Genomic DNA, 50,798 nt, shown 5'->3' on the forward strand with positions numbered 1-50,798 from the left:
CCCCAACCCCTCCCCTAAAGGAGAGGGGCGAGGTTCACATTTACACCGCTTCCTTCTGCGCCTTCACCATGTCGAGGGCGACGTCGACGATCATGTCTTCCTGACCGCCGACCATCTTGCGGCGGCCAAGCTCGACGAGGATCGCGCGGGTGTCGAGGCCATGTTCGGCGGCGGCCTTTTCGGCGTGGCGCAGGAAAGACGAATAGACCCCGGCATAGCCGAGCGTCAGCGTTTCGCGGTCGACGCGGACCGGGCGGTCCTGCAGCGGGCGGACGAGATCCTCGGCGGCGTCCATCAGCGCATAGAGATCGCAGCCATGGTTCCAGCCATAATTGTCGGCGGCGGCGATGAACACTTCGAGCGGGGCGTTGCCCGCGCCCGCGCCCATGCCGGCGAGGCTCGCGTCGACGCGGACGACGCCGTTCTGGACCGCGACGATCGAGTTGGCGACGCCGAGCGACAGATTGTGGTGGGCGTGGACGCCGCGCTGGGTCTCGGGCTTCAGCACGCGGTCATAGGCCTGACAGCGGGCGGCGTAACCGTCCATGCTCAGCGCGCCACCGCTATCGGTGACATAGACGCAATTCGCACCATAGCTTTCCATCAGCTTGGCCTGCTGTGCGAGCGGCTCTGGCTCCGACATATGGCTCATCATCAGGAAGCCCGACACGTCCATGCCGAGATTGCGGGCCGCCTCGATATGCTGCTTCGAGACATCCGCCTCGGTGCAATGGGTGGCGATGCGGACCGAGCGGACGCCCAGGTCATAGGCGTGCTTTAGATCGTGGACGGTGCCGATGCCGGGGAGCAGCAGCGTGGTGAGGACGCTATGCTCCAGCACCTCGGCGACCGCTTCGATCCATTCCCAGTCGGTGTGCGCGCCGAAGCCGTAATTGAAGCTCGATCCCTGCAGGCCATCGCCATGCGCGACCTCGATCGCGTCGACCTTGGCGCGGTCGAGCGCGCGCGCGATCGCCTGGACATGGTCGAGGCCATATTGATGGCGGATGGCGTGCATGCCGTCGCGCAGCGTCACGTCCTGGATGTAGAGCTTGGTCTGGGTAGGGTCGAAGGCCATGGGGTCTGCTCCTGGCATGAAGGGGAGGGCGATGGAGAGGCGCGGCTCAGGCCGCCGCCTTCTCCCGCTCGCGCAGTGCGATCTTCTCGGCGGTCTTGAACGCGGCCGAGGTCATGATGTCGAGATTGCCGGCATAAGCGGGCAGATAATGCGCCGCCCCTTCGACCTCGAGGAAGACGGTGACTTTCAGCCCGGTGAACTCGCCGCCCATTTCGGGGATGCGCAGCGGGCGGTTCGATCCGATATGCTCGAACTGCACCGCCTGCTTGAGGCGATAGCCGGGCACATAGGTCTGCACTTCGCGGACCATGTCCTCGACCGATTGCCGGATCGCCTCCTGGTCGCCATCGTCGGTGAGGCAGTAGACGGTGTCGCGCATGATCAGCGGCGGTTCGGCGGGGTTGAGGACGATGATCGCCTTGCCGCGGTCGGCCCCGCCGACATCGACGATCGCCTGGCTGGTCGTCTCGGTGAACTCGTCGATATTGGCGCGGGTGCCGGGGCCCGCCGATTTCGACGAGATCGAGGCGACGATCTCGCCATAGCGGACGTTGGCGACGCGGTTGACCGCCGCGACGATCGGGATCGTCGCCTGGCCGCCGCATGTCACCATGTTGACGTTGGGGGCGTCGAGATTCGCGTCGCCGTTGACCGGCGGAATGGTGAAGGGGCCGATCGCGGCCGGGGTGAGATCGATAACCCGCTTGCCGTGCGACAGGAGCACCTCGCTATGCCGCTTGTGCGCGCCAGCGGAGGTGGCGTCGAAGACGATGCCGATATCCTTGAAGCCGGGCATGGCGAGCAGGCCGTCCAGCCCCTCGGCAGTGGTCGGGACGCCGAGCCGCTCGGCGCGCTTCAGGCCATCCGACTCGGGATCGATGCCAACGAACGCGGCCATTTCCAGCACGTCCGACAGCCGCATGATCTTGATCATCAGATCGGTGCCAATGTTGCCCGATCCGATGATCGCCACTTTCACCTTGTCCACGCCGCTCTCCGTCACCTTGGATTTTGATGGGCGTGGCTTATCCCAGATCGGTGGACTTCCCGAATCACACAACCCCCTCTATTCTCACTGAATGAGAACAGAGCGATAGATGCCACCTGCGGCCGACCCTCCGACGCCGACCGGCCTGATCGACCGGACGCTCGACATCCTGGATGCGGTGCGCGCGGCGGGGATATGTTCTCTGCCGATGATCGCGGCGGGCAGCGGGCTTCCGGTCGCGACGGCGCATCGCATCGTCCAGTCGCTGACGGGCCGGGGCTATCTGATCGCCTATCGGCGCGGGGCTTACGGGCTGGGGCCCGCCGCGCTCGCGCTCGGAGCGGGCCTCGCGCTGCACGACATGCTCCACCGGGCGAGCCTCGACGAGCTTCAGGCGCTCGGCCGCCGCTGCAAGGCGCATGCCCATCTCGGCATCTTCGAAAGCGACATGGTCACCTATCTGACCAAGGTCCGCTATGGCCGCGGGCGGCTGCCGACGTCGGAAGGCACCCAGCTCGAGGCCTATTGCTCGGGGATCGGCAAGGTCCTGCTCGCGCAGCTCGAACCTGCCGCGCTCGACCGCTATATGGCGCAGGGCGCATTCGTCGCGCTCACCGCCAACACGATCACCGATCCGGCGCAGTTGCTGGACCGGCTGGAGCAGGCGCGGACGCGCGGCTGGGCGACCGATATCGGTGAGGTCATGCCCGATCTGAGCTGCATCGCCGCCCCGCTGTTCGACCGGCAGGGGCGTGCCATCGCCGCGCTCTCGGTCAGCTTCCGGGGACCGTTGATCGCCGAGGAGGTGCTGGCCGAGAGGCTGCCCGACCTGCGCGGCACCGCGGCGCGGATATCGGCGAGGCTGTTCGGATCGAACTGACGGCGATCGCCGACCGTCCGGTCAGACCAGCGCCGCGGTATCGACCGAACGGACCGCCGCGATGATATCGGCGCTTTCGGTGCGGCGGAGCCAGTCCGGACTGATGTCGGCGAACTGGACGATATGATCGGTGCCGACGATCACGACCGCAGGTTGTGGCAATTCCCAGCTTCCGGTGCCGGTCAGCGCGCCGATCCATGTATCGTCATTCTCCGGCACGACGGCGTCGGCGGGTTCGAAAGTCAGGCCGAACCGGCGGGCGAGGACATTGCCGCGGTCGCTCGCGACCTCGAAGCTCAGGCCGTGCCGGGTGCGGATATCGTCGAGTCCCCTCTCGCGCAGATGCGGGCTGACGGCGACAAGGCGGATGCCGGCGCGGGCGAGCGCCGGAGCCAGCGTCCGGTCATAATGCGGCAGGGCGATATTGCACGCCGGGCAGCCCGCGAACCGGAAGAAGACCAGAGCTACGGGGCCGACACTGGTCAGCCCCGCGAGATCGACCGTGCCGCCGGTCGAAAGATCGAGGGTGAAGGGTTCGACGCGGTCCCCCGCCGCGACGACCTCCGCCGGGTCGAACGCGGCGACCAGGGCGCGCCGCTGTTCGATATTGGTGCGCAGCCGGGCCGGGTCCCAGCTTTTTTCACGTTCGGCATGCAACGCCTCGAACTGCGCGGTCAGGCTGTCGGTCATCGATATGCTCCAGAAAAGATGGCCGCGGCGCGGGGCCGCGGCCGATAGCGGTCAGGCGGCGCGCACCCGGTGTGGGACATCGTCGCTGGAGATCAGGACGCGGTGCATCACGCGCGGGAAATCGCCATAGTCGCGCACCGCATAATGAAGGCCGGCGCGGTTGTCCCAGAAGGCGACCGAGTTCTTGCGCCAGCGGAAGCGGACGCTGTGTTCGGGCTTCTTGACCTCGTCATAGAGCCGCGCGAGCAGCGCATCGCTCTCGGCGCGGTCGAGATCGACGAAACGCGGCTTGAGACCGAAATTAATCCAGAAGATATCCTCGCCCGTCTCGGGATGGGTGCGGATCGCGGGGTGCGAAACGAGCGGATAGATCTCGCCAGCCTTGTTGAGCGCCGCCTGGAAATCATGGACGACATAGAGATTGTCGACCGCGGCGCGCAGATCGTCGGGCAAGCCGCGCAGGATCGACGCGCCATTGGCCCAGATCGTGTCGCCGCCGACATCGGGAATATGTTCGGCGCGCAGCACCGCGCCTAGCACCGGACTGAGCCGCCAGCTGGTGTCGGTATGCCAGTGGTTGCCGACATTCTCATATGTCTTGAAATCCTCGGCGGCGATCGGCTGGATCACGCGATGCGACTGGAGGCCGCCGGTCGGATGGGCATAGAGTTCACCGAAATGGCCCGCGAAGCTGAGCTGCTGATCGCGGCTGATGTCCTGATCGCGGAAGAACAGCACCTTGTGCTTCAGCAGCAGCGCGTAAAGTTCGTCCCGGACCGCGCGGTCGAGCGGCGCGCCCAGGTCCACGCCGGATATCTCGGCGCCGATGACGGGGGTGAGCTGTTCGACGGTGAGCGTGCCGGTAATCGGCGCGTCGATCGGGGAAATCGTCGGGGCATGGGTCATGATGACTGTTCCTTGGCAGATGACCGGGGACGCAAAAGCTAGGCGCGTCACGCCGCCCGCGACCAACGACAATGTCACAATAGCGGTTGAGGATTTCCGATAGATCACGATGGCCACGCTTCAGCCGATGCCGGGCCATGGAATATCGGCGGTGCCGCTGCGCACGCATGTCGCCGGCAAGCACCGATCGGCGTCGGCGCCATGTGCGACAATAGCGTCAATAAGGGAGGGTGATTCGTTCCGGAATCGCCACGATCGCCGTAAGCGCGTGCGACTTTAGTCGAAGCCGCCTGTGGATAAGCCGCAGCCCACCCCGCGGTGCAAACCGTTCACCGCTGCGAGGCGTTTCGTTAACCTTTTGGCCTTCCCTAGCCGCGATGTGGCTGTCTATCAGACGATCACGGGACCGGGTGGGACTACCAGATGACGAAAACGATGCGCGCGATTATTGGTTCCATGCTGCTTGCCGGCATGGCAGTGGCGCCCACCGCCGCCAATGCGCAGATGCTGCAATGCGCGCCCTTCGCCCGCATGTTTTCCGGTATCCAGCTGTTCGGCGCCGCCGCCGCCTGGTGGAATCAGGCCGCCGGCAAATATCTGCGCGGCCAGACTCCCGAAATCGGTTCGGTGATGGTGTTCAAGGCGATCGGTTCGATGCGCTCGGGCCATGTCGCTACCGTCACCCAGGTCGTCAGCGACCGCGTCATCAAGATCACCCATGCCAACTGGTCGATCATCAATGGCCGTCGCGGCCAGGTCGAGCGCGACGTCACCGTCGTCGACGCCTCGCCCAATGGCGACTGGAGCAAGGTCAAGGTCTGGTTCGCGCCGATCGGCAAGGTCGGCAGCACCGCCTATCCGGTCAACGGCTTCATCTACAAGGATGGCAAGCCCGCCAGCGCCGATCAGCAGGGCTGATTCCTGCCTGCACCACGGTGCGCGCGATTTTTTCATCGATCGTCCTGCCGAACCTGTGCCGCATCCACCCCGTCGCCGGGAAGGCTTCAGGTGATCGATCACATCCGGGCAAGAACCGGTAACATTCCCTCGCCGTCCAGTGGATGCTGAAACAGGTTCAGCATGACGGATGAGGGGCCGCCGGCCCTCCGATCAATTCCAGTCGACGATCGTCCAGCCGCGCTTCTGCGCCTCGGTCCGCAGGTCGTGATGCGGGTTGGCGGCGACAGCCTCGTCGGCCCATTCGAGCACCGGCACGTCGGACACATGATCCGAATAGAACCAGATCCGGCACTGGCTGCGGTCGAGCTTCTCCAGCCCCATCCACGCCTCGATCATCCTGAGCTTGGCGGGGCCGTAACAATTTTCGCCATCGACCTTGTGGCTGACATAATCGTCGATGCCCTTGATCGCGGTCGTGGCTATGATGTCGTCCATGCCGAGCTTCGCGGCGATCGGCTCCACCCATAGCCGCGACGATGCGGTCGCCAGCACCAGCCGCCGCCCCGCCGCGCGATTCTCGGCGAGGCTGGCAAGCGCTTCCTGGCGGACGTTGCGCCGCATCGTCTTCTCGGCGAAGCTCTCGGCAACCGGCGCGAGCTTCGCGACGGCGACATTGCGGCCGATCAGCATCGCCTGGTTGAGTTCCTTGAGCCGCTTGCGCTCGATCAGTTTCACCACATAAGCGAGCATCACCATCGCCGCGAACGGAACGAAGATCAGCCGCCACGGCGCCAGCCGCCATGCCGCGTGGATCATGAACGGGGTGAAGGTCCCGGTCCGCGTGATCGTCCGGTCCATGTCGTAAATTGCGAGTTCGGTCATCGATACGCCCTTACGCAATTTCAGCCTGGGTGGAACAGGCCCTTTGATTCGATCGCCGACGCGGATGGCGGTGGCGGCCCGCTCCCGCCCATCCTCCCGATCCAGCATATGATATCGGGTGGTTGGGCGGGAGCGGGCTGCCACCGCAGTTTCAGCAAAGCTCAAACATAAAGCGGAACATTCGCGTCCGGCGCACATTCATTTCGGATGCTTGCCGATCTCCCGTTTTTAGACCACTCCTGACGCCGATGAACGCATCCGCCGACTTCGAGTTCGATTCCGGGACCTTAAGGTTCACCGGGGAACTGACCCTCGCGCGGATCGGCGACCTGTCGAATCGGCTGGCGGCGCTCGGCGAGGCACCCGAACGGGTCGATCTGGCCGATGTCGACCGCATCGATACGGTCGGCGCCTGGCTGGTTCACCGCATCGCCCGCGATCATGAGGCCGAGGTGATCGGAGCGGACGAGGATGTCGCGCATCTGCTGGCCCAGCTCGCCGCTGCCGACAAGCCGCTCAAGATTCGTCCCGACAGCAGCCCGCCCTTCGTCCGGGTGCTGCGCGAAATCGGCGACGCCACCGCCGCCGCCGGTCACTCGCTGGTCGGGCTGCTCGGCTTCTTCGGCGCGACCCTGATCGGGCTGTGGGGACTGATCACCCATCCGCGCCGCTTCCGCTTCAACGCGATGGCGCGGCAGTTCGAGGTCGTCGGCGTCAAGGCGCTCGGCATCATCGGGCTGATGAGCTTCCTGATCGGAATCGTCATCGCCCAGCAGGGCGCGGTCCAGCTGCGACAGTTCGGCGCGGAGGTGTTCGCGATCAACCTGATCGGCCGGATCACGATCCGCGAACTGGGCGTGCTGATGACCGCGATCATGGTCGCCGGCCGCTCGGGCAGCGCCTTCGCTGCGCAGCTCGGATCGATGAAGCTCGCCGAGGAGGTCGACGCGATGCGGACCATCGGCGTCTCGCCGATGGAGGCGCTGATCCTGCCGCGGGTGATCTCGACGATCATCCTGATGCCGCTGCTCGGCTTCTACTCGGCGGTGGTCGCGATCGTCGGCGGCGGCATATTCTGCTGGATCGACCTCGGCATCCCGCCGATCACCTTCGTCCAGCGCCTGCAGGAAGTGGTGCCGCTCACCGATCTGTGGGTCGGCCTGATCAAGGCGCCGGTGTTCGGCCTGATCATCGCGATGTCGGGCTGCTATCAAGGCATGCAGGTCGAGGGCAACGCCGAGGAGGTCGGCTTGAGGACCACCGCCTCGGTCGTCCAGGCAATCTTCCTCGTCATCGTCATCGATGCGGTGTTCGCGGTATTCTTCTCGTCGATCGGCTGGATCTGATGGCTCGGCTCAACATCGCCGATGGCGAAACGATCATCCATGTCGAGGGGCTGAAGAACAGCTTCGGCGAGCAGATCGTCCATGACGGGCTCGACCTCGATGTCAGGCGCGGCGAGATCATCGGTGTGGTTGGCGGATCGGGCACCGGCAAGTCGGTGCTGATGCGCTCGATCATCGGATTGCAGACGCCCGATCAGGGCAATGTCGAAGTGTTTGGCGAACCGATGATCGGCCGCGAGGAATATGAGGCCCAGCAGGTGCGCAAGCGCTGGGGCGTGTTGTTCCAGGGCGGCGCGCTCTTTTCCACGCTGACGGTCGCCGAGAATGTCCAGGTGCCTATTCGCGAATTCTATCCGCAGATCGATGGCCAGCTGCTCGACGAGATCGCCGCCTATAAGGTCGCGATGACGGGGCTCCCCCCCGAGGCCGGCCCCAAATATCCCTCGGAGCTGTCGGGCGGCATGCGCAAGCGCGCCGGCCTCGCCCGTGCGCTCGCGCTCGATCCGCAGCTGCTGTTCCTCGACGAGCCCACCGCCGGGCTCGATCCGATCGGCGCCGCGGCGTTCGATGCGCTGATCAGCGCGCTGCAAAAAACGCTGGGCCTGACCGTCTTCCTGATCACCCACGACCTCGATACGCTCTATGCGATCTGCGACCGCGTCGCGGTGCTTGCCGACAAGCGCGTGATCGCGGTTGGAACGATCCCGGAATTATTGGCGTTGGACCATCCGTGGATTCAAGAATATTTCAATGGACCGCGCGGACGCGTCGCATCCGAGGCGGCGCAACGCGAAGCGGCAAAGGACAACCGGGGATGACAAGCTGATGGAAACCCGGTCGAACCATGTTCTCGTCGGCGGCGTCGTGCTGGCGCTGATCGTCGCCCTCCTCGCCTTCATCGTCTGGCTGGCGGGGTTCAACACCGCGTCGGAACAGCGCTACGACATCTTCTTCAAGACCTCGGTCGATGGCCTGGCCAAGGGATCGCCGGTTCAGTTCGCCGGTGTGCCGGTCGGCAAGATCGAGGAAATCAAGCTGCTGCCAGACAGTCCCGAATTCGTCCGCGTCCGCATCGCGATCGACAACGAGACGCCGATCCTGCAGGGCACCACCGCGACGATCGCCGGAGTAGGCTTCACCGGCGTCAGCCAGATCAACCTCGACGGCGCGGTTAAGGGCGCGCCGCCGATCACCGAGGCAGGCCCCTATGGCGAGCCGGTGATCCCGACCAAACCGGGTGCGCTGGGCGAACTGCTCAATTCGGCCCCCGAACTGCTCAACCGGATTTCGGCGCTGACCGAGCGGCTGACCCTGCTGCTCGACGACAAGAACCAGAAGTCGATCAGCGGCATCCTCGCCCATGTCGACCGGCTGAGCGGCGACCTCGCCGATCGCGGGCCCGAGATCGCGGCGGCGATCGTCCAGCTCAAGGCGACGATGGAGCAGGCCGGCAACGCCGCGCAGCGCGTCGGCGACCTGGCCGAGACGACCAACGGCGTTATGGCGAGCGAAGTCCGCCCGGCGATGGCCAACCTCAACAAGGCGACCACCGCCGCCCAGCATACGATGGAATCGCTCGACGCGGCGATCACCGACGCGCGCCCGGGCATCAAGGCCTTCTCGACCCAGACGGTGCCGCAGATCAACCAGCTCGCCCGCAACCTCGCCGAGATGTCCGAGTCGCTCAATGCGATCTCGTCCAAGCTCGATCGGGGCGGCGCGGGAGCGGTACTCGGCGGGTCGAAGCTGCCCGACTATAAGGGACAATGAGAATGACGATCCGCCGCTCGCTCCTCGCGCCAATCACCGCCCTGGCCGCTGCCGGCCTGCTTTCTGGCTGCATCAGCCTCGGCGAAGACCCGCCCAAGCAGCTGCTCGGCCTGACCTCGGACGCGCGCGTCGCGGCCGATCAGGGCAAGGTGGCAAGCGACAAGAATGCGATCAGCGTCGCGGTGCCCGCTTTGCCCCCGGCGCTGCGCAACCAGCGGGTCGCGGTACAGTCGGGCGCGGCCTTCGCCTATCTGCCCAAATCGGCCTGGGTCGACACCCCGGCGAGCATGTTCCGCGCGGTACTGGCCGAGACGATCGAGGCAAAGACCGGCCGCTTCGTCCCCGACCAGCGCAACGGCGCGATCACTCCCGACACGCGGCTCGGCGGCACGCTGTCGGCCTTCCAGCTGCTCGGCGGCCAGGGCAAGGTCGTCGTGATGTTCGACGCGACCCTGTCGAAAAGCGGTTCGGACCAGATCCGCACCCGCCGCTTCGAGGCGACAGCCCCGGCCGGCGGCGAAGACCCGACCAGCGTCAGCGCCGCGCTGAACCGCGCGGCAAATGCCCTCGCGGGCGATGTCGCGGACTGGGTTGGGACGAATTAATCGTCGCCCCGGCGGAGGCCGGGGCCGCCGCCGGCTCTTGCCCCGACCTGATCTCAACAGCCTCTAACGGCCGGCCTCCGCCTGGGCGGCGGAGAGGGCTAGACCAGGCTCTTCGATACCTGTTCGAAGACGTCTTTCGACAGGCCGGGTGTATCGATCATCCGCTGCAATTCCGCTTTCATCAACGCCGAGCGACCCACGTCGAAGCGCCGCCAGCGGCCGAGCGGGGGGACGAGTTTGGCGGCGGTCTGCGGGTTGAGCGCGTCGACCTTGAGCAGCATGTCCGCCAGGAAGCGGTAGCCGCGTCCGCTGGCGTCGTGGAAGATCAGCTGATTGCCCGACATCGCCCCGACCACCGAGCGCAGCCGGTTGGGATTGGTCAGCGTGAAATCGGGATGCTTCACCAGCTCCTCGACACGGTCGAGCGTGTCGGGACGGATCGAAAAGGCCTGGGTCGAGAACCATTTGTCCATCACCAGCCCATTGTTGCGGAAACGATCGTAGAAGGCGGCGATGGCGGTGTCGCGTTCGGGGGTCATGCTGTTCGCCAATGTCCCGAACGCGCCCTGCCGGTCGGTCATGTTGTCGGCGTCCATGAACTGGCGCAGCGCCAGCTGCGGCGCATCCTCGGCGCCGCTCGCCATGATGAAGCCGAGCGCGATGGAGCGGAGCCGCCGGGCGCCCTTGGCCTGGGGGCTCAGTTCGAAACGGTTGGCCTTGGTCCGTTCATAGGCGTCGCGCCATTCGTCCTCCAGTTCGGAACCGAGGGCGCGGCGCAGCGCCTCGCGCGCCTTGTGGATCGCAACCGGATCGACCACCAGCATCTGGTCGCCGACAAAGCCTTCGGACGGCAGCAGCATCGTCTCGCCGATAAACGCCGAATCGAGCCGGGGGTCGGTCAGCGTGTTGCGGACCGCCTCAATGACTGCGCCATGATCGGCCTCGCCGGTCGCGACCGCGCCGATCATCGTGTCGAGCATCAGCTGCTGCATCGCTTCGTAGCGGGCAAAGGGATCGTCGTCATGCGCCGACAGGAAGGCGAGATCGGCGGCGGAACGGTCCGCATCGATCACCACCGGAGCCGAGAAGCCGCGATTGATCGACAGCACCGGGCGCTCCGCGATCCCTTCGAACAAAATCTCGGCGCGCTCGTCCTCGAACAGCACCAGCCGCTCCGCCTCGAACGGCTTGCCCGAAAGTTCGCCGAACAAAGCGATCTTGAGCGGGATCGGCATCGGCTTCTTCTCGGGCTGGCCCGGCGTCGGCGGCACCGTCTGTTCGAGGGTCAGTAGCGCACGGCCACCCGCCGGCTCGTGGGTCAGGGTCGCACGGACACGCGGCGTGCCCGCCTGACTGTACCAGAGCCGGAAATTGGTGAGATCGATCGCGCCGCCATCCTCCATCGCGACGACGAAATCCTCGCAGGTCGCCGCGGTCCCGTCATGGCGCGTGAAATAGAGGTCGCACGCCGCCCGGAATTTCTGTGGCCCCAGCAGCGTGTGGAGCATGCGGATCACCTCGGCGCCCTTGTTGTAGACGGTCGCGGTGTAGAAGTTCGAGACTTCCATATAGCTTTCGGGGCGGATCGGATGCGCGAGCGGCCCGGCATCCTCCGGGAACTGCGCGGCACGCAGCAGACGGACATCCTCGATCCGCTTGACCGCGGCGGAGCCCTGATCGGCGGTGAAGCTCTGGTCGCGGAAGACGGTGAAGCCTTCCTTCAGCGACAGCTGAAACCAGTCGCGGCAGGTGACGCGGTTGCCCGACCAGTTATGGAAATATTCATGCGCGACGACCCCCGCCACGCCATCATAATCGATGTCGGTCGCGGTGTCAGGATCCGCGAGGATGTAGCGCGAGTTGAATATGTTGAGGCTCTTATTCTCCATCGCGCCGAAGTTGAAATCGGCCACCGCGACGATGTGAAACTCGCCCAGGTCATATTCGAGGCCATAGACCTTCTCGTCCCATGCCATCGATGCCTTGAGCGCCGCCATCGCATGACTGGTCTTGGGCAGATCGCTTTCGACCACCCAGATGGCCAGCTTTACCTCGCGGCCGCTCTTGGTGGTGAAATGGTCGATATTGGCCGAGAGGTTGGAGGCCACCAGCGCGAACAGATAGCTCGGCTTGGGGAAGGGGTCGTTCCAGACCGCGAAGTGCCGGCCATGGCCCAGGTCGCCGCTGTCGGTCATATTGCCGTTCGACAGCAGCACCGGGAAGCGCGCCTTGTCGGCCTCCAGCCGCACGGTGTAGCGGCTGAGCACATCGGGCCGGTCGAGGAAGAACACCATCCGCCGGAAGCCTTCCGGCTCGCACTGGGTGCACAGATTGCCACCCGAGGCGTAGAGTCCCATCAGCTGCAAATTGGCTTCGGGGCTGATCTCCACCAGCGTTTCGACCCTGTGGGCATCGCCCGGCAGGTCGATCACCAGTTCGGACCCGTCCATCCGCCAGGCATCGGCCTGCGATTCGCCGTCGATCAGGACATGGACGGGGGTGATGCCGTCGCCGTGCAGGCGCAGGGGGCGGTTGTGCGCGCCGTTGCGGGTGACGTCGAGTCGCCCCGTGACAAGCGTCTTTGCGGGATCGAGGACGAAGCCGAGGAAGACATCGGGCATCAGCCAGTCGGGCTTGTGATACTCCTCGCGGCGGATCACGGGCGGATTGGCGGCGGCGTTCTGAATATCGAGCATGGCCATGATCTAGGCCCCTCCTGACGTACAAACAATGCTGCGACCGATGTCAAAGCCGTCTATGCCGGGCCATGGCGCATTTACTGGTATTCGGTCCCGGCTATACAGCATCGCATATCATGGCGGCGGCGCAAGCGCGCGGTTTTACCGCCGAAACGATCACACGCGCCGGGTTCACGAACGACGACGCGGTACTGGCCGCGATCGGCCGGGCGACGCACATCCTGTCATCGGTTCCGCCCGATGGCGACCAGGATCCGGTGCTGGCGCGCTACGGCCTCGCGGTCGCCGCCTGCCGCGCCGAGTGGATCGGCTATCTCTCCTCGACCGGAGTCTATGGCGACACGGCCGGCGCTTGGGTCGACGAAAGCGCGCCGACCGGCGCGGGCCGCCGCACCGCGCGCAGCGCCGCCGACAGCGGCTGGGCCGCGCTCCACCCGGAAATCCGCGTCTTCCGCCTGCCCGGCATTTACGGTCCGGGCCGATCGCCGCTCGACCGGGTGGCGGCGGGGACCGCGCACCGCATCGATCTGCCCGGCCAGGTCTTCAGCCGCATCCATGTCGACGACATCGCCGGCGGGGTGATGGCGAGCATCGATCGCGGCCCGCCCGGCATCTACAACGTCGCCGACGATCGCCCGGCCAGCCAGAACAGCGTGATCGAGACGGCCTGCGCTCTGCTCAGCCTGCCGCTGCCCCCGCTGCGTACCCCCGACGAGGCCGGGCTCTCCCTCGCCGCCCGCGCCTTCTATTCGGAGAACCGGCGAGTCGCGAACGGCAAGATGAAGCGCCTGCTACATTGGCAGCCGATCTATCCCGATCATGAGGCCGGACTGCGCGCCTTGAGCGCCACGACCAGCCCCGCCAGGGCGAGCAGCGATCCGGCGATGGCCGAGCCGGACCAGCGATAACCCTCGAGCACCGTCGAGAAGATCATCGCGACCACCGGGGTCATCACCCCGGCATAGGCCGCCCGGCCGGGGCCGATCTGCCGCATCGCCGACAGATAGATGGGGAAGGTGATCGTCGAGCCGAACAGCGCGAGATAGAGGAGCGAGAGGATATAGGCCGGCCGTGGATCGAAAGCCGGTGGACCAGCCAGCACCAGCGCCAGCAGGGCGTTGATTATCGCTCCGGCGGTCATCGACCAGAACAGCAGGGTCGACCAGTGGAGCCGCGCGGCGCGGCGGCCCGATTGAAGCAGATTGCCGGCCGAGGCCGCCAGCATCCCGCACAGCGCGAGCGCGATGCCGAGCGCGGCGCGGCCGCCGCCCGATGACGCCGCCACGATCTCCTGCCGGAACAGCAGCAGCATGCCGGCCAGCGAGATCAGCGATCCGAGCGCGAAGTTGCGGCTGAAACGCTGGCCCAGGAACAGCCAGCCGAGCAGCGCATTCGGAATGATCAGCAAGGTGACGATCATCGCGACCAGCCCCGACGTGACATGGGCCTCGGCGTGGTAGATGAACAGGTAGTTGAGCGAGAACTGCGCCAGGCCGATCGCGGCGAGCAGGGGCAGGTCGCTCCGCCTGATGCGCAGGCTGGCCCCCTGCCAGCGTGCGAGCAGCACCATCGCCAGAGCGGCGATCGCAAAACGATAGGCCGTCGACCAGGCGGGATCGACGACTCCGAGCTGATAGCGGATCACCGTCCACGTCGATCCCCAGATCAGCATCGTCAGCGCCAGCGGCCCCAACGCCCGCAGCGGCAGCGTGCCTGACGCGGCGGTCGTCGTCATAGCGCGGCGATAGCCCGCGCCAGCGCGTCGACCTCGTCGGCCTGCTGGTCCCAGCTGCACACCAGCCGCGCGACCCCGGGCACCCAGTCGTAGAACTCGAAGCCCTGCGCCCGCAGCCCGGCCGCCTCGTCGCTGGTCAGGCGCAGAAATATCTCGTTCGCCTCGACCTCATGCAGCAACCGGTCGCGCGCGGCGTTGGCGATATGCGCGGCGGCGGCATTGGCGGCGCGGGCGTTGCGCAGCCAGACATCGCCGTTGAGCATCGCCAGCAACTGGGCCGCGGCGAAGCGGCCTTTCGACAGGAGGTGCCCGGCACGCTTGCGGCGATAGCGGGTCGCGGCGGCGAGTTCGGGCCGGAAGAAAATGATCGCCTCGGCGGTCATCCCGCCATTTTTGATGAAGCCGAAGCTCAGCACGTCGACCCCGGCGCGCCATGTGAGATCGGCGGGCGAGCAGCCGAGCGTCGCCACCGCATTGGCGAAGCGCGCCCCGTCCATGTGGAGGCCAAGCCCGCGGCGCGTCGCCACATCGCCGATCGCGGCGACCTGATCCGGCGTATAGACCAGCCCATATTCGGTGGCGTTGGTGATCGAGATCGCCGCGGGCTGGGTCTGATGGACGTCGGTGCGAATCGACGCCGCCAGCGCCTCGATCCCCGCCGCGTCGAGCTTCGCCCCAGCACCCCTGGCCAGCATCAGCTTCGCGCCACCAGTGTAGAATTCGGGCGCACCGCATTCGTCACCCTGAATGTGCGCTTCCTCATGGCAGATCACCGCCTGATGCGGCTGGACCATCGCGGCGAGCGACAGCGCGTTGGCGGCGGTGCCGCTGGCAATCCACAACGCCGCGACATCAGTCCCGAACAGCGCGGAAAAGGCCGCGTCGAGCCCCTTGCTGAGCGCGTCGCCGTCATAAGCGGTGTCGGGCCGGTTCGCGTGGACAAGCGCCGCCATCACCTCGGGGCAGACGCTGGCTGCATTGTCGGAAAAGAAGCGCATGCGACGATTGAGAGGCAAGCCCCCGGCAAGTCAATCCCAGTCGGCGGGCAGTCTCCCCATCGCACCGGCACGATAGCGCCCGACCGCCGCCTCGATCGCGGCCGGCGAGGACAGCACGAATGGTCCGTTGGTGACGCTGGGCACGTCCAGCGGAACCCCCGCCATCACCAGCAGCCGCGCCGCGCCGTCGATTACCTTCAGCCCGAGCCCGCCTTCGCCCCGCGCGAACACCGCCACCGCCGGCGCGGTGACATCGTCCGCGAGACCGTCGATCGCGATTGCCCCTTCGAACAGATAGAGCGCCAGCGAGCTGTGCCCGGCCGGCGGGGTCCAGTCGAAACGCTCGCCCTCCGCCAGCGTCACATCGAGCATCGTCAGCGGACTTGGCGTCGCAAAGGGGGCGTCGCCACCCGCGACGACACGCGCAGCGCCCCCGGCGGGCAGCGCGATCACCGGCACTGCGGCGGCGTCGACATGGGAAATATCGGCCGGCAGGCTCTCCTGTTCGACCGGCTGGCGGATGAATATCTGGAACCCTTCGGTTATCGTCCCCTCGATCGCCGGAATCTCCTCATGGACGATCCCGCTCCCGGCGGCGGTCCAATGAACCGCGCCGGGGCCGATCACGCTGCGGTCGCCCCGGCTGTCGCGATTGGCCATCGCGCCTGGCGATTCTGGCAGGACATAGGTGACAGCCGAAAAGCCCGCATGCGGATGCGGCGGAAAGGTCGGCCCGGCCATGCGGAAATGATCGAGGTTGAGCCAGGGATCGGCTTCACGGCCGAAAATCTCCCCGCCGATCCGCAGCGCCTCGAAATAGCTGCCATGGCGGGCGGGTGCGGGGCGGGCGACGCGGACAACGGAGCGGGGATTTGCCATAGTGGATGCACTTATGCGCCGAGTGGCAGGCAAATGATAGGCCCGCCTTTACCTGTCGTCACCGGCCGGAGCGATGCGCCGGAACAGATGCCGATCACCATGGGTTGGGAAGAGGAGCCAATGAAGACAGGACCATGAGCGATGATGATTACCGCGCTGCAATATTATGGCGCGGCGGCGGGCGCGATCGCCGCGCTGATCGTCTCGCTCGATCTCGGCCGCCGCTGGACCGGCTTCGGCTTCGTGATCTTCGTCACCTCCTCGATCGCCCTGATCGGCTGGGGCTTCCTGAAACCCGAGGCCGAAGGGATCGGCTGGCAGAATATCGTGCTGCTCGGGATCAACGTGATCGGTGTATATCGCTATCTGCTGCGCAAAAACCCGCCCGCCTGAGCGAGGCGCGGGGCCAGCCTGAGCCATCTCCATAGTCCCGGACGCGGAACGCCCGCCCGGATCACTCCGGACGGGCGCTCTTCAACCCGAAACCAGGTCGGATCACATCACATGGCAGCGTGCGCCAGTGCCGCGAGCAGCAGCAGGGCGACGATGTTGGTGATCTTGATCATCGGGTTCACGGCGGGGCCGGCGGTGTCCTTATAGGGATCGCCGACGGTGTCACCGGTCACGGCCGCCTTATGCGCGTCCGATCCCTTGCCGCCATGATTGCCGTCTTCGATATACTTCTTGGCATTGTCCCATGCGCCGCCGCCCGAGGTCATCGAGATGGCGACGAACAGGCCCGACACGATCACGCCGAGCAGCAGCGCGCCGAGCGCCGCGAAGCCCTGCGCCTGGCCCGCGACCGCCGTGATCACGAAATAGACCGCGATCGGCGCGAGCACCGGCAGCAGCGACGGGATGATCATTTCCTTGATCGCCGCCTTCGTGACCAGATCCACGGTCCGGGCATAGTTGGGACGGCTGGTCCCTTCCATGATCCCCGGATTGTCGCGGAACTGCGCCCGGACGTCCTCGACCACCTGGCCAGCGGCCCGGCCCACCGCCGTCATGCCGAACGCACCGAAGATGTACGGCAGCAATGCGCCGAGCAGCAGCCCGACGATGACATAGGGGTTGGACAGACCGAAATCGACCGTGATGTCGGGGAAGTACAGGCTGAGATCGGCGGTATAGGCGCCGAACAGCACCAGCGCCGCAAGCGCCGCCGAGCCGATCGCATAGCCCTTGGTCACGGCCTTGGTGGTGTTGCCGACCGCGTCGAGCGCGTCGGTTCTGACGCGAACGCTGTCGTCCATTCCGGCCATTTCGGCGATACCGCCGGCATTGTCGGTGACGGGGCCATAGGCATCGAGCGCCACGACCATGCCGCCCAGCGCCAGCATCGCGGTCGCGCCGAAAGCGAGGCCGAGGATGCCCGCGAGCTGATAGGCCGCGACCACCGCGACGACGATCGCGATCGTCGGCAGGGCGGTCGATTCGAGGCTGATCGCGAGGCCCTGGATCACATTGGTGCCGTGACCGGTTTCAGACGCCTTGGCGATCGATTTGACCGGGCGGAAGTTGGTGCCGGTATAATATTCGGTGATCCACACCAGCGCGCCGGTGAGGGCGAGACCGATACACATGCACCAGAAGATATCCATGCCGGTGAAGTCCGCGCCCGCGATGGCGGTATTCATGTCGCCCAGCGTATATTGGGTGACGGCGTAGATCGCCGGCACCGCAAGGATCGCCGAGGTCCAGAAGCCCTTGTACAGCGCCCCCATGATCGACTGGCTCGCGCCGAGGCGGACCATATAGGTGCCGATGATCGAGGTGATGATGCACACGCCGCCGACGATCAGCGGCAGCGACATGAGGCGCAACACCTCGTCCGCCGAACCCGTCGCGAAATGCGCGATCGAGATCATCGTGACGCCCAGCGTCACCACATAGGTTTCGAACAGATCGGCCGCCATGCCTGCGCAATCGCCGACATTGTCGCCGACATTGTCCGCGATGGTGGCGGGGTTGCGAGGGTCGTCCTCGGGAATCCCCGCCTCGACCTTGCCGACCAGATCGGCGCCGACGTCGGCGGCCTTGGTGAAGATGCCGCCGCCGAGACGCGCGAAGATCGAGATCAGCGATGCGCCAAAGGCGAGCGCGACGAGCGCTTCGATGACCACGCCGTCATTCGCGGCATGGCCGGCGATGCCGACCAGATAATAGAAGAACAGCGAAATCGCGAGCAGGCCGAGCCCGACCACGAGCATGCCGGTGATTGCGCCGGCGCGGAACGCCAGCGTCAGGCCGCTCTGGAGGCTGGTGCGCGCCGCTTCGGCGGTCCGCACATTGGCCTTCACCGACACGTTCATGCCGACGAAGCCGGTTGCGCCCGACAGGACCGCGCCAATGACGAAGCCGATCGCCGAGGTGGTGCCGAGGAAATAGGCGATCAGCACCGCCATGACGACGCCGACGATCGCGATCGTGCGATATTGCCGGCCCAGATAGGCGCGCGCGCCTTCCTGGATGGCGGCGGCGATGTCCTGCATCTTTTCGTTGCCCGGCGATGCGGCCAGGACCTGACGGCTGGTGATCAGCCCGTATAATATAGCGAGCAGCCCGCAGCCGATCGCGATTTCTGTGATGAGCATCCTAACTCCCTTCGCTCCCCAAAGCGCCGGTCCGGTAAGGATCGGCGCTCCAGCCAATAGGCCGTGATTTCCGTCCGCGGCGTCCCCCGCCCGCTCCCGAAAACCACCCCAAATTGCGCCGGGATCGAGCTTTTCCGCCCTTTTTCCCCCGACACCGGGCGTAATGTATGTCCTGCTTGTCCCCGGGCCGCAAGGGGCCCGTATTTTGGGGGTTAGGAGCGGTTGTGCTCGAAGCCCAGGCTGGCGGGAAGCGGTACCGCGCCGTCATGGTCGTGCAGGCATATGCCCGAACCGGCGTCGAAACGGCCGATCTCCACCGCTATCCCGGCCGCCGCGCCACGCGCCTCGGGCGGGATCGCGCACAGCAGCTGATAATCGTCCCCCGCTATGGCGGCGGCCAGCCGCGCGGCGCGATCTTCGCCCAGCGTCAGCGCCTCGGCCGACATCGGCACCGCGTCGAGAGCGATCGACAGCGCAAGGCCCGAAGCGGCGGCGATCCGTCCCGCATCGATCAGCAGCCCGTCGGAGACATCGGCCATCGCATGGGCGATAGCGGCGAGCCTGCGTCCTTCCGCGAGGCGCGGCATCGGCAGGCGATAGGCCTTGAGCAGCCGGCGGGGCCCCTCGATCTCGCCCCGTGCGATGCGCAGGCCAAGGCCGGCGTCGCCGATCGGCCCGGTGACGAACAGCAGGTCGCCGGCCCGCGCGCCGCGCCGGTCGGGCGCGCCGCCGGGCGCGACCTGTCCGATCGCGGTCAGCCCCAATATGCGCGCGTCCCCCGCCGGTTGGGCGACGGTGTCGCCGCCGAGCAGCGGCACCGCGAAATGATCGAGCGCACGGCCGAGCCCGGCGACGAATTCCTCGTCCCATCCGGGCTGTCCGGTGAGGCCATAGCCCATCAGCACGCCGATCGGCTCGGCGCCCTTGGCGGCGAGATCGGACAGGTTGACCGCGAGCAGCTTCCACGCGACGTCGCCGGGCGGATCGCCGGGGAGGTAATGGACCCCCTCGACGATCATGTCATGGGTCAGGACGAGATCGCGCCCGAGCGGAGACGGCAGCACCGCCGCATCGTCGCGCAATCCCCGCGCGGCGGGGTGCCGGGCGAGCGTGCGCAATGCATCGATCAGGCGGGTTTCATCGGACATGCCTGGCCGCCTTATCACCTTGCCCGCCATCCTCCCAGAGTCGCCCGCCGGGCAGAGGCTGGGCGACGGCATCCGGCTTAGGCCAGCCGATGCACCCCGTCCCACAACAGCTTGGCGCCCAGCAGCACGGTCAGCCAGTAGATGAAGGTATAGAAACGGTCGGCATCCACCCGGCGGACCAGGCGGACCCCGGCGAAGGTCGCCACGATCGCGACCGGCAACAGTGCGGCGGAGGCGATCAGGTTGACCGGCGTGAACTGCCCCAGCGCGACATAGGCGGGCACCTTGATCCAGTTGACCGCCGCGAAGAAGATCGCGGTGGTGCCGACCAGCACGTCACGCGCCAGCCGCTGCGGCATCACCCACAGCTGATAGGGCGGCGCGCCGGCATGAGCGATCTGGCTGGTCAGGCCCGAAACCACCCCGCAGCAGACCCCCACCCAGTCGGGCAGGACATGGCTGGGCGCGGCGCGGCCGCCGCGCTCGATCCACAGCCTTTGCCCGGCGAACAGGATCGAGATGACGCCGAGCGCGATCAATATCCACGCCTCGGACAGGCTGGCCGCGAACATATAGCCCAGGCCGATACCGATCACCGCGCTGGGCAGGAGCACCAGCATGATGTGGCGGTCCCAGCTGTGCCGGAATGCCCAGACCCCGACCACGTCCTGCGCGATCAGCAAGGGCAGCAGCAACGCCGCCGCCTGCAACGGCGGCACCACCTGCGCCATCAGCGGGATGGCGAGCGAGCCGACGCCAATGAAGCCGCCCTTGCCCAGTCCCATCAATATGACCGCCGGGATGCCCAGCAGCCAGAACCAGCTATCGTGGAGAATCGCCGCGTCGGGGATCAAGCTCGCACAGCTTTCGCGATCCCGTCGAGCAGCCCGTTGACGAAGCCCTTCTCGCGCTTGTCGTAAAAGGCGTCGGCGACGTCGACATATTCGCTGATCACGGTCGCGGTCGGCACGTCGGGCCGGGCGATCAGCTCATAGGCGCCGACACGCAATATCTGCCGCATCGGCTTGTCAAGCCGCTCGAGCGTCCAGCCATTGGCCAGCTTCGCCGTGATGGCGGCGTCGATCTCGGCCCGGCGCGCATCGACGCCCTTGACCAGATCGTCGAAGAAGCTGACCTCGGCGGCGGTATATTCGACATCCTCGATCGTCGCGCCCAGCCGGTGCTGGTGGAACTCGTTGAGCAGCTGGGCGAGCGGCGTGCCCTCCATCTCCTGCTGGTAGAGCGCCTGCGCGGCGGCGAGGCGGGCCGCACTCCGCGACCTTGAGCGTTCGTTGATCTTGGCCATATCTATCGTTCCAATCTTGCCGCGACCGACGCCGCATGTGCGGGCAGCCCTTCGGCGTTCGCCAGCGCCACCGCCGCCGGACCGATGGCGGTGATCGCCGCCGCGTCCAGGGCGATGAAGCTGGTGCGTTTCATGAAGTCGAGCACCGACAGGCCGGAGGCGAAGCGCGCCCGCCGTCCGGTCGGCAGCACATGGTTGGGGCCCGCGACATAATCGCCGACCGCCTCGGGCGCATGGCGGCCGAGAAAGACCGACCCGGCGTGGCGGATCCGGTCGAACAGCGCCTGCGGATCGGCGACCGCGAGTTCGAGATGCTCGGGCGCAAGCCGGTCACTGAGCGCGGGCACCTCATCGAGGCTCGCGACGAGGATGATCGCGCCATTGTCGGTCCAGCTCGTCCGCGCGGTCGCCTCGGTTTTCAATGTGCCGAGCTGCGCCTCGACCGCCGCTTCGACCCTGTCGGCGAAGGCGGCGTCGTCGGTGAACAGAATCGACTGGCTGGTCGGATCATGCTCGGCCTGGCTCAGCAGGTCGGCGGCGATCCAGGCGGCGTCGTTGTCCGCGTCGGCGACGACGACGATCTCCGACGGGCCCGCGACCATGTCGATGCCGACGACGCCGTATAGCTGGCGCTTCGCCTCGGCGACCCAGGCGTTGCCGGGCCCGACGATCACGTCGACGGCCCTGATCCGGCCGGTGCCGTAAGCGAGCGCCGCGATCGCCTGTGCGCCACCGATCCGCCAGACCTCATCGACCCCGGCGAGCGATGCGGCCGCGAGGACCAGCGGGTTGACCACGCCATCGGGGGTCGGCGTCACCATCACCAGCCGATCGACGCCCGCGACCTTGGCGGGGATCGCGTTCATCAGCACCGACGAGGGATAGGCCGCGCGGCCCCCCGGCACATAGAGCCCCGCCGCCTCGACCGCGCCCCAGCGCGCGCCCATCCGCACGCCGACGCTGTCGGTGCGCGCGCTGTCGGCCGGGCGCTGTTCGGCATGATAGGCGCGGATGCGCTCCGCCGCGAGTTCGAGCGCGGCGCGCAGTTCCGGATCGAGCCCGGCGAGGGCGATGTCGCAGCTGCTACGTTCGATCCGCCAGCCGGAGGAATCGAGGTCGTGACGATCGAAACGCCTGGTATAATCGGCGAGCGCCGCGTCACCCTGCTTCCGCACCGCCGCGATGATCGCGCTCACGTCGCGCGAGACATCCTCGTCGGCCTCGCGCCGCCCTTCGACGAGCGCGGTGAAGGCGTCGGCGAAATCCCGATCGCGGCTATCGAGCCGAAGCGGCATCTGTATTTCCTACCGCGCGCCGGAAACCCTCGACCAGCGGCGCGATCTCGCCCGCGCGGGTCTTGAAGGCGGCGCGGTTGACGATCAGCCGCGACGAGATGTCGGCGATCTTCTCGATCTCGGCGAGGCCATTGTCCTTGAGGGTGCGGCCGCTCGACACCAGGTCGACGATCCGGCTCGACAGGCCCAGGACCGGCGCGATCTCCATCGCGCCGTTGAGCTTTACGCATTCGGCCTGCACGCCGCGCGCCTCGAAATGGCGGCGGGTGATGTTGGGATATTTGGTCGCGACGCGGACATGGCTCCACTCGCGCGGATCGTCGCCCGCCGCCATCGCGACGGGTTCGGCGACCGAAATACGGCAATGGCCGATGTTCAGGTCGACCGGCGCGTAAAGTTCCGAATAGTCGAACTCCATCAGCACGTCCGACCCGACGATACCGAGCTGCGCCGCGCCATGCGCGACGAAGGTCGCGACGTCGAAGGCGCGCACCCGGATCAGGCCGATATCGGGCCGGTTGGTGGCGAAGCGCAGCAGGCGGCTGTCCTCGTCGCCGAACGCCGCTTCGGGCACGATGCCCTGCGCGGCGAACAGCGGCAGCACTTCCTTCAGGATGCGCCCCTTCGGCACGGCGATGATGATCTGCTCGGTCATTGCGCGCGCGCCATAGAACAGCAGCGGACAACTGACAACGGACGGCGGGTAATCCGTCGCCCCGGCGGAGGCCGGGGCCGGCACCGACGCACGTCTACAACAGCTCCCTGATCGCCAGCGCGGCGAGGATCAGGAAGATGATCGCCGCCGCGATCCGCATCACCCGCATTGGAATCAGGCGCATGATTCGGTTACCCAGGAACACCGCAGGGACATTGGCGATCATCATGCCGATCGTGGTGCCGATCGCGACAAGGGCGACCGCATGATAGCGCGCGCCGAGCGCGACCGTGGCGATCTGGGTCTTGTCGCCCATCTCCGCCATGAAGAAGGCGATCGTCGTGGTCAGGAACACACCATAGCGCGCCGGCGTAGCCGCTTCATCCTCGTCGATGCTGTCCGGGATCAAAATCCACACCGCCATCGCGAGGAAGCCGATCGCCACCGCGAGCCGGAACCACCAGCCGTCGAGCAGCCCCGATATCGCGGCGCCCGCCCAGGCGGCCAGCGCGTGATTGACGATCGTGGCGGCGAAGATGCCGGCAATGATCGGCCACGGCGCGCGGAACCGCGCGGCGAGGATGATCGCGAGCAGCATCGTCTTGTCGCCGATTTCGGCAAGCGCGACGAGCAGGGTGGAGGCGAGGACGATATCCATGAACGGTTCCGGGCCGGGCTGGCAGTTGACGGACGACACCACGACCCCCCGCCCGGCAGGCAGGGGTGCGGTGTCATCGGTCTCGCCAAGGCCGCACGGGCCCTGATCGCGCCATGGGGTCTCCCCCAAGTATGTTGACGCGATTCCCGTCCCGTGGGGACGGCCGGCTACTCCCCGGATGACGGGTGGGGAGGTAGGAGAGCCGACCTTGCCGGTCAACCCTCAACCCCTCGTCTTTCCAGCGAAAGCCCGAATCTCAGGCGGTCGAAGCGCAACGCTCCTCTTTCGAGATCCCGGCCTCGCTGGGAGGCCGGATTTTTGGCGGACTCACCCGTTCCGGGCGGTCTCGAACAGGAACCAGGCGCGTTCCTCGGCCTGGTCGGTCCATTCGTCGAGGATGCCGCTGGTGGCGTTGTCCTTCGCCTCGTCGACGATATCCTTTGCCTCGCGCAACTTCGCGACCAGCGTGAGATTATCGTCGCGCAGTTCCTTGAGCATGTCGTCAGCGCTGACGAAGTCGGCGTCATTATCCTTGATCGACTGACGCCGGGCGATGTCGCCGACCGATCGCAGGGTGACGTTGCCGGTCTTGCGGACGCGTTCGGCGATCACGTCGGTAGTCGCGAGAATCTGTGCCGCCTGATCGTCGAGCATCAGGTGATAGTCGCGGAAGTGCGGGCCCGAGACATGCCAGTGGAAATTCTTCGTCTTGAAATAGAGCGCGAAGCTGTCGGCCAGGATGCCGTTCAACGAATCGGCGACGTTCATCGCGCTGTTGCTCTTCAGGTCGGTCGGCGTCGCCAGGGGCGCCTTGGGTTTCTTGGCCATATTCGGAACTCCCGCTGTTCGATTCGCTTCTCTAACGAGCAGCTTGGCAAATGGTGGCGCTCGCGTCGCCTGAAAATCCTCGGTTGCTCAAATCGATCCGGTCGATCAGAGAAGATGTATCGAAATCGGGGCCCGCGCTTGACTCTTTGCGCCCTCCACAGCTAAGGGCCCCTCCGATCAGCAGCGGCGGCGACGCCGCTTTACTTTTTTATATCGATAAGGGTTTCGGGTCATGGCCAAGCCGACCACCGTCAAGATCAAGCTCGTCAGCTCGGCTGACACCGGTTTCTTCTACGTCACCAAGAAGAACCCGCGCACCCAGACCGAGAAGCTCAGCTTCCGCAAGTACGACCCGGTCGTGCGCAAGCATGTCGACTTCAAGGAAGCCAAGATCAAGTAATCTGGCTGGGCCGTCCGCGGCCCGCCGATTGCCTGAAGGCCTAGCGCCCGCCCTGACCCGGCGGGCGTTTGCGTTTGCGCTTTATTTGTTTGAGCCCTCAAACGCCGGGCGCCGGGCAGCCGCCCGGCTTGGCTTCGCGCCAATAAGGCGCGGCGGCCGTTCGGCCTTGCGGAACACTGACGTGTTCCGACGCTGAGCTCTTCGTCGGAGCCTGCCAAGGCTCCGCAAGCGCGAACGCGCGCCCGAGCTTATGCGAGGATAGCCAAGTGGGCGGATGCCCACGCCGGCGCTTGAGGCTAAACAAAAACCGAGCGAGGCGGCGTCAGCCGGCGCGCTTGAACCCGTCGCCGAGCGAACCTGCCAGCCCCTCGACCGCCGAGACGAAGCGGCTGACCGAAATCGGCTTGGAGACATAGGCGTCGGCCCCGGCCTGACGAACGCGGCCCTCGTCGCCCTTGCCGGCATAGGCGGTCACCGCCATCACCGGAATCGCATCGAGCGCGGGATCGGTTTTCATCAGGCGGATCAGCTCGACTCCGCTGATATGCGGCAGCTGGATATCCATGATCACGAGATCGGGCAGGAAAGCGCGCATCGCCGCCAATGCCTCGCGGGCGTCGCGCACCGTGCGAACGTCGGCGCCATGCGCCTCGAGGAGGTCACGGAAGAGCCGAAGGTTCAGCTCATTATCCTCGACAATCAGGACTTTTTTCGCCACGGCTACACCACCTACCCGACCTTCGAGCCTAAGTCATGCCCCCGGCCGAATCCAACCCCGCGAATCTACGTGGATCGAGCGACAGCCCTATGACGATCACCGCGCTGACCGCGCTCGCCTGGACCCTGGAAGACCCGGCCCGCGCGCGGCGGCTGCTCGACCTGACCGGCCTGACCCCCGAAACGTTGCGCGCCGGCGCGGGCGATCCCCATATCCTCGGCGCGGTGCTCGACTTCCTCGCCGGGCATGAGCCCGACCTGATTGCCTGTGCCGCCGCGATCGGCGTCGGCCCGGCCGACCTTATCCGTGCAAGGGACGAACTACAGGCATGAACCGCCCATTGTTGATCACCGACTGTGACGAGGTGCTGCTGCACATGGTCACGCCGTTCGAGGCGTGGCTCGACGAGGCGCACGACATCGCCTTCGCGATGGAACAGCCCGACTTCACCACCGCGCTGACCCGCCGCGCCGACAACAGCATTGTCGAGACCGAGCATATCGGCCCGCTGCTCGACCGCTTCTTCACCACCGAGATGCACCGCCAGACGCTGGTTCCGCACGCCGCCCAGGCGCTGGCAACGATCGCCGAGCTGGCCGACATCGTCGTGCTGACCAACCTGACCGACGAGTTCCACGGCAGCCGCGTCGCCCAGCTCGACGCGGTCGGCATCCGCCACCGCGTCCAGTGCAACCAGGGCGGCAAAGGCCAGCCGGTCGCCGCGATCGTCGCCGAATATCAGCCGACCGCGACCGTATTCGTCGACGATCTCGCCCAGCATCACAGTTCGGTGGCGCGCCATGCGCCCGGGGTGTTCCGGCTGCATATGGTCGCCGAACCGCGCATCGCCCGCCACCGCGACGCCGCGCGCCATGCCCATGCCCGGATCGACGACTGGGCGGAGGCGCTGCCCTGGATCATCGCGCGCTTCGCAGACGCAAGCCCCGACCACGCTTGACGCTCCAGACGTTAGCAGGAATGAAGGCAGCATGAGCATCGAAGCACGTATCGCCGACCTCGGCATCACCCTGCCGGCACCGGCCGCGCCGGTCGCCGCCTATGTGCCGGCGGTCGAGGTCAACGGCCTGCTGCACATCTCCGGCCAGCTTCCCTTTCGCGAGGATGGCACGATCGTCACCGGACGGCTCGGCCAGGATGTCGATCTGGCGCAGGGCGCCGAGGCGGCCAGGCGTTGCGGCATCATGCTGATCGCGCAGATCAGGGCGGCGCTGGGCGGCGACCTGTCGCGGGTCGAACGGATCGTCAAGCTTGGCGCGTTCATCGCTTCGACCGATGATTTCACCGATCAGCCCAAGGTCGCCAATGGCGCGTCCGAGCTGATGCAGGCCGTGTTCGGCGAGGCCGGACGCCATGCCCGCAGCGCCGTGGGCGTGCCTGTCCTGCCGCTGGGCGCCGCCGTGGAGATCGACGCCATTGTCGCTATTCGGCCTCTTTGACCGGTTCCGCTTCCCTGTCCCCGACGCGCGGCGCGTCGGCTATCTCACGCGCACGCCCTTCGCCAATCGCGGGCTGCACGGCAGCCGCAACGTCGAAAATAGCCGGGCGGCGATAGAGGCGGCGGTCGGCCACGGCTATGGCGTCAAGATCGACGTCCAGTTCAGCCTCGACGGTCTCGCCTATGTCATCGCCGATTCGACGCTCGACCGGCTGACCGAGGAGAGCGGGCAGATCCGCCACCTGTCCAGCAAGCAACTCTCGCAGATCCGGCTGCGCGGCACCGAGGAGACGCTGCCGAAGCTCGACGAGATCCTGGGCATCGTCGCCGGCCGCACGCCGGTGATCGTCGAGCTGAAGGCGATCGAGGGCCATGTCTCGCAGCTGTGCGTCGCGGTGCGCCATGCGATCGAGGGCTATCGCGGCGAGGCGGCGGTGGTGTCGCTTCATGGCGAGGTGCCGCGCTGGTTCGCCTCGCATGGCGAACGGATCACCCGCGGGCTGATGCTGTCCGACGGCAGCGACTACGCCAAGGACGAGGGCAGCGAGAAGATCAAGGCGCTGTGGCGCGCGCGCCCCGAATTCCTGGTGCTCGACATCAACGACCTCCCCAACCGCTTCGCGGCGCGGCAGCGCAGGCGCGGCATTCCGATCTTGACCTGGCCGGTGACATCCGCCGACGAGCAGGAGATCGCCGCCGACTGCGCCGACCAGATCATCTTCGAGGCGCCGGGATGGTAGGCGCTTTGGTTTATGGTCGACCAGCGTCGGACCCGCACCGTCCCGCGCCCCCGCCCCACCTCCCAACCGGATATGCCATGGGAGGCCGGGCGGGGGAGCGGGCCGGTAAGGCACGAACCCGATGACCGACGTCTCGGCCAGAATGGCGGAGGGGGTTGCCAGTTTCACACGTGACGAATGGGATGCCTGTGCGGGCGGGGACAATCCCTTCGTCGGCCATGATTTTCTTACAGCGCTGGAGGCGTCGGGCAGCGCCGTCGCCGGGACCGGCTGGCAGCCCGTCCCGATCGCCATCGATGGCCCCGACGGCAAGGCCGCCGCGATCCTGCCCGCTTATGCCAAGAGCCACAGCCAGGGCGAATATGTCTTCGATCATGGCTGGGCCGACGCCTGGCAGCGCGCGGGCGGGCAATATTATCCCAAATTGCAGATCGCGGTGCCGTTCAGCCCGGTGCCCGGCCCCCGCCTGCTGCTGCGCGATCCCGATCTCGCCGCGCCGCTGATCGCCGCCGCCGAGATGGTGGTGCGCAACAACGAGCTGTCCTCGGCGCACGCCACCTTCGTCGATGCCGAACAGATCGGATTGTTCGAGGCGGCGGGCTGGCTGATCCGCGCCGACCGGCAATTCCACTGGACCAATCGCGGCTATGCCAGCTTCGACGACTTTCTCGGCGCGCTCGCGTCGCGCAAGCGCAAGGCGATCCGCAAGGAGCGGGCCGCGGCGGTCGCGGGGCTCGACATCGTCCATCTCAGCGGCGACGCGATCGAGGAGGCGCATTGGGACGCTTTCTGGCATTTCTATCAGGACACCAGCTCGCGCAAATGGGGGCGGCCCTATCTGACCCGCGCCTTCTTTACCGAACTGGGCGCGCGCATGGCGGATCGGGTGCTGCTGATCATGGCGCTGCGCGACGGCACGCCGATCGCGGGGGCGCTCAACCTGATTGGGACTGACGCGCTCTATGGGCGCAACTGGGGCGCGATCGAAGAGGTGCCGTTCCTCCATTTCGAGCTCTGCTATTATCAGGCGATCGAGGCGGCGATCTCGCGCGGCCTGCAGCGGGTCGAGGCGGGTGCGCAGGGCGAGCACAAGCTGGCCCGCGGCTATGAGCCCGTCGCGACCTGGTCGGCGCATTTCATTCCCAATGCGGGTTTTCGCAGGGCGGTGGCCGACTATCTCGACCGCGAACGCGCGGCCATCGCGGAGAATATCGAAGATCTGGCCGAGTTCACGCCGTTCCGGCGCGGCTGATGGGGCCGGGGCGCGTCAGCGGCCCGCAAGGCCGAACGGCCGCCCGAGCTTATGCGAGGAAGCCAAGGCCAGCGCAGGCTGGCCGCCCGGCGTCTGAGGGCGGCCGCGCAAGCGCGGGCCAACCAAATTACGCCGCCAGCCTGTTCCCGAAGCCGAGCATCGCGCGCGCCTGACGCTGCGCCTCGATGATCTCGCGCGCGCTCATGTCCTCGGCGATCTCGGCGCGGCATTCCATCGCGCGGGTGTTGCCGCCAAGCGCCGCGATGTTGAACCATTTATGCGCCGCGATCAGATCGAGCGGGCATCCATCGGCGCCCGCCGAAAAGGAAACGCCCAGTTCGAAACAGGCGTCGATATCCCCGCTCATCGCCTCGCGGAGACGCGATTCGGTGAGGAACTGCTGCGACTTGAGACTGTGACCCATATCTCGCTCCATCCAAGGGGGGAGCGATGGCGGCTGTTTGCTGGTCGGCCGCCCCGGTCCCAACAAGGTTAACGGCGCGGTTGGGATGTTCTTAAATCGGTTGCCCCAAAGCCGAAATCGTCATGCCAGCGCAGGCTGACAGCTTGTATGACGTGCCTTTTTAAACGGGCTCGACCCCCAGATTGTCGATCAGCCGGGTCTTGCCCAGCCTGGCCGCCGCGAGCAGCCGGGCGGGCGCGTTCAGCGCCTCGACCGGCTCCAGCGTCGCGGCGTCGACCAGCGCGACATAGTCGATCGGGCCAAAGCCCGCCTCGCCGAGCCGCACGACCGCCGCGGCGAGCGCCGGCGCGACGTCATCGCCACGCTCGATCGCCGCCCTGGCCTCGCCGAGCGCGCGCGGCAGGGCGCGCGCCGCCAGCCGCTCGTCGGGGCTGAGATAGGCGTTGCGCGATGACAGGGCGACGCCATCATCGTCGCGCTGGGTCGGCACGCCGACGATCTCGATATCGATGTCGAGATCGGCGACGAAGCGCCGGATCACCGCGAGCTGCTGATAATCCTTCTCGCCGAAAAGGGCGATGTCGGGTTTCACCTGCTGGAGCAGCTTGGTGACGACTGTCGCCACCCCCGCGAAATGACCGGGCCGGGCCGCGCCGTCCCAGCGCTCGCTGACCCCGTCGACCGAGATTCTCGTCGCGAAGCCCGCCGGATACATCGCCGCGACGTCGGGCGCCCACAGCAGCGCCGCGCCCGCCGCTTCGAGCAGCGCGACATCGGCCGCCTCGCGGCGTGGATAGGCGTCGAGATCCTCGTTCGGGCCAAACTGGGTGGGATTGACGAAGATCGACGCGACCACCTGGCAACCGCGCGCGCGCGCCGCGTCGACCAGAGCGATATGCCCGGCATGAAGCGCGCCCATCGTCGGGACCAGAGCCACCTGCGCGCCACTTATCCTCAGATTTGCGACCGCCTGACGGAGATCCGCTATGTTCCGGACGATTTGCACTGACTATACACCCCGATTAGTGGAATGCTCCTTGGACAAGGCCGGCCATCCGATCAAGCATGGTGCGGCGAAGGGGAATATAAGTTTGTCGAACGCGCATCTGATCGTCTTCGCCAATGAAAAGGGCGGATCGGGGAAATCGACCACCGCGGTGCATGTCGCGGTGGCGTTGGCCAGCGCCGGCAGGCGGGTCGCCGCGATCGATCTCGATACCCGTCAGCGCACCCTCGCCCGCTATCTGGAAAATCGCGTCGCCACCCAGAGCCGCAGCGGCGTGGCGCTGCCCACGCCGACCTACGAGACATTCGATCCCGCGCGCGGCCATGTCCTGTCCGATATCATCGCCGGTTTCGCCGCCGACCATGACGTCGTCGTGATCGACACACCGGGCCGCGACGACGAGCATGCCCGCGCCGCGATCCAGCGCGCGGATACGCTGGTGACGCCGATCAACGACAGCTTCGTCGACCTCGACCTGATCGGCCAGGTCGATCCCGAGACCTTCAAGATCCGCCGGCCGAGCTTCTATGCCGAGCTGGTATGGGAGGCGCGCAAGGCGCGCGGCCGGATCGATGGCGGCACGGTCGACTGGGTGCTGCTGCGCAACCGCCTCCAGCATCTCGAGGCGCGCAACATGCGCCGCGTCGCCGAGGCGATGCACGAACTCGCCAAGCGGGTCGGCTTCCGGGTGATCCCGGGCCTGTCCGAACGCGTCATCTATCGCGAACTCTTTCCCAAGGGGCTGACCCTGCTCGACCTCAAGGCGATCGGCGGCGAGGCCGGCATCGCGCATATCGCCGCGCGGCAGGAGCTGCGCGAGATGGTGTCGGGCCTCGCGCTGTCGCAATGGCCGCAGCATCAGCCGCATCAGGCAGCCGCCGGGTGATCCTGCTGCTGCTGGCGGCCGCCGCGGCCGCCTGGTGGATGTGGGGACGCGGCCTCACCCGCAATCAGCTCGTCGCCGCCGGCTCAGCGGTGGCCGGCGCTTTCCTGCTGTTGAAGGGCGCCTGGCAGGTCGGCTTGCCGATGTTCCTGCCCGGAATCTGGATGCTGGTGCAGGGCCAGACGCAGCGCCCCGACCCCGCCGGCCGCATGGACAAGGACGAAGCCCGCCGCGTCCTCGGCGTTGGGCCGGACGCATCGCCCGAAGAAATCCAGGCCGCGCACCGCCGGCTCGTCGCCAGGGTTCATCCCGATCAGGGCGGCTCCGCCGAACTCGCCAGCCGGGTGAACGCGGCGCGTGACATCTTGCTGGCGGAACTGCCCCGGCGCTAAGATGTTGGGCGAACATAAATCCTCCCCAGCACGGGGGGGGCCGCGACAGCGGTGGAGGGGGACCTGCCAACATCAGCCCGCCTGATGCAGTCCCCCTCCACCATCCTTCGGATGGTCCCCCCTCTCCGTGCCGGGGAGGAACTTTCTTTCACGGAGGCCCCATTTGACCCATCGTTTCGACCCGACTTCGCTGCGCGAATATGACATCCGCGGGATCGTGGGGAAAACGCTCGGTGTAGCCGACGCCTATGCGATCGGCCGGGGTTTCGCGAGCCATGTCCGCCGCGCCGGCGGCACCCGCGTCGCGGTCGGCTGGGACGGACGGCTCTCGTCCGAGGCGCTGCGCGACGAACTGATCCGCGGGCTTACCGAAAGCGGCGTTGATGTCGTCCGCACCGGGCTGGGCCCGACCCCGATGCTCTATTTCGCCGAAGCGACGCTGGAGGTCGACGGCGGCATCCAGATCACCGGAAGCCACAATCCGGGCGACTATAACGGCTTCAAGATGGTGCTCCATCACAAGCCGTTCTTCGCCGATTCGATCCAGTCGATCGGCCGCATGGCCGCCGAGGCCGACTGGGACGAAGGCACGGGCACGGTCAGTGACGCCGACATCGAGGATCTCTATGTCGACCGGCTGCTCGAAGGCTTTTCGGGCGGCGCGTTCCGGATCGGCTGGGACAATGGCAATGGCGCGGGCGGGCGCATCCTCGAAAAGCTGGTCGCCCGGCTACCCGGCGAACATCATGTCCTCTATGCCGAGATCGACGGCCGCTTCCCGCACCATCATCCCGATCCGACCGAGGAAAAGAACCTCGCCGACCTAAAGGCGCTGGTCGCCGAAAAGCAGCTCGACTTCGGCATCGCCTTCGACGGCGACGCCGACCGGATCGGCGCGATCGACGGGCAGGGCCGGGTCGTCTGGGGCGACCAGATCCTCTCGATCCTCGCCGAGCCGGTGCTGCGCGAGGTGCCCGGCGGAACGATCATCGCCGATGTGAAGGCCAGCCAGGCGCTGTTCGACCGGGTCGCCGAACTGGGCGGTACGCCATGCATGTGGAAGACCGGCCACAGCCTGATCAAGGTCAAGATGGCCGAGACCGACAGCCCGCTCGCCGGCGAGATGTCGGGCCACATCTTCTTCAAGCACCGCTGGTACGGCTTCGACGACGCGCTCTATTCGGCGGTGCGGCTGATCGAGGCGATCGGTGAGCTCGGCGGGTCGCTGACCGCGCTCAAGGACAGGATGCCCAAGCTCGTCAACACGCCGGAGCTGCGCTTCCAGGTCGACGAGAGCCGCAAGTTCAAGGTGATCGAGGAGGTGCTCGACCGGCTCGCCGCGAGCGGAGCGGACGTCGATCGCACCGATGGCGCGCGGGTCAACACCCCCGACGGCTGGTGGCTGCTGCGCGCATCGAATACTCAGGACGTGCTGGTCGCCCGCGCCGAAGCGAAGGACCAGCCCGCGCTCGACCGCCTGCTGGCGATGATCGACGGGCAGTTGGCGGCATCGGGGCTGGAGCGCGGCCCGCAGGCGGGGCATTGAGCGGCCTTCCTTTCCCGTCGCCCCGGCGGAGGCCGGGGCCGCCAACGTCTTGAGCGCACGTCGCCCCCGGCCTGTGGCGGCCCCGACCTCCGCCGGGACGACGTAAATGGCTGACCTTCCCCCACCCCTCACCGACTGGTTCGCCGCGAAGGGCTGGGGGCCGCGGCGGCATCAGCTCGACATGCTCGCCGCCGCCCGCGAGGGGCGCAACGCGCTGCTTGTCGCGCCGACCGGATCGGGCAAGACCCTCGCCGGCTTCCTCGCCACGCTCGTCCAGCTGATCGAGACGCCGCAGGACGGGCTCCACACCCTCTACGTCTCCCCGCTCAAGGCGCTCGCGGTCGATGTTCAGCGCAACCTGCTGAACCCGATCGAGGAAATGGGCCTCGATATCCGGGTGGAGACGCGGACCGGCGACACGCCCTCCGACCGCAAGGCGCGACAGCGGGTGAAGCCGCCGCAGATATTGCTGACCACCCCCGAATCGCTGAGCCTGCTGCTCTCCTATCCCGACAGCGCGGGGTTGTTCGCCAATCTGAAGACCATCGTCATCGACGAGGTGCATGCCTTCGCCACCACCAAGCGCGGCGACCTTCTATCGCTGTCGATCGCTCGGCTCGAAAGCCTCGCGCCGGCCATGCGCCGGGTCGCGCTGTCGGCGACGATCGCCGATCCCGACGCCTATCGCGGCTGGCTATCGGGCGACGGCGATTATGAGGCGGTCGCGCTGGTGGAGGGCGATGCGGGGGCAGCGCCGCAGATCGATATCCTGATCCCGTCGGGCCGGATTCCCTGGGCGGGCCATTCGGGGCGCTATGCCGCCGAACAGGTGATGGCCGAGATCGAGACCCACAAGACCACGATCATCTTCTGCAACACCCGCAGCCTCGCCGAGCTGATCTTCCAGGATCTGTGGAAGGCCAATGCGATGGGCCTGCCGATCGGCATCCACCACGGCTCACTGTCGAAAGAGGCGCGCAGAAAGGTCGAGGGCGCGATGGCCGAGGGGCGGCTGCGCGCGCTGGTCGCGACCGCGAGCCTCGACCTCGGGGTCGACTGGGGCGATGTCGATCTCGTCATCCAGATGGGTGCGCCGAAAGGGGCCTCGCGGCTGCTACAACGCATCGGCCGCGCCAATCACCGGCTCGACGAGCCGAGCGAGGCGGTGCTCGTCCCCGGCAACCGCTTCGAATATCTCGAAGGCCGCGCCGCGCTCGACGCGATCGAGGCGGGCGAACTCGACAACGACCCTTTCCGCGCCGGCAGCCTCGACGTGCTCGCCCAGCATGTCATGGCGGTGGCCTGCGCCGGGCCGTTCCGGGCGGAGGACATGCTCGCCGAGGTCAATCGCGCCGCACCCTATGCGACGCTGTCCGCCGAACAGTTCGACCGCGTGCTCAACTATATCGCCAATGGCGGCTATGCGCTGAAGGCTTATGAGAAATATCGCCGCCTGACCCGCGATCCCGACGGGCGGTGGCGGATCAGCCACCCCAATTTCGCGGTCCAGCACCGGCTCAACGCCGGGATAATCGTCGAGGCGCCGATGCTCGACGTACGCTTCAAGAACGGCCGCAGCCTCGGCAAGGTCGAGGAGGGCTTCGGCGTCACCCTCGCGCCCGGCGATTGCTTCTTCTTCATGGGGCTCGCGCTCGAGGTGCAGAAGATCGACCTGACTGACCTGATCGTCCGCGCCACATCGAAGCCCGCGCGGATCCCCACCTATGGCGGCGCGCGGATGCCGATCTCGACCCATCTCGCCGCCCGCGTTCGCGAATATCTCCATGATCCGTCGCAATGGCCCCGCTTCCCCGACGATGTCCGCGAATGGCTCGAGGTCCAGCAGCGCCGCTCGCGCCTGCCCGCGCCCGACGAGCTGCTCGTCGAGACCTTCGCGCGCGACAAGCGCCATTATATGGTGATCTACAGCTTCGAGGGCTGGAACGCACACCAGTCGCTCGGCATGTTGCTCACCCGGCGGATGGAAAGCCTTGGCCTGTCCCCGCTCGGCTTCGTCGCGAGCGACTATGCGATCGCGACCTATTCGGTCGAACCGGTCGAGGATCCGGCCGCCTTATTCTCCGCGACGATCCTTGAGGACGAGTTCGTCGACTGGGTCGAGCGTTCGGCGCTGCTCAAGCGCGCCTTTCGCGAAGTCGCGGTGATCGGCGGTCTCGTCGAGCGCCAGCATCCCGGCAAGAAGAAGTCGGGGCGGCAGGTCACCTTCTCGACCGACCTGATCTACGACGTGCTGCGCCGCTACGAGCCCGACCATCTCCTGCTCGACGCCGCCTGGGCCGACGCGCGCGCCAAGATGACCGATGTCGGCCGGCTCAGCCACCTGATCGAGCGCGCCGCCGAGAATATCGTCCACGTAAAGCTCGACCGCGTCTCTCCGCTCGCGGTGCCGGTGCTGATCGGCCGCGAGACGGTGGCGCAGGGAACCGCCGACGATGTCCTGCTGATCGAGGCGGACGCCCTCGCGGCGGAGGCGATGCGGGAATAGCCCCATCACTAAATATTTTTGTAGCTACAAATATTGACATCCTTTTGGAATAATTGTATCTACAAAAATACGGTCGATCAGATCGTGTAACTATGCGTGGCAGGCCAAACGCGCCTGTCAGTAACAGCATGAAGGAGACAGTCATGGATCAAGGGAATAGCCTACGGGCATCGATAACGGGATTGATAGCAAATGCGGATTTCCTACGATGAGGAAAAGCGTCGCAAAGTTCTGAACGAAAGACAGATTGACTTTGATGACGCGGCTGAATTTTTTGACGCGTTCCATCTCACCAAGCGAGATGACAGAGATTATAAGGAAGAACGGTATATTTCGATCGGGGAGATGAAGGGCCAAGTCATATTGGTCGTGTGGACGCCGAGAGAAGATAGCCGCCGCATCATTACGATGTGGAAAGCTGACCATGGAGAACGTGAAAGATACCAACGCCGCCGCAGCGAAAGCGGATGAGAGCAAACCGGTCCTCGGTGAGGATTGGTTTGAGGAAGCCGATGCGTACATCGGCGCCAAATTAGTGCAGCGCGGCCGTCCAAAGGCCGAAGCGACCAAGAAGCTGGTTTCGTTGCGACTTGATCAGGAGGTGATCGACTGGTTCAAGGATTCGGGGCCCAGATGGCAAACCCGAATCAACGATGAGCTTCGAAAGGCGGCCGGTCTCTAAAGACCGCCGCCTTTCTTAGTTTCTACCGCCGCGCGCAGCCCAGCGCCGCCGCGTCGATCGCGGTTGCGACCCCCGCCAGCAGATAGCCGTCCGACCGATCCCGCCCATCTTTCGACACCCAGGCGATCCGCATCGAGGTGCCGCTGCGCATCGCCGCGACGATCGCGGCGTCGGCGCGCGAGTCGGGGGCCCAGGCGTCGAGGCTGGCGGCGACGAGCGAAAAGCTACGGTCGCCGAAGATCAGCCGGATCGGACTGTTCGGCGCGCGCGGCTCGCGCAGGCGGAAATGAACCTGGCCGTTGATGTGCTGGCGGGGCCAGATCGCGACCGAGGCGAAGCTGCGCCGGTCGCCCTTGCTGCGCCGTTCGGGCGTCGCAATCGCGAAGCAGCGCGGGGGATTGGCGTCGCGAAACGCCCCCCAGCCCGAAAAAATTCCCAATGCCGCCCGGTCCACCGGCGCCGCTGCAACGAGCAGTAGCGCACAAAGCGGCAAGCAAATCCGGGTACCGATTCCTGTCAACCCCCGACCTTTCAAAAGTGGCATAAATGCAACGAAATCGGTTGTTTATCTGAGGTTCATGCAACCTCCGCCGGCTTCGTGCACTAGGCCCCTCGCGTCTCCAACATCCTTCGGAGACGAGGTTAAAGATGGAGTATATTATGCGCAGCATCGTTGTCGCCGCCCTTTTCGCGGCCAGCGCAGCAACCCCCGCCCTTGCCCAGGACAAAGCCCCGTTCACCGGTGCCCGCGTCGAAGCGCTTGCCGGTTGGGATCGCGTCCAGAACAACGGGCATGACGACGGCATCGGCTACGGGCTTGGTGTGGGTTATGACTTCCAGACGGGCATGGGCCTGGTCGGCGTCGAGGCCGAAGCAACGGATTCGAGCGTGAAGCAGTGTGTCGGTTCGACCACGGTCGCCGATCCGCGCCTGTGCGCCAAGGCCGGCCGCGACCTCTATGTCGGCGGGCGTGTCGGCGCCGTCGTCGGCGGCAGCACGCTGCTCTACGCCAAGGCCGGCTACACCAATGCCCGCGCCAAGCTGACCGGCAATGACGGCACCGGCACGGTCGGGCTCGGCAGCACCGATCTCGACGGCGTCCGGGTCGGCGTCGGCGCGGAATATGCGATCACGGGCAACAGCTTCGTGAAGACCGAATATCGCTATTCCAACTATGAGAACGGCTTCTCGCGCAATCAGGTGACGGCAGGCTTCGGCTTCCGCTTCTGATCGCTCGCGCGACCGAAAGGGGAAGGGGCCGGGTCGCGGGACTCCGGCCCCTTTTTCTTATTTGGCGCCGTAGCACGAAATATCCCCAGCTTTTGCAGCTTGGGACTAGCCGGGCCGCAAAGCCGCGCTATAACCGGATTCCATTTGAACATCGGGGATTCCGGGGCAGTCCATGAAGGCAACGATCGAACGCGCGACGCTTCTGAAAAGCCTTGGCCATGTCCAGTCGGTCGTGGAACGGCGCAACACGATCCCGATCCTGTCGAACGTGCTGATCGAGGCGACGTCGGAAGGCACGCTGCGGCTGATGGCTACCGACCTCGACCTGCAGATCGTCGAGGTCGTCGCGGCCGCGATCGACCAGCCGGGCGCGATCACGGTATCGGCGCACACGCTGTTCGATATCGCCCGCAAACTGCCCGAGGGTAGCCAGGTTTCGCTGACCGCCGCCGACGGCAAGATGCTCGTCGTCGCGGGCCGCGCGCGCTTCAACCTGCAGACGCTGCCCAAGGACGACTTTCCGATGATCGCGGAAGGCGAGCTGCCGACCAAGTTCGAACTCCCCGCCGAGACGCTCAAGCAACTGATCGACAAGACCCGCTTCGCGATCTCGACCGAAGAGACCCGCTATTATCTCAACGGCATCTTCTTCCATGTGCAGGACGAAGGCGCTCCGGTGCTCAAGGCCGCGGCGACCGATGGCCACCGCCTCGCCCGCGTCACCATTCCGCGCCCCGATGGCGCCGAGGCGATGCCCGACATCATCATCCCGCGCAAATGCATCGGCGAACTGCGCAAGCTGCTCGACGAGGTCGACGGTTCGGTCGACGTGTCGCTGTCTTCGACCAAGATCCGCTTCGGCCTCGGCACCGCGATCCTCACCTCGAAGCTGATCGACGGCACCTTCCCCGATTATAACCGGGTCATCCCGACCGCCAACGACAAGCTGCTCAGGATCGACCCGAAGAGCTTCATGGAGGGCGTCGACCGCGTCGCCACCATCGCCTCGGAAAAGACCCGCGCGGTGAAGATGGCGCTGGATACCGACAAGATCACGCTGTCGGTGACCAGCCCGGAGAACGGCACCGCCGCCGAGGAAGTCCCCGGCGACTACAGCTCGACCGGTTTCGAGATCGGCTTCAACGCGCGCTACCTGCTCGATATCCTCGGGCAGATCGACGGCGACATGGTCGAGGTCCACCTCGCCGATGCCGCGGCGCCGACGCTGATCCGTGAGAATGACAAGGCGGCGGCGCTGTACGTCCTCATGCCGATGCGGGTCTGAGGGCCGCCGCAATCCTTCAGGGGGAGCGACTGATATGCCGCTGACCGCCGCCCCCGATCTCCAGGCCCTGGTCGACCGCATCGCCGCCGAAATGGCGGAGATTCAGGATCGCGGCAAGGTCGCCGACTATATCCCCGGACTGGCGCGGGTGGATCCGAAGAATTTCGGCATCGCGATCACCACCCATGACGGGCGGATCTATGCGGCGGGCGACGCCGACACCGCCTTTTCGATCCAGTCGGTATCGAAGGTGTTCGCGCTGACCATGGCGCTCGGCAAGGTCGGTGATTCGCTGTGGAAGCGGGTTGGGCGCGAACCGTCGGGCAACGCCTTCAATTCGATCGTCCAGTTGGAGGCCGAACAGGGCATTCCGCGCAACCCCTTCATCAACGCCGGGGCGATCGTCGTGTCCGACGTCGTGCTGGCCGGACACGAGCCCAAGGAAGCGATCGGCGAGGTCCTGCGCTTCATGCGCGAGGTGGCCGGCGACGACAGCATCATAATCGACAATGAAGTCGCGCAGGGCGAGGCCGACACCGGCTTCCGCAACACCGCGCTCGCCAATTACATGCGCGCCTTCGGCAATATCCACCATCCGGTCGAGCAGGTGCTGGGGGTCTATTTCCACCAGTGCGCTCTGGCGATGAATTGCCGGCAACTCGCCCGCGCGGGCCGCTATCTGATGCTGGAGGGGCAACATCCCGAGACCGGCTTCAACGTCGTGTCGCCGATGCGCGCCCGGCGCATCAACGCGCTGATGATGCTATGCGGCCATTATGACGGCTCGGGCGAATTCGCCTTCCGCGTCGGCATTCCCGGCAAGTCGGGCGTCGGCGGCGGCATCCTCTGCGTCGTCCCCGGCATCGCCTCGATCGCCGTCTGGTCGCCGGGCCTCAACGAGCGCGGCAATTCGACGCTCGGGTCACTCGCGCTTGAACGCCTCGCGGCCGCGACCGGCTGGTCGGTCTTCAACCAGCGCGAACCGGGCTGATCGCTCACGACGCTCTGTCACTTCGTATAGGGTATGAACTGCCCCAACCCACACGCGCCATAGGTGATCGGCGGGTTCGCCTCGGCGATCGTCACCAGATCTTTGCCACACAGCTGGCCGCTCGAACTGGCGGTGATCAGCATCCGGTTGGGGCGCAGCAGGTCGCAGCGGCCATTATCGGGCTGGTTCACATACCAGAGCCGCGGGGATTGCTTGTAGATGATCGCGGTGGCGTCGACGATGCGGGTCGCGCCGATCTGCCGAAGCTGCACGCAGGACACCGGCGCACCGGCGGTGCGGCCGGCCAGTTCCTTCTGCGCCTTGGGCGACAGCGGCGCCGGGGCGTCGGTGGCGGCCAGAAAGGGAACGCAAAGCAATGCGGCAGCGGGGCGCAGATATCGGCTGATGCGCATGATGGGCCTCCCTGGGCGACTCTCCTGTTGGCGGCAGCTTATACGCTGTTTCAGCCCCGGAACACATCCTTGGCGGCGCGGCGTTCTGCGAGTTGGGCGGCGCTGTCCGCGCGCATGAAAGGGTTGGTCGCGCGTTCGAGCGCGATCGTCGTCGGCACGGTCGCCTCGCCAAGCGCCCGCGCGGAGTCGACCGCCTCCATCCGCGCGCGGATCGCGTCGTTGCCGGGTTCGGCGACCAGCGCATAGCGGCCGTTGCTCTGGGTATATTCATGCGCGCAATAGACATGCGTTTCGGGCGGCAGCGCCTCCAGCCGTTTCATGTTCGCGAACATCTGCGCTGGCGTACCCTCAAACAGCCGGCCGCAGCCCATCGCGAACAGCGTGTCGCCGACGAAGACGACCTCCTCGTCCGGCAGATGGATCGCGATATGTCCGGCGGTGTGCGCCGGGACCTCCATGACATGGCCGCTGATCGCGCCCAGCCGGACGATGTCGCCCTCGGCCAATGCGATGTCGAGCGACGGGATCTTCGCCGCCTCCGCGGCGGGGGCGCTGACGATCGCGCCGGTCGCCGCCTTGATCGCATCATTGCCGCCGATATGGTCGGGATGCCAATGGGTGTTCCAGATCTGGCCGATCGTCCATCCCCGGGCCGCCGCGGCTTCCAGCACCGGCTCGGCGACGGCGGGATCGATCACCACCGTCTCACCCGATGCGGGGTCGTGCGCCAGCCAGATATAATTGTCGCTGAGCGCCGACACCCGAACGATTTCGATGCTCATCTCACCACACTCCCGTGTTGGGCATCGATGCCCAGGGTTCGGCAGGGTCGAGATGGCCGTCCTGGAGCAGTTCGACCGAGATGTTATCGGGGCTGCGCACAAAGGCCATATGCCCGTCGCGCGGCGGGCGGTTGATCGTCACCCCGGCGTCCATCAGCCGCTGGCACGTCGCGTAGATATCGTCGACGCGATAGGCGAGATGGCCGAAATTGCGCCCGCCCTCGTAGCCACCGGCCTCATCCCAATTATGGGTGAGCTCGACCTGGGCATCCTCATCGCCGGGGGCGGCAAGGAAGATCAGGGTGAAGCGGCCACCCTCATTGTCGATGCGGCGGACTTCCCGGAGCCCAAGCAGCTCGAAGAAACGGATCGTCGCATCGGGATCCGAAACGCGGATCATGGTGTGGAGATATTTCATGTGGCGGGATGTAGGGGGCTAACAGCCCTACCTCAACCGCAACATCATCTCCGCCTCTCCAATCCGTCATCCCGGCGGAGGCCGGGATCTCAGGCGGCTCCTGCCTCAACCTGATCTCCTCTCCTCCCGAGATTCCGGCCTCCGCCGGAATGACGCAGGTGGAAATGCTACGGCTTGCTCCGTTCCCCGCCCTGCAACGCCAGCGCCGCCGCGCGTCCGGCATTGCTCTCCGGCGCGGACTGCGCCGCGCGCGTCCATGCCGCCTTCGCGTCGTCCATATTGCCCGAGGCGGCGGCGATATTGCCCGCTTCATAGGCGATCGAGGCATCGGCGGGCGCCAGCTTCGCCGCCTCGCGGATCGAGGCGAAGGCGGTGGCCATGTCCTTCATCTTGCGGGCGAGATTGGCGCGCAGCAGCCAGCCGAGCGGATCGCGCGGCACCAGCGCCGTCGCCTGATCGAGATCGGCCTTGGCCGCGGCGGTATCGCCGAGCGCGACCGACGCGCGGCCGCGGTCGAGATGGACCTCGCCCTTCATCTCCTTCGACAGGCCGGGCAGCGCCAGCGCGCGATCGAAATTCCCGCGCGCCCGCGCCGCCTCATCACCCGCCAGCGCGGCGTTGCCCGCCTGCATCCACAGCACCACCGCCATCGGATCCTGCGCGATCTGCGCTTCCTTGGCGGCGGCCTCGAAGGTCGTCGCTGAGGCTGCCCATTGTTCGAGCCCCGATTGGGCGATGCCGAGGCATTGCCGCGCCGCCATCCCGCCATTGGCGGCGAGCCACTCGCGCGCTTCGGCCTGGGCCTTGGCGGGATCGCGGTCGGCCAGCGCCGCGCACTTCGCGCCACGCGCTCCATGCTCGGCCTGCGAGATCGGCGGCGGGGCGGGCGGGGCGGCGGGAACCGGCGCAGCGGCGGCGGCCAGAAGGGTCAGCAGCATCATGGCTCCATCAGGGCGGCGATCGTCGCGATCAGCAGGGCGATGTCGCCCGGCCGCGACAGCCGGTGGTCGCCTTCCTTGACGAGGATCGTCTGCACATCGGCTGAACGCAGCGCCCGGCCTAGCCGCAGCGCCACCGACACCGGCACCGTCTCGTCGAGCTGGCCGTGGAGCAAGCGTACCGGGCCGTCGAAGGCGATTTCGCCGTCGAGCAGCAGGTTCGCCTGTCCCGATTCCCAGAAGCCGTAGGTGGTCAGATAGGGCTCGTCCGAATAGTCGCTCGGTTCCTCGATCTTCCCTTCCCGGCGAAGCAGCGCGACGACATCGTCCGAAAAGCCCCATTCGGTGAAATCCGGCGCCGCGGCGATGCCGACGATCGCCTGAACCCGTCCCGGCAGCGCCAGCGCCACGAGCAGTGCGAGCCAGCCGCCCATCGACGATCCGACGAGCAGCAGCGGCCCGCCGCCAGCAAAGGCGTCGATCGCCGCGAGCGCGTCGTCACGCCAGTCGGCGAGGGTGTGATCGGCGAACGTCCCCTCGCTCACCCCGCAGCCCGAATAGTCGAGCCGCAGCATCGCCCGCCCCTCGCGCGCAGCCCAGGCATCGATCGCGGTTGCCTTGTCGCCCTCCATGTCCGACCGGTAGCCGGGCAGGAACAGGATCGTCGGTCCGCGTCCGGGACGGTAGCGATAGGCGAGCGCGGGCTTGTCGGGGCGGGCGAGATAGGCGGTCATGGCGAGGGGTTTAGCCCGGCTGCGTTCAGATTCGAAGTCCGAACGCGTTCTTTGCCTTCGCCTTGCCGCACATCGCGCGCACCGCGTCCCAGCCGGCGGAATCGAGCGATGGCGTCGGATGTAGCACCCGCTTCGCTGCCGTTTCGAAACGCTTCTTCCGCTCGGCCGAAGGCGGGTGGCTGGCCATGTAGACGAACAGGCCGGGCATCGCAGCCTCGTCGCGCCCGAAGCGCCCGAACATCGCCGCGGTCGGCGCGGTGCTGATCCCCGCGCGTACCATATGGTCGATCGAATAATCATCGGCTTCGCTCTCGGCGGCGCGGCTGTAGCGCGACTCGATCAGCACCTGGCCATATTCGGCGGCGCTGCCGCCCGATCCGATCAGCAGGCCGATGCCGAAGCGGCGGAGCAGCGACACCATGACGTGACGATGCTCGACATGGCCGATCTCATGCGCGAGCACCCCGGCCACCTCGTCGGGCGATTTCGCGTCGTCGATCAGTCCCCGGAAGATCAGGATGCGCCCGCCGGGCAGCGCGACCGCGTTGACCACCGGCAGGTTGACCACCCCCACCCGCATCGGCCGGCCCGAAGGGGAAAGCCGCCGGGCCAGCCCATCGAGCGCCTTCTGCCCGGCGGGGCCACGACAGGCATGCTCGCCGAAATCGCCGCTGATCGCGTCGCCCAGCCGCTGTTCCCAGCTATAGGGAATCGCGCGTGCGAGCAGATCGAGCCCCTGAATCGCGCCGAGGACGACGAGCGCCGACAGCGCCAGCCCGATCGCCGCCGCCCCCCAGAGCCCGATCCGGTCGATCGGCCCGCCATAGCGGGCGCGAGCGGGCAGCCGCCACAATATCGGTCCGGGCGGTTCGACATCGAAGCCGAGCCGCCAGCCCTTCAGATCGCTGCGCCCGAAAGCCATCTCCGCCGAATCGAGCCGCCGCAGCCGGTCGACCGGCACCGGCGGAAAGCCATCGATCAGCAGGTCGCCGCCGTCGATTGCGACGGTCACATCATGGCGAACGGCGCTCTGCCCGTCATGCAGCCACGCCGCCGCACGCACCGTCGCCGGATCAGAAGGCTCCGACATCGAACGCGTCCAGCAATCCCTCGCCCTGGCGCGGCTCCTCGGTGGTCGACTGGGTGAGCGTCGCCAGATCGACCTCGCCGGTCGCTTCGAGATGGCGGATGAAGAAGGACCAGTTGCGATAGCCGATGAAGATCAGCCCGATGCCCAGCGTGATGACGATCAGCCCGATATGGCCGAGGATCAGCTTGATCCAGTCGGTCGTCCGCGCGGTGAAGGCGAAGCCGATCTGATTGAGCCGCAGCGATCCGATCGCCTCGCGCAGGAAGGCGGCATAATAGACGATCGCGATCAGCCCCATCACCGCATAGCCGACGATCGCGCCGATGATGATGGCCCCGAACGCCGCCGGGGTCGGCCCGCCGCCACCGGCCATGCTCCCCGCAACGACGCCGATCCCGCCGACGCAGCCGACGATCGGCAGCAGGTAGAAAAGCAGGAAGCGCCCGATGATCGGCCGCCAGTTCGCGCTCGCCTCGAAACGGTGGCTGCCGAAGCTCAGCCGGTTCCAGCGGTCGTTCCACAGGCTGGTCATCGACCAGGGAATGAACACGCCGAGGATGAACGCGCCGACCGCGGTTTTCCACAAAGCAGTGCCGGCATAGCCCCAGCCCTGATCGTCGCTGCCGCCGCGAATGCCGTGCCAGAAGGTGCGGCTTAGCCGGTAGCGCAGCGTCCGGTAGCGTGCCAGGCCATAGAGGTAGAGCAGCGCGGCATAGGCGGTGAGGATCAGCGCGATGGCGCTGCCGATCTCGCCGCGCAGCATCAGCCCCTGCGCCACGAACTGAAGCGCGAACAGCGGCAGGCCGAGCAATATCAGCACGAGGACGAAGCCAATCAGCAGCTCCTTGCCAGTCCCGGTCCATTCGAGCGGCGCGCCGATGAAGCGGGTCCGGTCCCACAGATAACGGCGCTCGCGGGTCGTCGCCCAGAAGCGGTAGATGCCCAGCGTGACGATCATCAGCAGCAGGTTGGTGAAGGCGATCGGCGCGAATTCGCGCCAGTTACCCTCGAAGCGAAACGCGCTGTCGGCCTGTTCGTCGGTCATCCGGCCATCCCCCTTTGCCCCGGGGCGATCGGACAATGGCGCGCGCATCGCGTCAACCCCATATCGATCCGAACTGGCGCGAAGCCCTTGTCCGCCGTGTGACAAGGCGGCGCTTGCCCCGCGCCCCCTTGTCCGGGCATAAGCCGCGCTCCGCAAATACAAGGATTCCCGAACGCCCATGTCCGATCTTCTCACCATCACGCTTCCCGACGGCTCGGTGCGCGAAGTGAAGACGGGCACTACCCCCTATGAGATCGCCGCCGCGATCGGGCCGGGGCTGGCGAAGGCGGCCCTCGCGGCGCGGATCGACGGCGAGTTGCGCGACCTCGATCGGCCGCTGACACAGGATGCGACGCTCGCGCTGGTGACGGCGCGCGACGAGGCCGATGCGCTCGAACTCGCGCGGCACGATTATGCCCATATTCTGGCCGAGGCAGTGCAGAGCCTGTTTCCGGGCACGCAGATCACCTTCGGCCCCTCGACCGACGACGGCTTCTATTATGACTTCGCCCCGAAAGATCGCCCCTTTACCGAGGAGGATCTGCCCGCAATTGAGGCGGAGATGCGCAAGATCATCGCAGCGAACAAGCCGCTGCGCCGAGAAGAGTGGAGCCGGGAGCAGCTTATCTCGCGCTGGAAGCAGCAGGGCGAGAGCTTCAAGGCCGAATGGGCCGCCGAGCTTCCGGGCGACGAGCCGCTGACGGTCTACTGGTCGGGCGACGACTGGCTCGATATGTGCCGCGGCCCGCATCTGCCGTCGACCGGCAAGCTGGACCCGGCGGCGTTCAAGCTGACCCGCGTTTCGGGCGCCTATTGGCGCGGCGATCAGGCCAATGCGATGCTCAGCCGTATCTACGGCACCGGCTGGCTGAACAAGAAGCAGCTCGACGCGCATCTGACGCGGCTGGAGGAGGCCGCCAAGCGCGACCATCGCCGCATCGGGCAGGACATGGACCTGTTCCATCTCCAGTCGGAGGCGCAGGGCTCGGTCTTCTGGCACCCCAAGGGCTTCCGCCTGTGGCGCGTGCTGGAAGCCTATATGCGCCGCAAGCTCGACGCCGCCGACTATGCCGAGGTGAAGACACCGCAGCTGATGGACGCGCGCCAATGGGAGCAGTCGGGCCATTGGGGTAAATATCGCGAGAATATGTTCGTCGTGCCCGACGAGATCCCGAACAGCGAGGAAGAGGGACCGGTGCTGACCGGCGAGGGCGACCTGATGGCGCTCAAGCCGATGAACTGCCCCGCGCACGTCCTGATCTTCAAGCAGGGAATCAAGAGCTATCGCGACCTGCCGATCCGCATGGCCGAGTTCGGCTGCTGCCACCGCAACGAGCCGCATGGCGCGCTGCACGGCATCATGCGGGTGCGGCAGTTCACCCAGGACGACGCGCATATCTTCGTGCGCGAGGACCAGCTGATCGGCGAGATCAAGGACTTCTGCGACCTGCTCGACGCGGTTTATCGTGATCTCGGCTTCGACAGCTATGCGATCAAGCTCGCGCTGCGCCCCGAAAAGCGCTTCGGCAGCGAGGCGATGTGGGACAAGGCCGAACAGACGCTGCGCGAGGCGGTGATCGCATCGGGCCGCGCGACCCAGGAATATGGCTGGGAGGAATTGCCCGGCGAAGGAGCCTTCTACGCGCCCAAGCTGGAGTTCCACCTGACCGATGCGATCGGCCGCACCTGGCAGGTCGGCACGATCCAGGCCGACACCGTGCTGCCCGAGCGGCTCGATGCGTCCTATATCGGCGAGGATGGCGAGCGCCACCGCCCGGTGATGCTCCACCGCGCGATCCTCGGCACCTTCGAGCGCTTCATCGGCATATTGATCGAGCATCATGCCGGACGCTTCCCGATGTGGCTGGCGCCGGTGCAGGCCGTGGTCGCGACCATCGTGTCCGACGCCGACGATTATGCCCGCGAGGTCGAGAAGAAACTCGCCGCCGCCGGGCTCCGCGTCGAGAGCGACCTGCGCAACGAGAAGATCAACTATAAGGTGCGCGAGCACAGCCTTGCCAAGGTCCCTGCGCTGCTGGTCGTCGGCAAGCGGGAGGCCGAGGAAGGCACTGTCGCGATCCGGCGGCTGGGCGAGCAGGCGCAGGTCGTGATGACCGTGGACGAAGCGATTGCCGCGCTGGTGGCGGAAGCGACGCCGCCGGACCTGCGCGCATGACGGGTACGACCCGCCGCGCGGCATTGGCGGCAGGTATCGGCGTAGCAATGCTCGCCGTCGCCCCGGCGCTGGCAGGCAAGGAGAGCAAGGCGATGTATGGACTGATGGGCCGGATGATCGCGCAGCCGGGCAAGCGCGACGAACTGATCGCGATCCTGCTCGAAGGCACTGACACGATGCCCGGTTGCCTGAGCTACGTCGTCGCGAAGGACGCGAAGGACGACAATGCGATCTGGGTGACCGAGGTGTGGGACTCGAAGGACAGCCATGCCGCCTCGCTCAAGCTGCCCGCCGTCCAGAGCGCGATTGCCAGGGGCCGTCCGCTGATCGCCGGATTCGACAGCTATACCGAAACCGTGCCAATGGGTGGCGTCGGGCTGCCACGCTGACGCACGCCGGTCACAGTCTGCGACAAAGAGTCGCGGAAACAGCCCCGTCCATCTTCCAAAACGCCGCGCGAAGGCCTATATCGCGCGTGGAAACGTCCACCACAGGAGATACTGCTATACGTCCCCCGATGATGCGCCGCCCCTTGGGGCAGCAGCCAATGCCTCTCAATGGCCCGCGCTACAATGAGTTCATCTCGTCGCCCAAGGTTCGGGTGATCGATGAGGCTGGCGAGAATCTGGGCGTGATGTATACGCGCGAAGCGATGGAGCAGGCCCAGGAGATCGGCCTCGATCTGGTCGAGGTTTCTCCGAACGCCGACCCGCCGGTCGCCAAATTCCTCGATGTCGGCAAGTTCAAATATGAGGCCCAGAAAAAGGCCAATCTTGCCCGGAAGTCGCAGAAGACGCAGGAGATCAAGGAGATCAAGATGCGTCCGAACATCGACGACCATGACTATGAGACCAAGATGAAGAAGGTCCATGAGTTCATCGACGAAGGGGACAAGGTGAAAGTCACCCTGCGCTTCCGTGGCCGCGAACTCGCGCATGGCCAGCTTGGCATGCAGGTGCTTCAACGCGTCCAGGCCGACATGATCGAGACGGCCAAGGTCGAGCAGTTCCCGCGCATGGAAGGCCGCCAGATGCTGATGGTGCTCGCGCCCAAGTAACGCCGCGCGCCGACCGGATTTCAGAACCCCGGCCTGCCGATCGGCGGGCCGGGGTTTTGCGTTTTCAGGCGGCGCGCCGGGCGAGTCGCCCGTCGACCCAGCGCAGCGCATAGGCGATCGCCAGGAACAGCAGCGCCATCAGCGCCATCGTCCGCAGCACCGCGGGATAGCCATGGCTGGCCACGTTCATGAACGGATAGGGATACCAGCCGAGCAGCGCGCCATGCGCGAGGGTCCATGCGCCATAGAGCAGCGGGTAAGCCATCCAGCGCAGCGGCGCGCGGGCGTCGATTCCGCCATGCGGGCCGAATGCGAACCAGCACAGCAGCCAGCCCGCCGGCGCCGCCTGATGGACGAGCATATTGCCCAGCCATCCCGATAATCCCGGCCGCACCATATCGCTGAGCAGCAGATGGAAGATCAGCGCGACGACGAGGATATACAGCGCAATCGCGGTTCGCATGCTCGGCCGCGTGGCGAGAGCGCGCCAGTGACGTCCCGGCGGCAGCGCCCGGCCAATCGCCGCCCAGGCCACCAGCGCATTGGTCGATATCGTGAAGAAGCTGAAGAAGCGTAGCGTCCGCAGGCCGATCGGCGTTGGCACCGGCGGCCCCGCCGCGAAGCTGAGGACGATCCCCGCGAGCGCGGCCAGCGCGACCAGCAGATGGAAGAACCGCGCCGGGCTCATGAGCTCGCCGGTGGCTCCCATAATTCTATCGCATTGCCTTCGGGATCGTGGATGCGCGCGAACCGTCCCGTCTCCGGCGCGTCCCATTCGGCGCGGGTTTCGACAGCGATCCCCCCCGCGCGCAGCGAGGCCAGCAGATCGTCGATGCCCGACACGCGCAGGTTGATCATATATTGCTTGTCGGCCGGAAAATAATCGGTGTTGTCCTTGAACGGCGCGAACACCACCGGCCCGCCCTGGACGAGCCAGTACCATTCGGACGGCTCACCCTCGCCGGTTGCATTGCACCCCGCGCCGACGCCGAGATGATCGCGATACCAGACATTGAGCGCGTCGGGATCCTTCGCGCGAAAGAACAGTCCGCCTATGCCGATAACGCCCATGGCCGTCTCCTCCTCCGTTCCGCGATCATGGCCTGTCGAGCCGGCGATGGCGAGAGGCCTTGCGTCACGCCTTAGCCGACAGTGCGCTCAGCTCCTCGAGATCGAGGTCGCGCTCAAGCTCGTGGAGGGTATGTTCGTCGATATCGCCGATGCGGTGGAGGCGACGATCAGTTCGAACATCTGCATCGGATGGATGAGCCTTCCCGCCTGTCGTGCCGTTCACAGCCTATCGTGTGTGGCCGCCGCGTCCAGAGCGCGAGTGATTATGCAGCGCAAAGAAAAGGGGCCGGCCCGAAGGCCGACCCCAATTCTTCCCAGTCATCGCCGGAGCGATAACCTTGCCGCTTACATACCGGCGCCGAAGGTGATTTCGACGCGGCGGTTCTGCGGCTCGCGGACGCCGTCGGCGGTGTCGACCAGCGGGCGGCTTTCACCGAACGCTTCAGTCGCAATCGCGCTGTCAGGCACGCCCTTGCCAGCAAGGTAGGACTTCACCGCGTCGGCACGACGCTGCGAAAGGCCGACATTGTACTGGTCGCCACCCGACTTGTCGGCGTGGCCGGCAAGCTGGACACGGGCCTGGCCGGTCGTTGCATAAGCGTTGGCCGCATTGTCGAGGATCGACGCAGCTTCCGCCGTGATGTCCGACTTATCCCAGTCGAAGAACACGATGAACGGACCCGGACTTTCCACAACCGGCGGAGGCGGAGGCGGCGGAGG

The 50,798-nt window shown here is 66.4% G+C and carries 58 protein-coding genes and 1 riboswitch; of the genes, 26 read left to right on the forward strand and 32 right to left on the reverse strand.

Annotation, left to right across the window (positions count from 1 at the left end):
* Nucleotides 1–40 precede the first annotated feature (40 nt).
* On the reverse strand, nucleotides 41–1,078 hold the full coding sequence (gene dmpG, locus WP12_RS08255; protein ID WP_046193239.1) for a 4-hydroxy-2-oxovalerate aldolase: 1,038 nt from the start codon (nucleotides 1,076–1,078) through the stop codon (nucleotides 41–43).
* Nucleotides 1,079–1,124: 46 nt separating this feature from the next.
* Nucleotides 1,125–2,066: an acetaldehyde dehydrogenase (acetylating) gene (locus WP12_RS08260; RefSeq protein WP_046193280.1), complete on the reverse strand. Its 942-nt coding sequence runs from the start codon at nucleotides 2,064–2,066 to the stop codon at nucleotides 1,125–1,127.
* Between the two features lie 109 nt (nucleotides 2,067–2,175).
* On the opposite strand from WP12_RS08260, the gene WP12_RS08265 reads away from it, so the two are divergent.
* Nucleotides 2,176–2,946: an IclR family transcriptional regulator gene (locus tag WP12_RS08265; protein WP_046193240.1), complete on the forward strand. Its 771-nt coding sequence runs from the start codon at nucleotides 2,176–2,178 to the stop codon at nucleotides 2,944–2,946.
* Nucleotides 2,947–2,967: 21 nt separating this feature from the next.
* Here WP12_RS08265 and WP12_RS08270 read toward each other — a convergent pair whose 3' ends face one another.
* A complete protein-coding gene (locus WP12_RS08270; protein ID WP_046193241.1) occupies nucleotides 2,968–3,636 on the reverse strand; it encodes a peroxiredoxin-like family protein in 669 nt (222 codons plus the stop codon).
* 51 nt (nucleotides 3,637–3,687) lie between these two features.
* Complete coding sequence (locus WP12_RS08275) at nucleotides 3,688–4,542, reverse strand: TauD/TfdA dioxygenase family protein (protein WP_046193242.1); 855 nt, start codon at nucleotides 4,540–4,542, stop codon at nucleotides 3,688–3,690.
* Nucleotides 4,543–4,965: 423 nt separating this feature from the next.
* Here WP12_RS08275 and WP12_RS08280 point away from each other — a divergent pair, with 423 nt between their 5' ends.
* Nucleotides 4,966–5,460, forward strand: coding sequence for a CHAP domain-containing protein (locus WP12_RS08280; protein WP_046193243.1), 495 nt, complete (start codon nucleotides 4,966–4,968; stop codon nucleotides 5,458–5,460).
* Between the two features lie 192 nt (nucleotides 5,461–5,652).
* Here WP12_RS08280 and WP12_RS08285 read toward each other — a convergent pair whose 3' ends face one another.
* Nucleotides 5,653–6,324 carry an HAD family hydrolase gene (locus tag WP12_RS08285; RefSeq protein WP_046193244.1) on the reverse strand — a complete coding sequence of 224 codons (672 nt, stop codon included), beginning with the start codon at nucleotides 6,322–6,324 and terminating at the stop codon, nucleotides 5,653–5,655.
* 248 nt (nucleotides 6,325–6,572) lie between these two features.
* Between WP12_RS08285 and WP12_RS08290 the strand changes: the two genes are divergently transcribed.
* The 4 genes from WP12_RS08290 to WP12_RS08305 are packed head-to-tail and all read left to right on the forward strand — an operon-like array spanning nucleotide 6,573 to nucleotide 10,045.
* A complete protein-coding gene (locus WP12_RS08290; RefSeq protein WP_046193245.1) occupies nucleotides 6,573–7,670 on the forward strand; it encodes an ABC transporter permease in 1,098 nt (365 codons plus the stop codon).
* Entirely contained in the window at nucleotides 7,670–8,488 is an 819-nt protein-coding gene (locus tag WP12_RS08295) for an ABC transporter ATP-binding protein (RefSeq protein ID WP_046193246.1), read from the forward strand. Before WP12_RS08290 ends, WP12_RS08295 begins: the two co-directional genes overlap by 1 nt.
* 7 nt (nucleotides 8,489–8,495) lie before the next feature.
* On the forward strand, nucleotides 8,496–9,440 hold the full coding sequence (locus WP12_RS08300; protein ID WP_046193281.1) for an MlaD family protein: 945 nt from the start codon (nucleotides 8,496–8,498) through the stop codon (nucleotides 9,438–9,440).
* A gap of 2 nt (nucleotides 9,441–9,442) precedes the next feature.
* Entirely contained in the window at nucleotides 9,443–10,045 is a 603-nt protein-coding gene (locus tag WP12_RS08305; RefSeq protein ID WP_046193247.1) for an ABC-type transport auxiliary lipoprotein family protein, read from the forward strand.
* 98 nt (nucleotides 10,046–10,143) lie between these two features.
* Here WP12_RS08305 and pepN read toward each other — a convergent pair whose 3' ends face one another.
* The gene (pepN, locus tag WP12_RS08310; RefSeq protein ID WP_046193282.1) at nucleotides 10,144–12,741 is read right to left on the reverse strand and encodes an aminopeptidase N; all 2,598 of its coding nucleotides are present in this window, start codon (nucleotides 12,739–12,741) and stop codon (nucleotides 10,144–10,146) included.
* A gap of 71 nt (nucleotides 12,742–12,812) precedes the next feature.
* On the opposite strand from pepN, the gene WP12_RS08315 reads away from it, so the two are divergent.
* On the forward strand, nucleotides 12,813–13,652 hold the full coding sequence (locus WP12_RS08315) for an epimerase (RefSeq protein WP_046193248.1): 840 nt from the start codon (nucleotides 12,813–12,815) through the stop codon (nucleotides 13,650–13,652).
* Here the strand turns inward: WP12_RS08315 and WP12_RS08320 are convergent.
* The 3 genes from WP12_RS08320 to WP12_RS08330 are packed head-to-tail and all read right to left on the reverse strand — an operon-like array spanning nucleotide 13,562 to nucleotide 16,356.
* Nucleotides 13,562–14,479 (reverse strand): DMT family transporter, encoded by a 918-nt coding sequence (locus tag WP12_RS08320; RefSeq protein WP_046193249.1) that lies wholly within the window; start codon nucleotides 14,477–14,479, stop codon nucleotides 13,562–13,564. The two genes, WP12_RS08315 and WP12_RS08320, sit on opposite strands and share 91 nt — an antisense overlap.
* Entirely contained in the window at nucleotides 14,476–15,477 is a 1,002-nt protein-coding gene (locus WP12_RS08325) for a threonine aldolase family protein (protein WP_046193250.1), read from the reverse strand. The genes WP12_RS08320 and WP12_RS08325 overlap by 4 nt, the downstream gene beginning before the upstream one ends.
* Before the next feature lie 30 nt (nucleotides 15,478–15,507).
* Nucleotides 15,508–16,356 (reverse strand): pirin family protein, encoded by an 849-nt coding sequence (locus tag WP12_RS08330; RefSeq protein WP_046193251.1) that lies wholly within the window; start codon nucleotides 16,354–16,356, stop codon nucleotides 15,508–15,510.
* A 141-nt stretch (nucleotides 16,357–16,497) separates the two neighbouring features.
* On the opposite strand from WP12_RS08330, the gene WP12_RS08335 reads away from it, so the two are divergent.
* A complete protein-coding gene (locus tag WP12_RS08335) occupies nucleotides 16,498–16,749 on the forward strand; it encodes a hypothetical protein (protein ID WP_046193252.1) in 252 nt (83 codons plus the stop codon).
* 107 nt (nucleotides 16,750–16,856) lie between these two features.
* On the opposite strand, the gene WP12_RS08340 is transcribed toward WP12_RS08335, so the two are convergent.
* The 8 genes from WP12_RS08340 to WP12_RS08375 all read right to left on the reverse strand — a co-directional run bounded on the left by WP12_RS08340 (nucleotide 16,857) and on the right by WP12_RS08375 (nucleotide 24,843).
* The gene (locus WP12_RS08340; RefSeq protein WP_046193253.1) at nucleotides 16,857–18,953 is read right to left on the reverse strand and encodes a sodium-translocating pyrophosphatase; all 2,097 of its coding nucleotides are present in this window, start codon (nucleotides 18,951–18,953) and stop codon (nucleotides 16,857–16,859) included.
* Between the two features lie 212 nt (nucleotides 18,954–19,165).
* Nucleotides 19,166–20,101: a thiamine-phosphate kinase gene (gene thiL, locus WP12_RS08345; protein ID WP_046193254.1), complete on the reverse strand. Its 936-nt coding sequence runs from the start codon at nucleotides 20,099–20,101 to the stop codon at nucleotides 19,166–19,168.
* A gap of 77 nt (nucleotides 20,102–20,178) precedes the next feature.
* Nucleotides 20,179–20,886: a sulfite exporter TauE/SafE family protein gene (locus WP12_RS08350; RefSeq protein WP_046193283.1), complete on the reverse strand. Its 708-nt coding sequence runs from the start codon at nucleotides 20,884–20,886 to the stop codon at nucleotides 20,179–20,181.
* Nucleotides 20,887–20,951: 65 nt separating this feature from the next.
* On the reverse strand, nucleotides 20,952–21,407 hold the full coding sequence (nusB, locus tag WP12_RS08355; RefSeq protein ID WP_084691045.1) for a transcription antitermination factor NusB: 456 nt from the start codon (nucleotides 21,405–21,407) through the stop codon (nucleotides 20,952–20,954).
* Nucleotides 21,408–21,409: 2 nt separating this feature from the next.
* Nucleotides 21,410–22,702, reverse strand: a complete 1,293-nt coding sequence (hisD, locus tag WP12_RS08360) for a histidinol dehydrogenase (RefSeq protein WP_046193255.1) — start codon at nucleotides 22,700–22,702, stop codon at nucleotides 21,410–21,412.
* On the reverse strand, nucleotides 22,683–23,357 hold the full coding sequence (gene hisG / locus WP12_RS08365) for an ATP phosphoribosyltransferase (RefSeq protein ID WP_046193256.1): 675 nt from the start codon (nucleotides 23,355–23,357) through the stop codon (nucleotides 22,683–22,685). Before hisG ends, hisD begins: the two co-directional genes overlap by 20 nt.
* A gap of 94 nt (nucleotides 23,358–23,451) precedes the next feature.
* Complete coding sequence (locus WP12_RS08370; RefSeq protein WP_046193285.1) at nucleotides 23,452–24,015, reverse strand: TMEM165/GDT1 family protein; 564 nt, start codon at nucleotides 24,013–24,015, stop codon at nucleotides 23,452–23,454.
* A gap of 10 nt (nucleotides 24,016–24,025) precedes the next feature.
* A riboswitch (yybP-ykoY riboswitch) is annotated at nucleotides 24,026–24,204 on the reverse strand.
* Nucleotides 24,205–24,342: 138 nt separating this feature from the next.
* Entirely contained in the window at nucleotides 24,343–24,843 is a 501-nt protein-coding gene (locus WP12_RS08375) for a Dps family protein (protein WP_046193257.1), read from the reverse strand.
* Nucleotides 24,844–25,075: 232 nt separating this feature from the next.
* Here WP12_RS08375 and rpmG point away from each other — a divergent pair, with 232 nt between their 5' ends.
* The gene (rpmG, locus tag WP12_RS08380; RefSeq protein ID WP_019516727.1) at nucleotides 25,076–25,243 is read left to right on the forward strand and encodes a 50S ribosomal protein L33; all 168 of its coding nucleotides are present in this window, start codon (nucleotides 25,076–25,078) and stop codon (nucleotides 25,241–25,243) included.
* A 322-nt stretch (nucleotides 25,244–25,565) separates the two neighbouring features.
* Here rpmG and WP12_RS08385 read toward each other — a convergent pair whose 3' ends face one another.
* Nucleotides 25,566–25,961 (reverse strand): response regulator, encoded by a 396-nt coding sequence (locus tag WP12_RS08385; protein WP_046193258.1) that lies wholly within the window; start codon nucleotides 25,959–25,961, stop codon nucleotides 25,566–25,568.
* A gap of 89 nt (nucleotides 25,962–26,050) precedes the next feature.
* Between WP12_RS08385 and WP12_RS08390 the strand changes: the two genes are divergently transcribed.
* From WP12_RS08390 to WP12_RS08410, 5 genes are all read left to right on the forward strand, one after another.
* A complete protein-coding gene (locus WP12_RS08390) occupies nucleotides 26,051–26,293 on the forward strand; it encodes a DUF3572 domain-containing protein (RefSeq protein WP_235399046.1) in 243 nt (80 codons plus the stop codon).
* On the forward strand, nucleotides 26,290–26,919 hold the full coding sequence (locus tag WP12_RS08395; protein WP_046193260.1) for a hypothetical protein: 630 nt from the start codon (nucleotides 26,290–26,292) through the stop codon (nucleotides 26,917–26,919). Before WP12_RS08390 ends, WP12_RS08395 begins: the two co-directional genes overlap by 4 nt.
* Nucleotides 26,920–26,950: 31 nt before the next feature.
* On the forward strand, nucleotides 26,951–27,418 hold the full coding sequence (locus tag WP12_RS08400) for a RidA family protein (RefSeq protein WP_046193261.1): 468 nt from the start codon (nucleotides 26,951–26,953) through the stop codon (nucleotides 27,416–27,418).
* On the forward strand, nucleotides 27,396–28,157 hold the full coding sequence (locus WP12_RS08405; protein WP_046193262.1) for a glycerophosphodiester phosphodiesterase family protein: 762 nt from the start codon (nucleotides 27,396–27,398) through the stop codon (nucleotides 28,155–28,157). The genes WP12_RS08400 and WP12_RS08405 overlap by 23 nt, the downstream gene beginning before the upstream one ends.
* A gap of 121 nt (nucleotides 28,158–28,278) precedes the next feature.
* Nucleotides 28,279–29,409, forward strand: a complete 1,131-nt coding sequence (locus tag WP12_RS08410) for a GNAT family N-acetyltransferase (RefSeq protein ID WP_046193263.1) — start codon at nucleotides 28,279–28,281, stop codon at nucleotides 29,407–29,409.
* Between the two features lie 127 nt (nucleotides 29,410–29,536).
* Here the strand turns inward: WP12_RS08410 and WP12_RS08415 are convergent, their stop codons facing one another.
* A complete protein-coding gene (locus WP12_RS08415) occupies nucleotides 29,537–29,833 on the reverse strand; it encodes a hypothetical protein (protein WP_046193264.1) in 297 nt (98 codons plus the stop codon).
* A 160-nt stretch (nucleotides 29,834–29,993) separates the two neighbouring features.
* Nucleotides 29,994–30,839 carry a pantoate--beta-alanine ligase gene (gene panC, locus WP12_RS08420; RefSeq protein ID WP_046193265.1) on the reverse strand — a complete coding sequence of 282 codons (846 nt, stop codon included), beginning with the start codon at nucleotides 30,837–30,839 and terminating at the stop codon, nucleotides 29,994–29,996.
* 79 nt (nucleotides 30,840–30,918) lie between these two features.
* Between panC and WP12_RS08425 the strand changes: the two genes are divergently transcribed.
* The 6 genes from WP12_RS08425 (at nucleotide 30,919) to WP12_RS08445 (ending at nucleotide 36,848) form a co-directional block, all read left to right on the forward strand.
* Nucleotides 30,919–31,725, forward strand: a complete 807-nt coding sequence (locus WP12_RS08425) for a division plane positioning ATPase MipZ (RefSeq protein WP_046193286.1) — start codon at nucleotides 30,919–30,921, stop codon at nucleotides 31,723–31,725.
* Nucleotides 31,686–32,114 carry a J domain-containing protein gene (locus tag WP12_RS08430; RefSeq protein ID WP_235399049.1) on the forward strand — a complete coding sequence of 143 codons (429 nt, stop codon included), beginning with the start codon at nucleotides 31,686–31,688 and terminating at the stop codon, nucleotides 32,112–32,114. Before WP12_RS08425 ends, WP12_RS08430 begins: the two co-directional genes overlap by 40 nt.
* A 163-nt stretch (nucleotides 32,115–32,277) precedes the next feature.
* Nucleotides 32,278–33,660, forward strand: a complete 1,383-nt coding sequence (pgmG, locus tag WP12_RS08435) for a phosphoglucomutase/phosphomannomutase PgmG (protein WP_046193266.1) — start codon at nucleotides 32,278–32,280, stop codon at nucleotides 33,658–33,660.
* A gap of 106 nt (nucleotides 33,661–33,766) precedes the next feature.
* Nucleotides 33,767–36,166, forward strand: coding sequence for a ligase-associated DNA damage response DEXH box helicase (locus WP12_RS08440; RefSeq protein WP_046193267.1), 2,400 nt, complete (start codon nucleotides 33,767–33,769; stop codon nucleotides 36,164–36,166).
* A gap of 192 nt (nucleotides 36,167–36,358) precedes the next feature.
* The gene (locus WP12_RS24035) at nucleotides 36,359–36,637 is read left to right on the forward strand and encodes a BrnT family toxin (RefSeq protein ID WP_084691046.1); all 279 of its coding nucleotides are present in this window, start codon (nucleotides 36,359–36,361) and stop codon (nucleotides 36,635–36,637) included.
* Nucleotides 36,591–36,848 (forward strand): BrnA antitoxin family protein, encoded by a 258-nt coding sequence (locus WP12_RS08445; RefSeq protein WP_046193268.1) that lies wholly within the window; start codon nucleotides 36,591–36,593, stop codon nucleotides 36,846–36,848. The genes WP12_RS24035 and WP12_RS08445 overlap by 47 nt, the downstream gene beginning before the upstream one ends.
* 22 nt (nucleotides 36,849–36,870) lie before the next feature.
* Here WP12_RS08445 and WP12_RS08450 read toward each other — a convergent pair whose 3' ends face one another.
* Nucleotides 36,871–37,392 carry a hypothetical protein gene (locus WP12_RS08450; RefSeq protein ID WP_046193269.1) on the reverse strand — a complete coding sequence of 174 codons (522 nt, stop codon included), beginning with the start codon at nucleotides 37,390–37,392 and terminating at the stop codon, nucleotides 36,871–36,873.
* A gap of 116 nt (nucleotides 37,393–37,508) precedes the next feature.
* On the opposite strand from WP12_RS08450, the gene WP12_RS08455 reads away from it, so the two are divergent.
* The 3 genes from WP12_RS08455 to WP12_RS08465 all read left to right on the forward strand — a co-directional run bounded on the left by WP12_RS08455 (nucleotide 37,509) and on the right by WP12_RS08465 (nucleotide 40,354).
* The gene (locus WP12_RS08455) at nucleotides 37,509–38,078 is read left to right on the forward strand and encodes an outer membrane protein (protein WP_046193270.1); all 570 of its coding nucleotides are present in this window, start codon (nucleotides 37,509–37,511) and stop codon (nucleotides 38,076–38,078) included.
* A 172-nt stretch (nucleotides 38,079–38,250) separates the two neighbouring features.
* Nucleotides 38,251–39,363, forward strand: a complete 1,113-nt coding sequence (gene dnaN, locus WP12_RS08460; protein WP_046193271.1) for a DNA polymerase III subunit beta — start codon at nucleotides 38,251–38,253, stop codon at nucleotides 39,361–39,363.
* Nucleotides 39,364–39,397: 34 nt separating this feature from the next.
* Entirely contained in the window at nucleotides 39,398–40,354 is a 957-nt protein-coding gene (locus WP12_RS08465; RefSeq protein WP_046193272.1) for a glutaminase, read from the forward strand.
* Between the two features lie 17 nt (nucleotides 40,355–40,371).
* Here WP12_RS08465 and WP12_RS08470 read toward each other — a convergent pair whose 3' ends face one another.
* The 7 genes from WP12_RS08470 to WP12_RS08500 form a co-directional block, all read right to left on the reverse strand.
* Nucleotides 40,372–40,767, reverse strand: a complete 396-nt coding sequence (locus tag WP12_RS08470) for a hypothetical protein (protein ID WP_052730282.1) — start codon at nucleotides 40,765–40,767, stop codon at nucleotides 40,372–40,374.
* A gap of 50 nt (nucleotides 40,768–40,817) precedes the next feature.
* On the reverse strand, nucleotides 40,818–41,549 hold the full coding sequence (gene gloB / locus WP12_RS08475; RefSeq protein WP_046193273.1) for a hydroxyacylglutathione hydrolase: 732 nt from the start codon (nucleotides 41,547–41,549) through the stop codon (nucleotides 40,818–40,820).
* Nucleotide 41,550: 1 nt separating this feature from the next.
* Nucleotides 41,551–41,967, reverse strand: coding sequence for a VOC family protein (locus WP12_RS08480; protein WP_046193274.1), 417 nt, complete (start codon nucleotides 41,965–41,967; stop codon nucleotides 41,551–41,553).
* 167 nt (nucleotides 41,968–42,134) lie between these two features.
* Nucleotides 42,135–42,905 carry a hypothetical protein gene (locus tag WP12_RS08485; RefSeq protein ID WP_235399050.1) on the reverse strand — a complete coding sequence of 257 codons (771 nt, stop codon included), beginning with the start codon at nucleotides 42,903–42,905 and terminating at the stop codon, nucleotides 42,135–42,137.
* Nucleotides 42,905–43,639 (reverse strand): alpha/beta hydrolase, encoded by a 735-nt coding sequence (locus WP12_RS08490; protein WP_046193275.1) that lies wholly within the window; start codon nucleotides 43,637–43,639, stop codon nucleotides 42,905–42,907. Before WP12_RS08490 ends, WP12_RS08485 begins: the two co-directional genes overlap by 1 nt.
* Nucleotides 43,640–43,664: 25 nt before the next feature.
* Nucleotides 43,665–44,729 carry a M48 family metallopeptidase gene (locus tag WP12_RS08495; RefSeq protein WP_052730283.1) on the reverse strand — a complete coding sequence of 355 codons (1,065 nt, stop codon included), beginning with the start codon at nucleotides 44,727–44,729 and terminating at the stop codon, nucleotides 43,665–43,667.
* Nucleotides 44,713–45,774, reverse strand: coding sequence for a YjgN family protein (locus WP12_RS08500; protein ID WP_046193276.1), 1,062 nt, complete (start codon nucleotides 45,772–45,774; stop codon nucleotides 44,713–44,715). The genes WP12_RS08495 and WP12_RS08500 overlap by 17 nt, the downstream gene beginning before the upstream one ends.
* A 178-nt stretch (nucleotides 45,775–45,952) precedes the next feature.
* Here WP12_RS08500 and thrS point away from each other — a divergent pair, with 178 nt between their 5' ends.
* The 3 genes from thrS to infC all read left to right on the forward strand — a co-directional run bounded on the left by thrS (nucleotide 45,953) and on the right by infC (nucleotide 49,007).
* Nucleotides 45,953–47,950 carry a threonine--tRNA ligase gene (thrS, locus tag WP12_RS08505; protein WP_046193277.1) on the forward strand — a complete coding sequence of 666 codons (1,998 nt, stop codon included), beginning with the start codon at nucleotides 45,953–45,955 and terminating at the stop codon, nucleotides 47,948–47,950.
* Nucleotides 47,947–48,339, forward strand: coding sequence for a putative quinol monooxygenase (locus WP12_RS08510; protein ID WP_235399051.1), 393 nt, complete (start codon nucleotides 47,947–47,949; stop codon nucleotides 48,337–48,339). The genes thrS and WP12_RS08510 overlap by 4 nt, the downstream gene beginning before the upstream one ends.
* Before the next feature lie 158 nt (nucleotides 48,340–48,497).
* Nucleotides 48,498–49,007 carry a translation initiation factor IF-3 gene (gene infC / locus WP12_RS08515; RefSeq protein ID WP_235399058.1) on the forward strand — a complete coding sequence of 170 codons (510 nt, stop codon included), beginning with the start codon at nucleotides 48,498–48,500 and terminating at the stop codon, nucleotides 49,005–49,007.
* Nucleotides 49,008–49,071: 64 nt separating this feature from the next.
* Here infC and WP12_RS08520 read toward each other — a convergent pair whose 3' ends face one another.
* The 4 genes from WP12_RS08520 to WP12_RS08530 all read right to left on the reverse strand — a co-directional run.
* Nucleotides 49,072–49,695 carry a Pr6Pr family membrane protein gene (locus tag WP12_RS08520; RefSeq protein ID WP_046193292.1) on the reverse strand — a complete coding sequence of 208 codons (624 nt, stop codon included), beginning with the start codon at nucleotides 49,693–49,695 and terminating at the stop codon, nucleotides 49,072–49,074.
* Nucleotides 49,692–50,078 (reverse strand): VOC family protein, encoded by a 387-nt coding sequence (locus WP12_RS08525; RefSeq protein WP_046193279.1) that lies wholly within the window; start codon nucleotides 50,076–50,078, stop codon nucleotides 49,692–49,694. The genes WP12_RS08520 and WP12_RS08525 overlap by 4 nt, the downstream gene beginning before the upstream one ends.
* A gap of 64 nt (nucleotides 50,079–50,142) precedes the next feature.
* The gene (locus WP12_RS25245) at nucleotides 50,143–50,301 is read right to left on the reverse strand and encodes a hypothetical protein (protein ID WP_160299195.1); all 159 of its coding nucleotides are present in this window, start codon (nucleotides 50,299–50,301) and stop codon (nucleotides 50,143–50,145) included.
* Nucleotides 50,302–50,423: 122 nt separating this feature from the next.
* Nucleotides 50,424–50,798: OmpA family protein (locus tag WP12_RS08530; RefSeq protein ID WP_046193293.1), on the reverse strand; the 375-nt coding region annotated here is incomplete at its 5' end.

Source organism: Sphingomonas sp. SRS2 (genome assembly GCF_000971055.1).
In the GTDB taxonomy this organism is placed as follows: Bacteria; Pseudomonadota; Alphaproteobacteria; order Sphingomonadales; family Sphingomonadaceae; genus Rhizorhabdus.

Coding starts and splice junctions, on each gene's coding strand:
- WP12_RS08315 (WP_046193248.1), top strand. CDS start 12,813: ATGGCGCATTTACTGGTATTCGGTCCCGGCTATACAGCATCGCATATC.
- dnaN (WP_046193271.1), top strand. CDS start 38,251: ATGAAGGCAACGATCGAACGCGCGACGCTTCTGAAAAGCCTTGGCCAT.
- WP12_RS08375 (WP_046193257.1), bottom strand. CDS start 24,843: ATGGCCAAGAAACCCAAGGCGCCCCTGGCGACGCCGACCGACCTGAAG.
- WP12_RS08415 (WP_046193264.1), bottom strand. CDS start 29,833: ATGGGTCACAGTCTCAAGTCGCAGCAGTTCCTCACCGAATCGCGTCTC.
- WP12_RS08295 (WP_046193246.1), top strand. CDS start 7,670: ATGGCTCGGCTCAACATCGCCGATGGCGAAACGATCATCCATGTCGAG.
- thrS (WP_046193277.1), top strand. CDS start 45,953: ATGTCCGATCTTCTCACCATCACGCTTCCCGACGGCTCGGTGCGCGAA.
- rpmG (WP_019516727.1), top strand. CDS start 25,076: ATGGCCAAGCCGACCACCGTCAAGATCAAGCTCGTCAGCTCGGCTGAC.
- WP12_RS08285 (WP_046193244.1), bottom strand. CDS start 6,324: ATGACCGAACTCGCAATTTACGACATGGACCGGACGATCACGCGGACC.
- WP12_RS08520 (WP_046193292.1), bottom strand. CDS start 49,695: ATGAGCCCGGCGCGGTTCTTCCATCTGCTGGTCGCGCTGGCCGCGCTC.
- nusB (WP_084691045.1), bottom strand. CDS start 21,407: ATGGCCAAGATCAACGAACGCTCAAGGTCGCGGAGTGCGGCCCGCCTC.
- WP12_RS08280 (WP_046193243.1), top strand. CDS start 4,966: ATGACGAAAACGATGCGCGCGATTATTGGTTCCATGCTGCTTGCCGGC.
- infC (WP_235399058.1), top strand. CDS start 48,498: ATGCCTCTCAATGGCCCGCGCTACAATGAGTTCATCTCGTCGCCCAAG.
- hisD (WP_046193255.1), bottom strand. CDS start 22,702: ATGCCGCTTCGGCTCGATAGCCGCGATCGGGATTTCGCCGACGCCTTC.
- gloB (WP_046193273.1), bottom strand. CDS start 41,549: ATGAGCATCGAAATCGTTCGGGTGTCGGCGCTCAGCGACAATTATATC.
- WP12_RS08525 (WP_046193279.1), bottom strand. CDS start 50,078: ATGGGCGTTATCGGCATAGGCGGACTGTTCTTTCGCGCGAAGGATCCC.
- WP12_RS08455 (WP_046193270.1), top strand. CDS start 37,509: ATGCGCAGCATCGTTGTCGCCGCCCTTTTCGCGGCCAGCGCAGCAACC.
- WP12_RS08445 (WP_046193268.1), top strand. CDS start 36,591: ATGGAGAACGTGAAAGATACCAACGCCGCCGCAGCGAAAGCGGATGAG.
- WP12_RS24035 (WP_084691046.1), top strand. CDS start 36,359: ATGCGGATTTCCTACGATGAGGAAAAGCGTCGCAAAGTTCTGAACGAA.
- WP12_RS08450 (WP_046193269.1), bottom strand. CDS start 37,392: ATGCCACTTTTGAAAGGTCGGGGGTTGACAGGAATCGGTACCCGGATT.
- WP12_RS08320 (WP_046193249.1), bottom strand. CDS start 14,479: ATGACGACGACCGCCGCGTCAGGCACGCTGCCGCTGCGGGCGTTGGGG.
- WP12_RS08370 (WP_046193285.1), bottom strand. CDS start 24,015: ATGGATATCGTCCTCGCCTCCACCCTGCTCGTCGCGCTTGCCGAAATC.
- WP12_RS08510 (WP_235399051.1), top strand. CDS start 47,947: ATGACGGGTACGACCCGCCGCGCGGCATTGGCGGCAGGTATCGGCGTA.
- WP12_RS08500 (WP_046193276.1), bottom strand. CDS start 45,774: ATGACCGACGAACAGGCCGACAGCGCGTTTCGCTTCGAGGGTAACTGG.
- hisG (WP_046193256.1), bottom strand. CDS start 23,357: ATGACCGAGCAGATCATCATCGCCGTGCCGAAGGGGCGCATCCTGAAG.
- WP12_RS08270 (WP_046193241.1), bottom strand. CDS start 3,636: ATGACCGACAGCCTGACCGCGCAGTTCGAGGCGTTGCATGCCGAACGT.
- WP12_RS08275 (WP_046193242.1), bottom strand. CDS start 4,542: ATGACCCATGCCCCGACGATTTCCCCGATCGACGCGCCGATTACCGGC.
- WP12_RS08330 (WP_046193251.1), bottom strand. CDS start 16,356: ATGGCAAATCCCCGCTCCGTTGTCCGCGTCGCCCGCCCCGCACCCGCC.
- WP12_RS08430 (WP_235399049.1), top strand. CDS start 31,686: ATGGCCGCAGCATCAGCCGCATCAGGCAGCCGCCGGGTGATCCTGCTG.
- WP12_RS08490 (WP_046193275.1), bottom strand. CDS start 43,639: ATGACCGCCTATCTCGCCCGCCCCGACAAGCCCGCGCTCGCCTATCGC.
- WP12_RS08290 (WP_046193245.1), top strand. CDS start 6,573: ATGAACGCATCCGCCGACTTCGAGTTCGATTCCGGGACCTTAAGGTTC.
- WP12_RS08480 (WP_046193274.1), bottom strand. CDS start 41,967: ATGAAATATCTCCACACCATGATCCGCGTTTCGGATCCCGATGCGACG.
- WP12_RS08350 (WP_046193283.1), bottom strand. CDS start 20,886: ATGGGACTGGGCAAGGGCGGCTTCATTGGCGTCGGCTCGCTCGCCATC.
- WP12_RS08400 (WP_046193261.1), top strand. CDS start 26,951: ATGAGCATCGAAGCACGTATCGCCGACCTCGGCATCACCCTGCCGGCA.
- WP12_RS08440 (WP_046193267.1), top strand. CDS start 33,767: ATGGCTGACCTTCCCCCACCCCTCACCGACTGGTTCGCCGCGAAGGGC.
- WP12_RS08300 (WP_046193281.1), top strand. CDS start 8,496: ATGGAAACCCGGTCGAACCATGTTCTCGTCGGCGGCGTCGTGCTGGCG.
- WP12_RS08495 (WP_052730283.1), bottom strand. CDS start 44,729: ATGTCGGAGCCTTCTGATCCGGCGACGGTGCGTGCGGCGGCGTGGCTG.
- WP12_RS08325 (WP_046193250.1), bottom strand. CDS start 15,477: ATGCGCTTCTTTTCCGACAATGCAGCCAGCGTCTGCCCCGAGGTGATG.
- WP12_RS08470 (WP_052730282.1), bottom strand. CDS start 40,767: ATGCGCATCAGCCGATATCTGCGCCCCGCTGCCGCATTGCTTTGCGTT.
- dmpG (WP_046193239.1), bottom strand. CDS start 1,078: ATGGCCTTCGACCCTACCCAGACCAAGCTCTACATCCAGGACGTGACG.
- thiL (WP_046193254.1), bottom strand. CDS start 20,101: ATGTCCGATGAAACCCGCCTGATCGATGCATTGCGCACGCTCGCCCGG.
- WP12_RS08410 (WP_046193263.1), top strand. CDS start 28,279: ATGACCGACGTCTCGGCCAGAATGGCGGAGGGGGTTGCCAGTTTCACA.
- WP12_RS08335 (WP_046193252.1), top strand. CDS start 16,498: ATGATGATTACCGCGCTGCAATATTATGGCGCGGCGGCGGGCGCGATC.
- pepN (WP_046193282.1), bottom strand. CDS start 12,741: ATGCTCGATATTCAGAACGCCGCCGCCAATCCGCCCGTGATCCGCCGC.
- WP12_RS08465 (WP_046193272.1), top strand. CDS start 39,398: ATGCCGCTGACCGCCGCCCCCGATCTCCAGGCCCTGGTCGACCGCATC.
- WP12_RS08485 (WP_235399050.1), bottom strand. CDS start 42,905: ATGCTGCTGACCCTTCTGGCCGCCGCCGCTGCGCCGGTTCCCGCCGCC.
- WP12_RS08265 (WP_046193240.1), top strand. CDS start 2,176: ATGCCACCTGCGGCCGACCCTCCGACGCCGACCGGCCTGATCGACCGG.
- WP12_RS08340 (WP_046193253.1), bottom strand. CDS start 18,953: ATGCTCATCACAGAAATCGCGATCGGCTGCGGGCTGCTCGCTATATTA.
- WP12_RS08395 (WP_046193260.1), top strand. CDS start 26,290: ATGAACCGCCCATTGTTGATCACCGACTGTGACGAGGTGCTGCTGCAC.
- WP12_RS08390 (WP_235399046.1), top strand. CDS start 26,051: ATGACGATCACCGCGCTGACCGCGCTCGCCTGGACCCTGGAAGACCCG.
- WP12_RS08305 (WP_046193247.1), top strand. CDS start 9,443: ATGACGATCCGCCGCTCGCTCCTCGCGCCAATCACCGCCCTGGCCGCT.